This is a genomic window from Candidatus Deferrimicrobiaceae bacterium (assembly GCA_036504035.1).
GTDB lineage: Bacteria > Desulfobacterota > Deferrimicrobia > Deferrimicrobiales > Deferrimicrobiaceae > JANXPS01.
In genome coordinates, this window is record DASXVV010000013.1 from 230,687 (window position 1) to 288,232 (window position 57,546).

Annotated in this window: 58 protein-coding genes and 2 tRNA genes (2 of these 60 only partly in view); 31 read left to right on the forward strand and 29 right to left on the reverse strand. The window is 61.1% G+C overall.

From position 1 onward, the window contains the following. Positions 1-93, forward strand: partial view of a nucleoside triphosphate pyrophosphohydrolase gene (gene mazG, locus VGK27_12190; protein ID HEY3490864.1) — the final stretch only. It extends 681 nt beyond the left edge of the window; only the last 93 of its 774 coding nucleotides appear in the window; its start codon lies off the left edge, out of view; its stop codon occupies positions 91-93. A 243-nt stretch (positions 94-336) separates the two neighbouring features. Beyond that, positions 337-612 (forward strand): 30S ribosomal protein S20, encoded by a 276-nt coding sequence (rpsT, locus tag VGK27_12195; protein HEY3490865.1) that lies wholly within the window; start codon positions 337-339, stop codon positions 610-612. 13 nt (positions 613-625) lie between these two features. Here rpsT and VGK27_12200 read toward each other — a convergent pair whose 3' ends face one another. From VGK27_12200 to VGK27_12295, 20 genes are all read right to left on the reverse strand, one after another. Continuing rightward, positions 626-1,522, reverse strand: a complete 897-nt coding sequence (locus VGK27_12200) for a hypothetical protein (protein HEY3490866.1) — start codon at positions 1,520-1,522, stop codon at positions 626-628. Beyond that, entirely contained in the window at positions 1,519-2,004 is a 486-nt protein-coding gene (gene lptE / locus VGK27_12205; GenBank protein HEY3490867.1) for an LPS assembly lipoprotein LptE, read from the reverse strand. Before lptE ends, VGK27_12200 begins: the two co-directional genes overlap by 4 nt. A gap of 52 nt (positions 2,005-2,056) precedes the next feature. Continuing rightward, positions 2,057-4,630: a leucine--tRNA ligase gene (leuS, locus tag VGK27_12210; protein ID HEY3490868.1), complete on the reverse strand. Its 2,574-nt coding sequence runs from the start codon at positions 4,628-4,630 to the stop codon at positions 2,057-2,059. Continuing rightward, positions 4,627-5,043: a transcription antitermination factor NusB gene (gene nusB / locus VGK27_12215; GenBank protein HEY3490869.1), complete on the reverse strand. Its 417-nt coding sequence runs from the start codon at positions 5,041-5,043 to the stop codon at positions 4,627-4,629. Before nusB ends, leuS begins: the two co-directional genes overlap by 4 nt. Positions 5,044-5,065: 22 nt before the next feature. Next, complete coding sequence (gene ribE, locus VGK27_12220; GenBank protein HEY3490870.1) at positions 5,066-5,527, reverse strand: 6,7-dimethyl-8-ribityllumazine synthase; 462 nt, start codon at positions 5,525-5,527, stop codon at positions 5,066-5,068. 10 nt (positions 5,528-5,537) lie between these two features. Then, complete coding sequence (locus tag VGK27_12225; protein HEY3490871.1) at positions 5,538-6,743, reverse strand: bifunctional 3,4-dihydroxy-2-butanone-4-phosphate synthase/GTP cyclohydrolase II; 1,206 nt, start codon at positions 6,741-6,743, stop codon at positions 5,538-5,540. A 15-nt stretch (positions 6,744-6,758) separates the two neighbouring features. After that, a complete protein-coding gene (locus VGK27_12230) occupies positions 6,759-7,394 on the reverse strand; it encodes a riboflavin synthase (GenBank protein HEY3490872.1) in 636 nt (211 codons plus the stop codon). Then, positions 7,394-8,482, reverse strand: a complete 1,089-nt coding sequence (ribD, locus tag VGK27_12235) for a bifunctional diaminohydroxyphosphoribosylaminopyrimidine deaminase/5-amino-6-(5-phosphoribosylamino)uracil reductase RibD (GenBank protein ID HEY3490873.1) — start codon at positions 8,480-8,482, stop codon at positions 7,394-7,396. The genes VGK27_12230 and ribD overlap by 1 nt, the downstream gene beginning before the upstream one ends. A gap of 29 nt (positions 8,483-8,511) precedes the next feature. Beyond that, entirely contained in the window at positions 8,512-8,988 is a 477-nt protein-coding gene (nrdR, locus tag VGK27_12240) for a transcriptional regulator NrdR (GenBank protein ID HEY3490874.1), read from the reverse strand. After that, entirely contained in the window at positions 8,985-9,446 is a 462-nt protein-coding gene (locus VGK27_12245) for a dCMP deaminase family protein (GenBank protein HEY3490875.1), read from the reverse strand. Before VGK27_12245 ends, nrdR begins: the two co-directional genes overlap by 4 nt. Before the next feature lie 2 nt (positions 9,447-9,448). Continuing rightward, the gene (gene glyA, locus VGK27_12250) at positions 9,449-10,711 is read right to left on the reverse strand and encodes a serine hydroxymethyltransferase (protein ID HEY3490876.1); all 1,263 of its coding nucleotides are present in this window, start codon (positions 10,709-10,711) and stop codon (positions 9,449-9,451) included. Positions 10,712-10,739: 28 nt separating this feature from the next. Then, on the reverse strand, positions 10,740-11,207 hold the full coding sequence (gene rpiB, locus VGK27_12255) for a ribose 5-phosphate isomerase B (protein ID HEY3490877.1): 468 nt from the start codon (positions 11,205-11,207) through the stop codon (positions 10,740-10,742). 7 nt (positions 11,208-11,214) lie between these two features. Continuing rightward, positions 11,215-12,453 (reverse strand): beta-ketoacyl-ACP synthase II, encoded by a 1,239-nt coding sequence (gene fabF / locus VGK27_12260; protein ID HEY3490878.1) that lies wholly within the window; start codon positions 12,451-12,453, stop codon positions 11,215-11,217. 80 nt (positions 12,454-12,533) lie between these two features. Then, positions 12,534-12,767, reverse strand: coding sequence for an acyl carrier protein (gene acpP, locus VGK27_12265; GenBank protein HEY3490879.1), 234 nt, complete (start codon positions 12,765-12,767; stop codon positions 12,534-12,536). Between the two features lie 35 nt (positions 12,768-12,802). Further along, complete coding sequence (gene fabG / locus VGK27_12270; GenBank protein HEY3490880.1) at positions 12,803-13,549, reverse strand: 3-oxoacyl-[acyl-carrier-protein] reductase; 747 nt, start codon at positions 13,547-13,549, stop codon at positions 12,803-12,805. Between the two features lie 38 nt (positions 13,550-13,587). Next, on the reverse strand, positions 13,588-14,523 hold the full coding sequence (fabD, locus tag VGK27_12275) for an ACP S-malonyltransferase (protein HEY3490881.1): 936 nt from the start codon (positions 14,521-14,523) through the stop codon (positions 13,588-13,590). Positions 14,524-14,534: 11 nt separating this feature from the next. After that, positions 14,535-15,512, reverse strand: a complete 978-nt coding sequence (locus VGK27_12280; GenBank protein HEY3490882.1) for a beta-ketoacyl-ACP synthase III — start codon at positions 15,510-15,512, stop codon at positions 14,535-14,537. Positions 15,513-15,558: 46 nt separating this feature from the next. Then, on the reverse strand, positions 15,559-16,641 hold the full coding sequence (gene plsX, locus VGK27_12285) for a phosphate acyltransferase PlsX (protein ID HEY3490883.1): 1,083 nt from the start codon (positions 16,639-16,641) through the stop codon (positions 15,559-15,561). Then, on the reverse strand, positions 16,613-16,789 hold the full coding sequence (rpmF, locus tag VGK27_12290) for a 50S ribosomal protein L32 (protein ID HEY3490884.1): 177 nt from the start codon (positions 16,787-16,789) through the stop codon (positions 16,613-16,615). Before rpmF ends, plsX begins: the two co-directional genes overlap by 29 nt. A gap of 4 nt (positions 16,790-16,793) precedes the next feature. Next, the gene (locus VGK27_12295; protein HEY3490885.1) at positions 16,794-17,336 is read right to left on the reverse strand and encodes a DUF177 domain-containing protein; all 543 of its coding nucleotides are present in this window, start codon (positions 17,334-17,336) and stop codon (positions 16,794-16,796) included. Between the two features lie 110 nt (positions 17,337-17,446). On the opposite strand from VGK27_12295, the gene amrB reads away from it, so the two are divergent. The 4 genes from amrB to VGK27_12315 all read left to right on the forward strand — a co-directional run bounded on the left by amrB (position 17,447) and on the right by VGK27_12315 (position 19,888). Continuing rightward, positions 17,447-18,253, forward strand: a complete 807-nt coding sequence (gene amrB, locus VGK27_12300) for an AmmeMemoRadiSam system protein B (protein ID HEY3490886.1) — start codon at positions 17,447-17,449, stop codon at positions 18,251-18,253. 43 nt (positions 18,254-18,296) lie between these two features. Further along, positions 18,297-19,697 (forward strand): glutamate--tRNA ligase, encoded by a 1,401-nt coding sequence (gltX, locus tag VGK27_12305; protein ID HEY3490887.1) that lies wholly within the window; start codon positions 18,297-18,299, stop codon positions 19,695-19,697. Between the two features lie 37 nt (positions 19,698-19,734). Further along, positions 19,735-19,808 (forward strand) — tRNA-Gln (locus VGK27_12310). A 4-nt stretch (positions 19,809-19,812) separates the two neighbouring features. Further along, positions 19,813-19,888, forward strand: a tRNA-Glu gene (locus VGK27_12315). A gap of 82 nt (positions 19,889-19,970) precedes the next feature. Here VGK27_12315 and VGK27_12320 read toward each other — a convergent pair. From VGK27_12320 to VGK27_12350, 7 genes are all read right to left on the reverse strand, one after another. Beyond that, a complete protein-coding gene (locus tag VGK27_12320; GenBank protein ID HEY3490888.1) occupies positions 19,971-21,548 on the reverse strand; it encodes a tetratricopeptide repeat protein in 1,578 nt (525 codons plus the stop codon). Between the two features lie 365 nt (positions 21,549-21,913). Then, positions 21,914-23,284 (reverse strand): OFA family MFS transporter, encoded by a 1,371-nt coding sequence (locus tag VGK27_12325; GenBank protein ID HEY3490889.1) that lies wholly within the window; start codon positions 23,282-23,284, stop codon positions 21,914-21,916. Between the two features lie 28 nt (positions 23,285-23,312). After that, the gene (locus tag VGK27_12330; GenBank protein ID HEY3490890.1) at positions 23,313-24,410 is read right to left on the reverse strand and encodes a hypothetical protein; all 1,098 of its coding nucleotides are present in this window, start codon (positions 24,408-24,410) and stop codon (positions 23,313-23,315) included. Between the two features lie 4 nt (positions 24,411-24,414). Beyond that, a complete protein-coding gene (locus VGK27_12335; GenBank protein HEY3490891.1) occupies positions 24,415-24,822 on the reverse strand; it encodes a hypothetical protein in 408 nt (135 codons plus the stop codon). Between the two features lie 41 nt (positions 24,823-24,863). After that, on the reverse strand, positions 24,864-25,058 hold the full coding sequence (locus tag VGK27_12340) for a hypothetical protein (protein HEY3490892.1): 195 nt from the start codon (positions 25,056-25,058) through the stop codon (positions 24,864-24,866). Positions 25,059-25,265: 207 nt separating this feature from the next. After that, positions 25,266-26,660, reverse strand: coding sequence for a sigma-54 dependent transcriptional regulator (locus VGK27_12345; GenBank protein HEY3490893.1), 1,395 nt, complete (start codon positions 26,658-26,660; stop codon positions 25,266-25,268). 12 nt (positions 26,661-26,672) lie between these two features. Continuing rightward, positions 26,673-28,643 carry a cache domain-containing protein gene (locus VGK27_12350; protein ID HEY3490894.1) on the reverse strand — a complete coding sequence of 657 codons (1,971 nt, stop codon included), beginning with the start codon at positions 28,641-28,643 and terminating at the stop codon, positions 26,673-26,675. 105 nt (positions 28,644-28,748) lie between these two features. Here VGK27_12350 and gspC point away from each other — a divergent pair, with 105 nt between their 5' ends. The 25 genes from gspC (at position 28,749) to VGK27_12475 (ending at position 54,273) form a co-directional block, all read left to right on the forward strand. Next, positions 28,749-29,657 (forward strand): type II secretion system protein GspC, encoded by a 909-nt coding sequence (gene gspC, locus VGK27_12355; GenBank protein ID HEY3490895.1) that lies wholly within the window; start codon positions 28,749-28,751, stop codon positions 29,655-29,657. A gap of 14 nt (positions 29,658-29,671) precedes the next feature. Further along, complete coding sequence (gene gspD / locus VGK27_12360) at positions 29,672-32,146, forward strand: type II secretion system secretin GspD (GenBank protein ID HEY3490896.1); 2,475 nt, start codon at positions 29,672-29,674, stop codon at positions 32,144-32,146. After that, positions 32,143-33,678: a type II secretion system ATPase GspE gene (gene gspE / locus VGK27_12365; protein ID HEY3490897.1), complete on the forward strand. Its 1,536-nt coding sequence runs from the start codon at positions 32,143-32,145 to the stop codon at positions 33,676-33,678. Before gspD ends, gspE begins: the two co-directional genes overlap by 4 nt. A gap of 7 nt (positions 33,679-33,685) precedes the next feature. Then, positions 33,686-34,891 carry a type II secretion system F family protein gene (locus tag VGK27_12370; protein HEY3490898.1) on the forward strand — a complete coding sequence of 402 codons (1,206 nt, stop codon included), beginning with the start codon at positions 33,686-33,688 and terminating at the stop codon, positions 34,889-34,891. A gap of 14 nt (positions 34,892-34,905) precedes the next feature. Continuing rightward, a complete protein-coding gene (gene gspG, locus VGK27_12375; protein HEY3490899.1) occupies positions 34,906-35,355 on the forward strand; it encodes a type II secretion system major pseudopilin GspG in 450 nt (149 codons plus the stop codon). Beyond that, positions 35,342-35,848, forward strand: coding sequence for a prepilin-type N-terminal cleavage/methylation domain-containing protein (locus VGK27_12380; protein HEY3490900.1), 507 nt, complete (start codon positions 35,342-35,344; stop codon positions 35,846-35,848). The genes gspG and VGK27_12380 overlap by 14 nt, the downstream gene beginning before the upstream one ends. Continuing rightward, complete coding sequence (locus tag VGK27_12385; protein ID HEY3490901.1) at positions 35,841-36,197, forward strand: prepilin-type N-terminal cleavage/methylation domain-containing protein; 357 nt, start codon at positions 35,841-35,843, stop codon at positions 36,195-36,197. The genes VGK27_12380 and VGK27_12385 overlap by 8 nt, the downstream gene beginning before the upstream one ends. Further along, entirely contained in the window at positions 36,194-36,862 is a 669-nt protein-coding gene (locus tag VGK27_12390; protein ID HEY3490902.1) for a type II secretion system protein GspJ, read from the forward strand. Before VGK27_12385 ends, VGK27_12390 begins: the two co-directional genes overlap by 4 nt. Then, positions 36,859-37,848, forward strand: a complete 990-nt coding sequence (gene gspK / locus VGK27_12395) for a type II secretion system minor pseudopilin GspK (GenBank protein HEY3490903.1) — start codon at positions 36,859-36,861, stop codon at positions 37,846-37,848. Before VGK27_12390 ends, gspK begins: the two co-directional genes overlap by 4 nt. A gap of 34 nt (positions 37,849-37,882) precedes the next feature. Then, positions 37,883-39,418: a hypothetical protein gene (locus VGK27_12400; protein HEY3490904.1), complete on the forward strand. Its 1,536-nt coding sequence runs from the start codon at positions 37,883-37,885 to the stop codon at positions 39,416-39,418. Further along, positions 39,408-40,259: a hypothetical protein gene (locus VGK27_12405; protein HEY3490905.1), complete on the forward strand. Its 852-nt coding sequence runs from the start codon at positions 39,408-39,410 to the stop codon at positions 40,257-40,259. The genes VGK27_12400 and VGK27_12405 overlap by 11 nt, the downstream gene beginning before the upstream one ends. 9 nt (positions 40,260-40,268) lie before the next feature. Continuing rightward, the gene (locus tag VGK27_12410) at positions 40,269-41,630 is read left to right on the forward strand and encodes a GspL/Epsl periplasmic domain-containing protein (protein HEY3490906.1); all 1,362 of its coding nucleotides are present in this window, start codon (positions 40,269-40,271) and stop codon (positions 41,628-41,630) included. Next, entirely contained in the window at positions 41,620-42,141 is a 522-nt protein-coding gene (locus VGK27_12415) for a hypothetical protein (GenBank protein ID HEY3490907.1), read from the forward strand. The genes VGK27_12410 and VGK27_12415 overlap by 11 nt, the downstream gene beginning before the upstream one ends. Positions 42,142-42,163: 22 nt before the next feature. After that, positions 42,164-42,763 carry a hypothetical protein gene (locus VGK27_12420; GenBank protein ID HEY3490908.1) on the forward strand — a complete coding sequence of 200 codons (600 nt, stop codon included), beginning with the start codon at positions 42,164-42,166 and terminating at the stop codon, positions 42,761-42,763. 59 nt (positions 42,764-42,822) lie between these two features. After that, positions 42,823-45,294 carry a S8 family serine peptidase gene (locus VGK27_12425; protein ID HEY3490909.1) on the forward strand — a complete coding sequence of 824 codons (2,472 nt, stop codon included), beginning with the start codon at positions 42,823-42,825 and terminating at the stop codon, positions 45,292-45,294. A 33-nt stretch (positions 45,295-45,327) separates the two neighbouring features. Then, complete coding sequence (locus VGK27_12430; protein ID HEY3490910.1) at positions 45,328-46,686, forward strand: sigma 54-interacting transcriptional regulator; 1,359 nt, start codon at positions 45,328-45,330, stop codon at positions 46,684-46,686. Positions 46,687-46,866: 180 nt separating this feature from the next. Continuing rightward, complete coding sequence (locus VGK27_12435) at positions 46,867-47,115, forward strand: hypothetical protein (GenBank protein ID HEY3490911.1); 249 nt, start codon at positions 46,867-46,869, stop codon at positions 47,113-47,115. A 16-nt stretch (positions 47,116-47,131) separates the two neighbouring features. Next, positions 47,132-47,575: a TadE family protein gene (locus tag VGK27_12440; protein HEY3490912.1), complete on the forward strand. Its 444-nt coding sequence runs from the start codon at positions 47,132-47,134 to the stop codon at positions 47,573-47,575. Then, positions 47,572-48,471 (forward strand): hypothetical protein, encoded by a 900-nt coding sequence (locus tag VGK27_12445; protein ID HEY3490913.1) that lies wholly within the window; start codon positions 47,572-47,574, stop codon positions 48,469-48,471. Before VGK27_12440 ends, VGK27_12445 begins: the two co-directional genes overlap by 4 nt. A gap of 472 nt (positions 48,472-48,943) precedes the next feature. Continuing rightward, positions 48,944-49,453 carry a hypothetical protein gene (locus tag VGK27_12450; GenBank protein HEY3490914.1) on the forward strand — a complete coding sequence of 170 codons (510 nt, stop codon included), beginning with the start codon at positions 48,944-48,946 and terminating at the stop codon, positions 49,451-49,453. 13 nt (positions 49,454-49,466) lie between these two features. Beyond that, positions 49,467-50,192, forward strand: a complete 726-nt coding sequence (cpaB, locus tag VGK27_12455; GenBank protein HEY3490915.1) for a Flp pilus assembly protein CpaB — start codon at positions 49,467-49,469, stop codon at positions 50,190-50,192. Positions 50,193-50,227: 35 nt separating this feature from the next. After that, positions 50,228-51,385 (forward strand): pilus assembly protein N-terminal domain-containing protein, encoded by a 1,158-nt coding sequence (locus tag VGK27_12460; protein HEY3490916.1) that lies wholly within the window; start codon positions 50,228-50,230, stop codon positions 51,383-51,385. Positions 51,386-51,395: 10 nt separating this feature from the next. Beyond that, the gene (locus tag VGK27_12465) at positions 51,396-52,610 is read left to right on the forward strand and encodes a CpaF family protein (protein HEY3490917.1); all 1,215 of its coding nucleotides are present in this window, start codon (positions 51,396-51,398) and stop codon (positions 52,608-52,610) included. Further along, complete coding sequence (locus VGK27_12470; protein HEY3490918.1) at positions 52,610-53,455, forward strand: type II secretion system F family protein; 846 nt, start codon at positions 52,610-52,612, stop codon at positions 53,453-53,455. Before VGK27_12465 ends, VGK27_12470 begins: the two co-directional genes overlap by 1 nt. Beyond that, entirely contained in the window at positions 53,452-54,273 is an 822-nt protein-coding gene (locus tag VGK27_12475) for a type II secretion system F family protein (GenBank protein HEY3490919.1), read from the forward strand. The genes VGK27_12470 and VGK27_12475 overlap by 4 nt, the downstream gene beginning before the upstream one ends. 201 nt (positions 54,274-54,474) lie before the next feature. Here the strand turns inward: VGK27_12475 and VGK27_12480 are convergent, their stop codons facing one another. Then, positions 54,475-56,076 (reverse strand): serine/threonine-protein kinase, encoded by a 1,602-nt coding sequence (locus VGK27_12480; GenBank protein HEY3490920.1) that lies wholly within the window; start codon positions 56,074-56,076, stop codon positions 54,475-54,477. Positions 56,077-56,083: 7 nt separating this feature from the next. Beyond that, on the reverse strand, positions 56,084-57,546 hold the 3' portion of the coding sequence (locus VGK27_12485; GenBank protein ID HEY3490921.1) for an ATP-binding protein. The gene runs 733 nt beyond the window's last position; the window shows 1,463 of its 2,196 coding nt (coding positions 734-2,196); the start codon falls outside the window, past its right edge — the gene reads right to left on this strand; its stop codon occupies positions 56,084-56,086.

Here is a 57,546-nt window from a genome sequence, read left to right on the forward strand (position 1 = left end):
ATAATCGCAATGGAATCAGGCATATCGATCGATAACGCCGATATGGGGACGCTCGATCGTCTTTGGATCGAAGCGAAGAAAAGGGTGGGTTGATCTTCTCCCTGCTTTCTCCACACCACCTGTGGACAGGTTGTGGATTCCTTTGTGGACAATCGAAAACCACCACGCAAACTGAGCAGGTTGAGCACATTGCCTTATTATTGGGCAACCGAAAGGAGCCGGACGTCGGTCGCCCGGCGCGACCGAAACCGGGATGAAATTCCTTTGACAAGAAGGCCGGGATAGAGTCTAATACGTGTTTAATCGAAAATTTTCTTTCGTTTCAGGAGGCACGAATTGGCCAAGAGGTTGAAATCCGGAATCAAGCGTCACAAGCAGAGTCTCAAGCGGCGTATCAGAAATCGCCACGTCCGGTCCACAGTCAAGAGCGCAGTGAAGGAAGTCCGTACCGCCATCGCCGAAAACAACGTTGAGACCGCGAATGGCGCGCTCTCTGCCGCGTCTTCCGAATTGACCCGGGCCGCCAAGAAAGGCGTCCTCCATCGCAAGACCGCTTCCCGCAAGATCGGCCGCCTCGCCAAGGCGGTCCACAAGGCTTCTTCCGCCAAATAGCCCTGCTGCTTCCCTAGCGGAGCAGCTTCAACAGCTGAATTTCGACCACCTGTTCGGGGGAGAGTTCGCTCTCCCCCTTTATTCCCCGGTCAATCGCCCCCAAAGCATCGATCAGTGCTCCCGCGCGTTCAGGCGACATCCTTCCCCCCGATGCCCTGACCTTCCAGGATACGGCCCCCAGCAGCTTGAAATACTCGTCCTTTTCCGCCGCCTTCGAAAACCTCCGGAACATCGGGATGACCTGGTCCATCTTTCCCGCGATCAACGCCTCGGCGAACTTGAACGGGTCCATCTCGAATCCGCCGGCGACGCAAATTTCACGGATCTCGTCTTCGCCGATCTCTTTCCCTTTTTCGACGGTCGCCAGCAGCTTCCGGATCTCTTCCTTGAGTCGCGGAAAATCGAGTCCGATCCACCGGGCGAGAAAAGCGGCCGCCTGAGGGGTGACCTTCCCGCCGGCGTCGCGAATCACGGACGCGGCAAATGCGGACATGGCCGATTCCGCCTGGTCGGTCCGGAGCGAGACGGACTTGACGCCCTTGATCGTCGAGATGGGATCTTTCTTTGAGCACGGGATGAAAAGCGTGACCTGCGGTGTCGGCCCCTTGAGATATTCGGCGATCTCCTCGCGAGGGCCTTTCTTGAGGTCTGCAAGATCGGGCAGGATGAAAAGGCGATATTTTGCGAAAAAGGATGGGGTGCGCCAATCGAAGACGACGGTGTCGCGCTCCATGTCGATCGGCGTCAGATGGGTCATCTCCGCGGATTGGGCTTCATGCTTCAGCCGTGCGCTCCAGCTTTCGGCCAGCATCTCGGTCAACCCGGCGGCATCCCCCGTCAGGACGAAAGCCGGAGGAGGGTCCCCTTCCAGCAGCTCGCGGAATACGGATGCGGTCGTTGCCTTGCTCAAAGGACCATCCGCAGCGTCTTTCCGAGGCGCCCCGCAAGACGGCGGCATGCGTCTTCTAGCGCCATCCTGCGGTTGGATTCCGTGTACTGGAAGTCGCGCCCGGCAAAATAGGTGGCGCTTTCGGAGACCGACTCGTCCTTCAGCAGGACGCGGGCCTTTGATACCTCGACGACCCGGATGTCGACCACGAGCGTCAGGGCGTGTTCGAGCGAAAACCCTTCGGCCCCATGCGTGACGACGTCCTCCCTGACATCTCTGACTTTCCCTTCCACCAGGAAATCGGCGCCCGCCCGTTCGAAAGTCCCGCGAAAACCGTTCCGGCGCAGTTCTTCTCGAAGTCGCGTCGCCATGAGGGCACCGGCATCGGAATCGAACGAGAGATTCTGGAACGGCTCGAGGGAGATTCGAATCCCCGGATCGGTAAAGCGGGCTTGATGCGCGGTCTGAAGTTGGTACCCGCAACCGGCCAGAAGAAGGGCCATCGCCGGGACCAAGACAAGTTTGAAGCAGGCGCGATACCGGGAGCCCATCCCGTCAGACCACGATGCTCACGAGCTTCCGGGGCACATACACGAGTTTCCGGACCGTCTTGCCCTCGAGATATTCGAGGATTTTCGGATCGGCCAACGCAGCTGAACGGATCGTCTCTTCGTCGGCATCGGGAGCGACGACCAGTTTTGATCGAAGCCTACCGTTGACCTGGATAACGACTTCGATCTGCTCCTCGCGCGCGGCTTCAACGTCGACGTCGGGCCAACGTCGGGTGCAGAGCAGGTCGTCCTGCCCGATCCGCGACCAGAGTTCTTCGGCCAGGTGGGGCGCAAAAGGGGAAAGCATCAGCAGCAGCGTCTCGATCGCCTCCTTCAAGGCCGAAGCTGTCGCGCCGCCTTCCCAGTCGGTTTCGGGGACCAGGTAGAGGAAGTTGACCATTTCCATGATGGCGGAAATGGCGGTATTGAAGTGAGACCGGTCTTCGATATCGGCTGTAACCTTCTTGAGCGTCCGGTGGGTGACCGAGCGGATCGGACGCGCTTCCTCCCCGGCCGCGTCGACCGCGACCGCGGAGCGGATGGTTTCTTCGTGCTGGACGACCAGACGATAGACCCGGTTGAGGAACCGGAACGAACCCTCCACGCCCTGCTCGCTCCAGTCGAGGTCCTTTTCGGGAGGAGCGGCGAACAGCGAGAACAGGCGCGCCGTATCGGCGCCGTATCGCTCGACGAGCGTCGATGGTTCCACGACGTTTCGCTTCGACTTCGACATCTTGACCGAACGGCCGACCGAGCATTTCTCGCCGCACTGGACGCAGTTGCCGTTTGGGTCGACCTCCTCGGGATAGCGCCACCCGTGCTTCGGGCACTCGGTGGTGGCCATGCAGACCATTCCCTGGGAAAGGAGCCGGAGGAACGGCTCGTTGCCGGGGGTGAGACCCTTGTCGCGCAGGAACTTGTGGAAGAAGCGCGCGTAGATCAGGTGCATGCAGGCGTGTTCGACGCCGCCCACGTACTGATCGACGCACATCCATTTCGCCGTCTTGGCGGGATCGAGCGGCTGGTCCTGGTTCTTGGGATCGATATAGCGCAGGAAATACCAGCTCGATTCCATGAAGGTATCGAAGGTGTCGGTTTCCCGGCGCGCCGGCTTCCCGCACGCGGGGCACGGGACGCGGACCCAGTCTTCGACTGCGACCAGGGGGTTTCCGCGTTCGCGCGAATAGGCGATGTCCTCGGGAAGGACGACCGGGAGATCCTTTTCGGGAACGGGGACGATGCCGCACGATTCGCAGTGGATGACCGGGATCGGGGCTCCCCAGTAACGCTGGCGGCTGATTCCCCAGTCCCGGAGCCGATACTGGACCTTGCCGCGTCCCATCCCGTTGGACGCGATATGGTCGATGACCGCCTTCTTCCCGGCCTCGTTGGGCGTTCCGGAGAATATGCCCGAGTCGACCATGCTTCCGGTCCCGACGTACGCCTCGGTCAGCGCCTCGGCGCCGGCGGGAGAATCTTTGGGCCGGATGACGATCTTGACCGGGAGGTCGTATTTCCGGGCGAATTCGAAATCGCGCTGGTCGTGGGCCGGAACCGCCATCACTGCGCCGGTCCCGTATTCGTAGAGGACGAAGTTTGCGGCGAAGACCGGGACCTTGCCGCCGGTCAACGGGTTGATGCAATATCCGCCGGTAAAGACTCCCTCTTTCTCGAACTCGTCGGCGGTGCGGTCGATCTTATCGATGCGGGAAACCTTCTCGACGAAGGCGGCGACCTCGGCCTCCCGGCCTGACCTCCGGGCGAATTCCATGACCAGCGGATGCTCGGGCGCCATGCTCATGAAGGTGACGCCGTAAACCGTGTCGGGCCGCGTCGTGAACACGGTGAGTTTTCCGTCGGACCCATCGATCGGGAAATCGATCTCGGCGCCCTCGCTCCGGCCGATCCAGTTGCGCTGCATCTCGAGGATGTTCTCTGGCCAGCCGCCCTTGAGTTCTTCGTGTCCGGACAGCAGCTCCTCGACATATTGCGTGGTCCCGATGAACCACTGGTCGAGATCGCGCTGTGTGACGCGCACCTGATCGTGGATGAAGCAGGTGCCGTCCCGGTTGACCTGCTCGTTGGCAAGCACGGTCTGGCACTCGTCGCACCAGTTGAGTTGGGCGCGTTTGCGGTAAGCCAGCCCGTCCTTGAGCATCCAGAGGAAGAAGAGCTGCTCCCATCGGTAATATTCGGGCGAACAGGTCGCGAACTCGCGGTCCCAGTCGTAGGAGAAGCCGAGCTGCTTCAGCTGGCCTCGCATGAAGGCGATGTTTTCCCAGGTCCACTTGGCGGGATGCACCCCATGGCGGACGGCGGCATTCTCGGCGGGAAGACCGAAGGCGTCCCAACCGATCGGGTGGAGCACCTGGAACCCGCGCATGCGCTTGAACCGCGCGATAAGGTCGCCGATCGTGTAGACCCGGACGTGCCCCATGTGGATGCGGCCGGACGGGTACGGGAACATTTCGAGGCAGTAGAATTTGGGGGATCCGGGCTCATCGGGACAACGGAATACGCCTGCTTCCTCCCATCGCTTCTGCCATCGGGATTCGATCGCCTGCGGCTGATATCTCATGCCTGGCCTTTCTTTTTCCGGGAGATCTCGGAGATCCTGTCGAGGATGCCGTTGATGAATCCGCCGGACTCGACCGAACCGAACCGCTTCGCGAGCTCGACGGCTTCGTTGATCGCAACGACGAACGGGACGTCGGAGGAATGGCAGATTTCGAATGTGCCGAGTCGCAGGATGTTCCGGTCGACCAGCGCCATGCGCTCGATGCGCCAGTTGGCGGCAACCGAAGAGATCATCAGATCGATCTCCTCGAGGTGGTCGAACACCCCCTCGACCGTCCCTCTATAGTAGGCCTCGTCGGAGGGGGGGGTGTCGGAGGTCATAGCGTAAAGCGGGATCGCCTTTTCGGGCGGTATCCCGAGGACATCCATCATGAAGAGCGTCTGAAAAACCTTTTCTCGCGATTCTTTCCGCACGTCTGCTCTTTTCTGTCCCGGCCTAAAGGTTCCGGAGAAGGTTGGCCATCTCGATGGCTGAAAGGGCCGCCTCGGCGCCCTTGTTGCCGGCCTTGGTCCCGGCTCGTTCAATGGCCTGCTCGACCGAATCGGTGGTCAGGACGCCATAAGATACGGGGATACCCGAATCGAGCATCACCATGGCCACGCCCTTCGTCACCTCGGCGCTGAGATAATCGAAATGAGGGGTGCCGCCGCGGATCAGCGCACCGAGGGCGATGACCGCGTCGATGTCGCCCGTTGCGGCCTTCCGGACGCCCAGCGGAACCTCGAAGGCGCCCGGGACCTTGATGACGGCGATATCCTTTTCTTCGACTCCGTGCCGCACCAAGGCGTCGAGCGCACCTTCCAGCAGCCGGTCGGTGATGAAGCTGTTGAAGCGGGAAACCACGATGTTGAATTTCAGCCCTTTTCCCTGAAGGTCGCCCTCGATCGTCCGGATCATCGTATCCCCCCTATTCGACATGCAGAATGTGCCCCATTTTCTTTTTCTTGGTCCTGAGGTATTTCACGTTGTCTTCCGTAGGCGCTGTCTCGATGGGAACGCGTTCGATCATCCGGATGCCATACCCTTCGAGACCGATGATCTTCTTGGGGTTGTTCGTCAGCAGCCGCATGTCGCGAACGCCGAGATCGACCAGAATCTGTGCGCCGACGCCGTAGTCGCGCAGGTCGGGCTTGAATCCGAGCCGCTCGTTGGCCTCGACCGTGTCGAAGCCCTTGTCCTGCAGCGCGTAAGCCTGGATCTTGTTCGCAAGCCCGATGCCGCGCCCTTCCTGCCGCATGTACAGGAGGATTCCAGTTCCCTCCGCCTCGATCCGCTTGAGCGATTTCTGGAGCTGTTCCCCGCAGTCGCAGCGGAGGGAGCCGAAGACGTCGCCGGTCATGCATTCGCTGTGGACCCGGACAAGAACGGGCTGGGTCGAGTCGATGACGCCCTTGACCAACGCGATATGCGTTTCTCCCGTGACATTGTCCTGGTATGCGATCGCCTTGAAATCGCCGCCAACCCTCAGCGGAAGCCCTGTCTCCCCGGCCCTGGTGATGATGCGCTCGTGCTTCATGCGGTATGCGATGAGATCCTTGACGGAAACGATCTTGAGCCCATGTTCCGCCGCGAAGATCTCGAGGTCGGGCAACCGCGCCATCGAGCCGTCCTCATTCATGATCTCGCAGATGACGCCGGCCTCGGTGAGTCCCGCCAGTCGGGCAAGATCGACCGACCCTTCCGTCTGGCCGGTCCGGACGAGGACGCCGCCGTTCCGGGCGATCAGCGGGAAGACGTGGCCGGGGCGGACGAGATCCTCGGGCTTGGCTTCCTGGGCGATGGCCGTGCGGATGGTCGTGGAGCGGTCGTAAGCCGAGATTCCGGTCGTGACCCCGCGACGGGCCTCGATGGAAACGGTGAATGCGGTCCCGAACGGCGATGAGTTGTCATGCACCATTGGGGGAAGCTGCAACTGCTTCGCCTTGGTTTCGCTGATGCTGAGGCAGATCAGCCCCCGGCCGTAGCGCGCCATGAAATTGATCGCTTCCGGAGTCACGAACTCGGCTGCGAGGGTGAGATCGCCCTCGTTCTCGCGGTCCTCGTCATCAACGAGGATGACCATTTTTCCGGCCCGGATATCTTCGATCGCTTCTTCGATCAGTGACAATGTCATCGATAGAGCCCCTTTTCAGGCAAACCCGTGTTCCTTCAGAAAGTCGATGGAGACGCCGCCCTCGTCGCGCCCCATGAGCTTGTGGACATATTTGCCGATGATGTCGGTTTCGATATTGACCGGGTCTCCCGGCGAAAGGATCCCGAAGGTGGTCCACTCGAGCGTCAGCGGGATGAGCGCAACCTCAAAAGCCCCGGGGAGGACGGCACTGATCGTGAGGGAAACGCCGTCCACCGCGACCGATCCCTTGAAAACCAGGTATTTCATTATATTGGCATCGGCGCGGATATGGAATACCCGGCCGTCGCCGACCGATCTGGATTCCCGCACGGTGCCTGTTCCGTCGACGTGTCCGTAGACGAAGTGTCCCCCAAGGCGGCCGCCGACCGGCATCGCCCGTTCGAGATTCACCCGCTCGCCCGGCTTTTTTTTCGACAGCGTCGTCCGGTCGAGCGTCTCGGCCGATACGTCGGCCGTGAACCGGCCTGCCCCTTTCGAGGTCACCGTAAGGCACGCGCCCGACACCGCGATCGAGTCCCCTTCCGCGATCTCGGACATCGGCAAGGCGGTGGACACGCAGATCAGGGCGCCCGCGCCATGCTTTTCAAGCGTCAGGACCGTTCCGACATTTTCGATCAGGCCGGTGAACATCACGCCCTCCCTGGAAGTCGGGATTCGACCATCGGCAGCGATTCGATCATCACATCGTCCCCCATCCTGCGGACCCTGGAGATGGCGAAACGACGGCCCTCGGCCGGGGTGCTCGCCGCCCAGCCCGATACGGACCGGACGGCTTCCCCGAACATGACGGGAGCATAAAACATGACGAGTCGATCGACGGCGGAATCGCCCAGAAACATCCCAGCCGTTTTTCCCCCGCCTTCGACCAACAGGGTCGTGATTTCCTTTTTCGCGAGCTCGGCCAGGATATCGGCCGATCGGATGCTACCGGCGGGCGCGGGAAGAACGATCACGGATGCGCCTTTCGACCGGATCGCTTCGACGGCCCCTTTCGAAGTCTCGTCCGGCACGATGACGATATTCCGGTCGCTGTCTTCGGAAAACATCCGCAGGGGGAGGAGCGCGTCGGGGCGCGAGGTCACGACGATCCTGACCGGGTCGCGGCCGCCTTTTACGCGGCTGGTGAGCAGCGGGTCGTCCTGGATCGCGGTATTTCCGCCGACAAGCACGGCATCGCACTCGGAGCGCATCCGGTGAACCTGCATGCGGGACCGTTCGCCCGTGACCCATCGGGACTCGCCGGTGGCCCCGGCGATCTGGCCATCGAAGGAGACCGCCAGTTTCAATGTCACATGGGGGATCCGTTTGACGATCCAGTGGACCCAGCCGCGATTAATCTCGCGCGCCTCCTTTTCCATCAGGCCGGTCGAGAGCTCGACGCCCGCCATGCGCAAGGCACTGAAACCGGAACCGGACACCAGGGGGTTGGGATCTTCCATGGCGGCGCAGACGCGCCGGATGCCGGCATTGAGAATCGCGTCGACGCACGGCCCGGTTCGTCCCGCGTGTGCGCACGGTTCGAGCGTCACGTAAAGGTCGGCTCCGCGCGCAAGCGGTCCGGCGGCTGCAATGGCTTCGATCTCGGCATGGGGCATCCCGGCCGCATGGTGCCAACCGGAACCGACGATAACCCCGTCCCTGGCGAGAATCGCGCCCACGGCCGGGTTCGGAGATGTCCTCCCTATCCCTTTTCTGGCAAGACGAAGCGCCTGCCGCATATGCGAAGGGTTCGGGAACAAGGGACCCTTTAGCGACGGGTTTTTCTGTCGGAGGATTCGGTGATGAGCGCCCTGATCTCGTCGACGAACTGGTTGGCGTCCTTGAACTGACGATAGACCGACGCGAACCGGACGTAGGCCACATCGTCGATCTTGAGCAGCTCGGACATCACGCGCTCGCCGATCGAGACGGAATCGATTTCCTTTTCGCCGGAGGCCTGAAGCTCGGATTGCAGCGAGTCTACGACCTTTTCGATCGCGGCGTAGCCGACGGGCCGCTTTTCGCACGCTTTCATGATGCCGTTGAAGATCTTCTGGCGGTCGAACGGCTCGCGTCGCCCGTCGCGCTTTACGACGAGCGGGAACTCTTCCTCGACGCGTTCATAAGTGGTGAACCGGTTCCTGCAGGCGAGGCATTCCCTGCGCCGGCGGATGACATCGGCGTCTTTTCCCGTGCGGGAATCGACGACCTTGTTGTCGATGTGACCGCATAACGGGCATTTCAAGGAGCGGGCTCCACCATCCTGACGAGCTCCATCCCGACCTCCTCGAGCATCTCGCCTGCCAGGACATCGGAGTATCCGTCGAGATAGACGATGCGCCGGACCCCGGCATTGATCAGCATCTTCGCGCAGATGATGCACGGGAGATTGGTGCAGTAAAGCGATGCGCCCTTGATGGAAACACCGTGCAAAGCTGCCTGAAGGATCGCGTTCTGCTCGGCATGGAGCCCGCGGCAAAGCTCGTGGCGCTCTCCCGACGGGACGTGGAGCTTCTCGCGAAGGCACCCGGACACCTCACAGTGCGTGACGCCGGTCGGGACCCCGTTGTATCCGGTCGACAAGAGCCGGCGATCCTTGACGAGGACGGCCCCGACCGCCCTCCTGAGGCAGGACGACCGGGAGGAGGCCAGCTTGGCCATCGACATGAAGTAGGTGTCCCAGTCGGGGCGGGCGTGTGCCACGGCTAAGCCTGTGCGTACTCGGCGAGTCGGCCGGGGTAGAGGGGAAACGCATCGCAGAGCGCTCGGACTTCGGCGGAGACGCGGGACGCAACGACGGCATCTCCGGGCGCTGAAAGGATGTCGGCGATCATTTCGCCTACCCTGGACAGTTCGGCTTCCTTCATTCCGCGCGTGGACAGCGCGGGCGTCCCGATCCGGACCCCGCTCGTGACGAACGGGCTGCGAGTCTCGAAGGGCACCGTGTTCTTGTTGACGGTGATCCCGACGTGCTCAAGAGCGGCTTCCGCGTCCTTGCCGGTCAGCTCCCGTTCCTTGAGGTTGACAAGCATGAGATGGTTGTCGGTCCCGCCGGACACGAGCCGGAAGCCGCGCGCCATCAGCGTGGCGGCCATGGCTGCGGCATTCTTGACGACCTGCTGCTGGTACACCTTGAACTCCGGCGTCATCGCCTCCTTGAGCGCCACCGCCTTGGCTGCGATCACGTGCATCAGCGGGCCGCCCTGGATTCCCGGGAAGATGGAAGAGTTCAGCTTTTTCGCCATTTCTTCTCGGCACATGATCATGCCGGACCGGGGGCCGCGCAGCGTCTTGTGCGTCGTCGTCGTGACGAATTCGGCGTAAGGGACGGGACTCGGGTGAATGCCGGCCGCGACCAGACCCGCGATGTGGGCGATGTCGACCATGATCATCGCCCCGACTTCGTCGGCGATCTTGCGGAATGCGGGAAAATCGATGGTCCGCGGATATGCGGATGCGCCGACCACGATCATCTTGGGGTTGTGGGCCTTCGCGAGATCGCGTACCTGATCGTAATCGATAGTCTCGGTGTCTTCCCGGACGCCGTAGGGGACCACGTTGTAGAGCTTCCCGGAGAAGTTGACCGGGCTGCCGTGGGTCAGGTGGCCGCCGTGGGAAAGGTTCATCCCCAGGATCGTGTCACCCGGGGAGAGGACGGACATGTAGACGGCCATGTTGGCCTGGGATCCGGAGTGGGGCTGGACGTTGACGTGGTCGGCGCCGAAAATCTTCTTCGCCCGCGCGATCGCCAGCTCCTCGGCCTGGTCGACGAATTCGCAACCGCCGTAATACCGCTTTCCGGGGTAGCCCTCGGCATACTTGTTGGTCAAGGTGGACCCGGTCGCCTCAAGGACGGCCTCGCTCACGAAATTTTCGGATGCGATCAGCTCGAGCTTGTAGGACTGTCGCTCGGTTTCGCGGCGGATGATGTCGTAAATTTCGGGGTCGACCGTCTTGAGGAAGGACATGCTGCGGATCTCCTTGGTTGTTCTAACTTTATTTCCGATGATTCTCGATCATCGCGATCTTTTCGACCCTTCGTTCGTGGCGGCCCCCCTCGAACGACTCGTTGAGGAAGATCTTCAGCCGTTCCAGGATCTGGGCGGACTCCATCGTTCTGGCACCAAAGACAGCCACGTTCGCATCGTTGTGAAGGCGGGCGAACCGGGCGGAAGTCTTGTCGTAAAGGAGCGCGGCGCGCACTCCGGGAATCTTGTTGGCGGCAATCATCATCCCCGTGCCGGTCCCGCAGACCAGGACCCCGAAGGCGGCGCTGCCGTCGGTGATGTGTTCCCCGACCATCTCGGCGTAATCGGGGTAATCGACCGAGGCGTCGGTCTCGGGGCCTAGATCTTCGACCGGGAACCCCTCGGCGGAAAGCGCCGCGACGATTTCTTTCTTGCTCTCGATTCCCGCATGGTCGGATGCGACCACAACCCTGGGCTTTCCGTTCGGCTCGGCCATCGCAGGACTACCCGTCGAACCTGCCGAAGAGCAGACAGGAGTTGGTCCCGCCGAACCCGAATGAATTCGAAAGGACATATTTGATTGCCTGCTGACGGGGCCCGCCGGTGACGTAATCGAGATCGCATTCGGGATCGGGCGTCGTGTAGTTCATCGTCGGGGGAATGACCCCGTCGTGAAGCGCCATGGCGGAGAAGAAGCCTTCGACAGCGCCGGCGGCCCCGAGCAGATGCCCGGTCATAGACTTCGTGGAACTGACCGCGATCTTTTTGGCCCGCTCGCCGAACACCGTCTTGATCGCCATCGATTCGAAAAGGTCGTTAAGAGGCGTGGATGTGCCGTGGGCGTTGATGTAATCGACATCCTCCGACGTGATGCCCGCGTCATCGATCGCGGCCCTCATGCAACGGGCGGCGCCTTCGCCTCCCGGCGCCGGAGAAGTGATGTGGTAAGCATCCGCCGTCGCCCCGTATCCGCACAGTTCGGCGTAGATCTTCGCTCCGCGTTTCCGGGCGTGCCCGTATTCCTCGAGGATGAGCACCGCGGAGCCCTCGCCCATGACGAAACCATCACGATCCTTGTCGAAGGGGCGGGAAGCCGTCTTCGGGTCGTCGTTCCGTGTGGAAAGCGCCTTCATGACGATGAAGCCGCCCAATCCCAGCGGGGTGATGGTGGCTTCGGTCCCGCCGGCGATGACCACGTCGCAGACTCCGCGCCGGATCGCGTTTAGCCCCTCGCCGATGGCGTGGCTGGACGCGGCGCACGCGGTCGTGGTGGCGATGTTCGGCCCTTTGGCGCCGTACTTCATCGCAATCTGTCCGGGCGCCAGGTTGGAGATCAACATCGGGATGAAGAAGGGGCTGATCTTCCTGACGCCGCCTTCGAGGTAGGCCTGATGGTATTTTTCGAGCGTCGTCAACCCACCAAGGCCGCTCCCGATGTAGACGCCTGCGCGCGGGGCGAGCGACTCGTCGATGACAAGACCCGAGTCTTCCATGGCCATCGACGCAGCCGACATGGCGTAGTGGATGAACGGGTCCATCCTCTTGCACTCTTTCTTGTCGATGAAGTCCTCGGGATTGAATCCCTTGACCTCGCCCGCGATCTTGACCGGGAAATCGGCGGTATCGAATTTCGTGATGAGATCGACGCCGGACCTTCCGGCGAGAATCCCCTCCCACGAAGACTTGACTCCGATACCGAGGGGAGTGACGGCCCCCAACCCTGTAACGACAACCTTGCGCATGGGCTCCCTTTCCTTTTGAAGAATCGAACCTCGCGGGCGCCCCGGATCGGGGTCGCCCACGAGCAGCTTCGTGTTCGTCGTTATTTTTTGTTCGCCTGGATGTAGTCGACGACGTTCTGGACGGTCTTGATCTTCTCTGCTTCCTCGTCGGGAATCTCGATGGAAAACTCTTCTTCCATCTTCATGACGAGCTCGACGATGTCGAGCGAATCCGCGCCAAGATCGTCGACGAAGGACGCCTCGGTGGTAACCTCATTGATATCCCGCTCGAGCTGTTCGGCAACGATTTCCTTGACCTTTTTTTCGATGGACATGGTGGAGCCCTCCTTCCCTGATTGGGAGTGTGATTTTACATGTAAAGGCCGCCGTTGATCCCGATCACCTGGCCGGTGACGTATGCGGCACCGGCGGACGAAAGCCAGGCGACCAGGTCGGCGACTTCTTCGGGAGCGCCGAAGCGTCCCAGCGGGATGCCGGCCAAAAACGTTTCCCGGACGGCATCGGGCAGCTTGCCGGTCATTTCAGTCGTGATGAATCCCGGCGTCACGGCGTTGACCGTGATGCCGCGAGAAGCAAGTTCGCGGGCCATGGCCTTGCTGAACCCGTTGATGCCGGCCTTGGTCGCCGCGTAGACGGATTGCCCGGAATTGCCCATCTCGCCCACCACGGAGCTTACGTTGACGATCCGGCCGCCCTTCTGCTTGATCATGATGCGCGAGACCGCCTTGGTCAAAAGGAAAGTCCCCTTGAGGTTGGTCCGGACGACCTCGTCGAAATCGGACTCGGACGAGCGCATGAGGAGGTTGTCGCGCGTGATTCCGGCGTTGTTCACCAGGATGTCGATCCGCTGGCGCAAGGCGACGATCTCCTTGACGGCGGCGTCGACCTGGGAAGCGTCGCCGACGTCGAACTTCATCGGCAGGCCGTCTCCGCCCGCGGCGCGGATCGCCGACATTGCTTCGGCCGCCGCCGCTTCGTTTCCGGCGTAGTTCACGACGACGAAAGCGCCCTCGGAGGCGAGCCGGACCGCGATCGCGCGACCGATTCCGCGCGAAGCGCCGGTGACAAGGGCCACTTTTTCTGCAAATCGCGTCATCGAATGCTCCTTCCCTTTCGTTGGGAACCGGGGACGACTCAGGCGGACAGTGCGGTGCGAACGCCTTCCATGTCGGAGGGCTTGCTGAATGCCGCGGTGACGGCTTCGCGCTCGATCCGCTTCACGAGTCCGGAAAGGACCTTCCCCGGGCCTACTTCGATGAATGCGGAAGCGCCCAAGGCGCGCATCGCGCGAACGGAGGCTTCCCATCGGACCGGAGAGGCAATCTGCCGAGCCAGAAATTCCCAAGCGGGGATACCGTCAGAATAGCATTCCCCCGTGACGTTCGCTACCACCGGAAACCGGAAAGTCCCTTGCGGCATGGCTGAAAGCTCGGGCGCGAGACGGTCGGCGGCCGGTTTCATGAGCGCACAGTGGAAAGGCGCGCTCACCGGCAGCGGAAGCGCCCGCTTGGCGCCCGCGGCCTTGCCCGCTTCGCACGCCGCTTTGACGGCATCGGCGCTTCCCGAGATGACGACCTGGTCCCCTCCGTTGAAGTTGGCGGGGGAGACGATGCCTTGGCCGGCCACCGATGCGCAGACCGCCTCGACGGCTTCGGCGGACAGCCCCATGATGGCCGCCATCGCGCCCTCCCCGACGGGGACCGCCTCCTGCATGTACCGGCCGCGCGAACGAAGCACCCGGACCGCATCGCGAAGGGAGAAGACGCCCGCGGCCACGAGTGCCGAGTATTCGCCGAGGGAATGGCCCGCAACGCACACGGGCGAGAGCGACAGCTCGGCATCGAGTACGCGGAACGCGGCAACGCTCACGGTGAAGATCGCCGGCTGGGTGTTTTCGGTCATTCGAAGCGCCTCTTCGGTCCCGGTAAAGCACAGCGCCGCAAGGTCCATCGAAAGCGCTTCGGAAGCCTCCTCGAACACAGCGCGGGCGACGGGGCTATCGTCGTAAAGTTCCTTCCCCATACCGCTGAACTGGGACGCCTGGCCTGGAAATATCAGTCCGATTCCCATGGGGCGGCCGCCTACATCCGGACCAGGGCGGAGCCCCAGGTCAGTCCGCCTCCGAACGCGGACATCAGGACGAGATCCCCCGGCTTGTATCGCTTCTGCTCATAAGCCTCTGCCAGCGCCATCGGGATGGACGCCGCCGATGTATTGCCATATTTCGCCAGGTTAACGAACACGCGCTCGGAAGGGATATGGATTCGCTTGCCGACCGACTTGATGATCCGGAGGTTGGCCTGGTGCGGGATGAAGAGCGCAACGTCTTCGATGCCGACGCCGTTTGCTTTGAGCGCCTCTTCCGACACCTCGGCCATCCGGGTAACGGCGTGCTTGTAGACGTCGTTCCCGGCCATGTTGATGACGCGCCTTGGGGCATCGTGGCCGTGGTCGGTCCCGGCTCCGACGGTGCCTCCGCCGGGGCCGTTCAGGAGCGTCCACAGGTCGCCGTCGGAATGGGTGTGCGTGCTCAGGATCCCCTCACCTTCGGGACAATCCGATAGAACCGCAGCGCCGGCGCCGTCGCCGAAGAGGATGCAGGAGTTCCGGTCGGTGTAGTCGAGGATAGAGGACATGATCTCGGCGCCGATGACCAGTGCGTTCTTCCCGCGCCCGGCACGGATCATCGCGTCGGCCATCGAGAGGGCGAAGATGAAACCGGAGCAGGCAGCCATAATATCGAAGGCGAAGGCGTTCTTCGCCTTGATCTTGCTCTGGACGTAGCACGAGGTGGACGGGAACAGCATGTCGGGCGTCAGGGTGGCGACGATAATGATGTCGATATCGTCGGGACTCAGGCCGGCGTTGGCCATCGCCCGGCGGGCAGCCTCGGCGGCAAGGTCCGAGGTCGGAGTGCCGGGAGCGGCCTTGTGGCGTTCGACCATCCCGGTGCGTTCGCGAATCCACTCGTCAGAAGTCTGGACCATTTTCTCGAAATCTTTGTTGGTCACGATTTGAGGCGGCGCATACATCCCGACGCCAACGATCTTGCTGCCCATATCTTTCCCCCCCCCGGGATAGTGCCCGCCCGCGGACCGCGATCGATCAGTTTCGGGCGGATATCCCCTCGTCGGCCTGACAGCCGTGCGAGGCGATCGAACGCGCGATCTCGACATCGACTCCACCGCGGCTGAGCGAGGCCGCCATGCGGATTCCGTTCTTGATCGCCTTTGCGTCGGAGGAACCGTGGCAGATCACCACCCCCCCGCGAACGCCGAGCAAAGGCGCTCCGCCGTATTCCGTGTAGTCGAGTTTTTTCTTGAGTTTTTTGATCGCCCCGCCGGCAAGCAGCGCGCCCAGCATGGCGGGGTAAGATTTCCGGATCTCGGCCTTGAGGAACTGCCCGAGTGCGGAGGCCATCCCCTCCATCGTCTTGAGCACGACGTTCCCGACGAAGCCGTCACAGACGAACACGTCGGCTTTGCCTGCGAAGAAATCGCGCCCTTCGACATTGCCCACGAAATTGAGGCGGCTGTTGCGAAGCTTCTCGCCGGTCTCCCGCGTCAGGTCGGTGCCCTTGCCTTCCTCTTCGCCGATGCTGACCACGCCGATACGCGGTGATGCAATGCCGAGGATCTTCCGGGCATAGGCGTCGCCCATGAACGCGAACTGCTCCAGGTGGGCGGGTTTGCAATCGACATTTGCCCCCGCGTCGATGAGCACGATGGGGCCGGAAGGGGTCGGGATGGTGGCGCTGATGGCGGGACGATCGATGCCCTCGACCTTCTTGAGGATATACAGGGCTCCCGCCATGACTGCACCCGAATTGCCGGCGCTGACGAAGGAGGAGACCTCCCCGGAAGACACCAGGTTGAGGCCGACCCGCATGGAGGAATCCTTCTTCTTGCGCATGGCGATCGCCGGCGACTCGTCCATCTCGACGATTTCGGAAGCGTGGACCACCGAGACGAGGGGATGACCGCCTCCCGCGCGCGCCAGCTCCTCCCTGATCCGGGTCTCCTGGCCGACAAGAACGATCGGGACGTTCAACTCGCGGGCGGCCATAAGTGCGCCTGACACGACTTCCCGCGGAGCGTGGTCGCCCCCCATAGCGTCGACAGCGATTTTCATCTTGAAAGCGGCAGGAGACGCTGTCGGGTCAGTCCTTGGCGATGACTTCTCGGCCATTATACGTTCCGCAGTTCTGGCAGATCATGTGGGGCCGCTTGATCTGCTTGCACTGCGGGCAGACGTTGATTGCGGGATTGGAAAGCTTCTTGTGCGTGCGCCGCTTGTCGCGCCGAGTCTTTGAACCGCGTCTTTTCGGATTAGGCATCGTACTACTCCTTTTTCGTTTTCAGGGATTCCAGCACGGAGAACACGTTTCTTCGTTCGGCGGAAGGACACGTGCACTCGCCGCGATTTCGGTTACCGCCGCATCGGGGGCAAAGCCCCTTGCAGTCTTCCTTGCAGACGATCCTGGACGGGATTCCCAGCGCTACATGCTCCCGCAGGATATCTTCCGGGTCGATCGAGACCCCGTTATGATAATTCAGTTCGAGGTCGCCCTCGTGAAGCTCGACATGCGAGTTGCCCGCCGGCTCCTCGTCGGGCGGCACCAGGAAGGCATGGAAGCGATCTTCCAGAAGAACGGAGACCGGCTCCGAGCAGATGTCGCACTGCCCTTCCCCCTTGGCCCGGTATGCCCCCTCGACGAAGACATCCTTGCCTTCGACCCGAAGATACAATTCGACGGAAACCAGCTTGCAAGACTCTAACGGGTAAGGATCGATCCCTTCAAGAACATTCGGGACCCACGCGCTCCCCCTGGAGGCGACCACGTCGAGCCCGTCCCCGGGAATTTCGGCAATTCGAATATGCACGGCTGTCCTGTCTCCAGAAGTCGAATTGAATACTATAGGCAAGGCGGCCGTTTCTGTCAATCGCAACATGGCGGGGCGTCGACTCGCGCAACATCTTGTTATATCATTGGATGATGATCCGCAATCCTGCCGTCGCCGGACAGTTTTACCCGGCGAGCGAACGCGAGCTCGACCTTGCCGTGGAATCGCTCACCGCCGACCTTCCGGGCAAAGTGCCCGCGAAGGCGGTCGTCGTCCCGCATGCCGGCTACCTGTATTCGGGCAAAGTCGCCGGCGCCCTGTTTTCCGCGATCGAAATCCCCGACCGGATCGTCGTGATGTGCCCAAACCATACCGGCGTCGGCCACCAGGCTGCCCTCTGGGGTTCCGGCGAATGGCGCATGCCCTGGGGAAACGTCCCCGTCGATGAAGAATTTTCGAGCCGCCTCCTGAAAGCCGCTCCGATCCTGGTCGACGATCCCTCCGCTCACGGGGGGGAACATGCCCTCGAGGTCGTCCTCCCCTTCGCCCACAGATTCCGGAAGACGTTCCGTTTGGTCCCGATCGTTCTCGGTCACCTTTCCCTGGCCCAATGCCGGCAGCTCGGCGAGGCGATCGCCGACACCGTTTCCGCGTCGGAATCACCGACGCTGATCGTGGCCAGCTCCGACATGTCCCACTACGTCCCCGACGAAGTCGCCCGCAGGAACGACCGCCTCGCGATCGACCGGATGCTGTCGCTCGACCCGAAAGGACTCCACGAGACCGTCCTGACCCACCGGATCTCGATGTGCGGGGTGCTCCCCGCCACGACGGCGCTGTTCGCCGCGCTTTCCCTTGGCGCAACCGAAGCCCGTCTGGTAAAATACGCGACCTCCGGCGATGCCACCGGCGACTATCGTCAGGTCGTCGGCTATGCGGGCCTTCTGTTCCGCTGATCCGTTCCCCGTCATCCCACATCTTCAACGAAAGAGGCGCAACATGTCCGACGTCGTCACCCGATTCGCTCCGAGTCCCACCGGTTACCTGCACATCGGCGGCGCGAGAACCGCCCTTTTCAACTGGCTCCACGCCCGGGAGACCGGCGGCACTTTCGTTCTCCGCATCGAGGATACCGACCAGGAGCGTTCCACTCCCGAATCCGTCCAGGCAATCTTCGACGGGATGAACTGGCTCGGGATGAATTGGGACAAGGGGCCTTTTTATCAGACGCAGCGGATGGACCTCTATAAGAAGGAAGCGGAACGTCTCCTCGCGCAGGGAAAGGCCTATCGGTGCATCTGCACCCCCGAGGAGCTCGACCAGCGTCGCGAAGCCGCGCGCGCCCGTGGCGAGAAGCCGCGATACGACGGACGCTGCCGCAATCTCTCTCCCGCCGAGTCCGAGGGGAAGAAATCGGTCATCCGGTTCAAGCTTCCCGAAGGCGGGCAGACGATCGTCCACGACTTCATTTTGGGGGACGTGTCGTTCGACAACGCCGAACTCGACGACATGATCCTCGTCCGGACCGACGGCTTCCCCACCTACAACTTCGTCGTGGTCGTCGACGATGCTTCCATGGGCGTGACGCTCGTCCTGCGCGGGAACGACCACCTCAACAATACTCCCAAGCAGATCCTCCTTTATGAGGCGCTCGGGTATTCGATGCCCCGCTTCGGCCACGTCCCGATGATCCTTGGCAAGGACGGCACCAAGCTGTCCAAGCGGCACGGGGCGATGTCGGTCATGGCCTACCAGGAGATGGGCTATCTGCCCGAGGCAATGGTCAACTACCTTGTCCGCCTCGGATGGTCGCATGGCGACCAGGAGATCTTCTCCGTCGAGGAGCTGAAGCAGGTATTCTCGCTCGACCACATCGGCAAGTCGGCCGGCAAGTTCGACCCCGACAAGCTGCTCCACTTGAACGCCCACTACATCAAGAGCGGCGACCCGGCACGGATCGCGGCGCTCCTGGTCCCCTTCCTCGCGAAGGTCGGCATCTCGACCGAGGCGTCCCCCCGGCTCGAAGCCATCGTCAAGACGCTCCAGGAACGGGCGAAGACACTGGTCGAGATGGCGGAATCGGCGGTCTTCTTTTTCCGTGAAAAGGAAATCGACCCCGCCGCAGCCAGGAAAGTCCTTACCCCCGAGGCGCTCGCCCTGCTCGATGAAGTGGTCGCCGCGCTCTCCGGGTCGGCGTCCTTTTCCCACGAGGCGCTGGAAGCGGCGGTCGCCCCCCTTGTCGTCAAGGCCGACGGCAAGCTCGGGAAAATCGCGCAGCCGATCCGGGTCGCACTTACGGGCGGCACCGTCTCCCCCGGCGTATTCGAGATCATGGAAGTACTGGGAAAAGAAGAGGTGATCCGGAGACTTTCGAGCGCGCGGAGCCGGATTCCCGCTTGACTCCCACCGTCCCTGCGGGTAAAATTTTCGTTCTCGTTGGGGAATGGTGAAATGGAATCACACGTGGCTCTGACCCACGTATTCCAGGTTCGAACCCTGGTTCCCCAGCCAATGCGGTCCCATCGTCTAGTGGCCCAGGACGCCGCCCTCTCACGGCGGAGACGGGGATTCGAACTCCCCTGGGACCGCCACTAAAAAATAAAAGCCCCTCGCGCGAGCGGGGGGCTTTTTCGTATCCGCCGATCCCGGCAGGGTTAGAAGGAAGCCTGCCGATCAGCGCGGGCCCATTCTTTGGAGCTGATCTTCGGCTTTCCGCGCGACCGCCTCGCGGCCGGCACGAATTGCCTCGTCCCGTAACGCAATCAGCAACTCGCGATCCTCCGGTGCAAGGGTCGCCGCACGCTCAAGGATCGAAAGCCCTGAATCGATATCGCCTTTCCGAATACGGAGCGATCCCGCTGCCAGCATGGCGTTCGTGTCGTCGGGCCTCCATGCAAGCACCTGCTCGTAAATACGAAGCGAGGCCGCTTCGTTGCCGAGTCGTCCGTATGCCGCCCCCAGGTTGTACCAACTCTTGACGTAGTCCGGTTCCAGGCGAATCGATTCCTCCAGCAGAGGGATCGCTTCGGTGATGTGACCATCCTTGATCCGTTCCACGGCAAGCGCCGTCCGGGCACGCGCGTGACGCGGATTTGTCCTGATCGCCATCAGGAACGATTTCTCTGCCCCCCCACGATTTCCGTCCAGGAGATCCAGGTTCCCCAGGTTGTACCACCCGTCCCCCGGATCGCTTTCGATGAGACGTTCAAAGAGCGCTCTGGAATTTTTCCAGTGGGCCAGTTGCGCCCGTGCAGCGAGCCCGAGCGCAACGACGACGCCGGCGATCAGGATCCCCATGGCGATCCTTACGGAGCGACGTCGACATTTAAGGAAGAGATCGCAGAAAAGAAAAGAGAATGCGATATAAAGCCCGATGAATGGCAAGTAGGCATAACGGTCCGCCATCGCCTGTCGGCCGACTTGCACGATGCCGACCATCGGAACCATCATCCCCAGAAACCAGAACCATCCGACGGGGAGATAAGGTCGGCTCCGGCCGACCATGATGATGGCAACCGTCAGGGCGATGAGGATCATCGCGCTGCCCGCGACCTTCCATGCCGGAATCGACAGGGGCAACACATAAAGCGCGGCAAGATGCGTCGGCCAGACTGCCTTTCCGATATACGCCACGTAGGAGACGACGGCGTTCGACAGCCGAAGGGAAACGGGAATGTCCCCGAGCTCGCTCACCGCCCCTCCGGCTCTTTGGGCCGCAATCGTGACGACCGAGAGGATGATGGAGAGCGCCAGGAGCGGCAGTTTCTCGATGATGGCCCATCGCCATCGCACCCGAGAAAATGCCGTCAAGGTCGTAGGAGGGCTCCCTGTCTCCGCTACAAGCAAGGGCGCCATGACGCCCCCCAATGGCCAGATATCGAGCAGGAGCAATACGAACGGGATCGTGACGAGCGTCGCCTTCGACAATAGACCTGCGACGAATGCAAGTACGACGAGAATATACCGGCCGGCTTTTCGAGTTCGTGCATACCAGACATAGGCAAGCAGCGTGAGCATGGCGAACAAACCTGACAGGACGTCTTTTCTTTCGGAAACCCAGGCAACCGATTCCACATGCATCGGGTGGAGGGCAAAAAAGACGGCAACGAGCACGGAGGACACGGCGGCGCCTGTTGATGAATACAGGAAAATGAAGAGGAGCGCGGCATTTGCGGCATGAAACGCGACGTTCACGATGTGATGCCCACCGGCGGACAATGGCGCCGCGCCGAAGAGTGAAACATCGACCATATGCGAAATCCAGGTCAGTGGATGCCAGTTTGCGAAACGAAACTCCGTGAAAGCGCGGATGAAACCATCGCGAGTCAGCCCCCGCAACACCAATTCGTTCGCAGTAACGTATCCCGGGTCGTCAAATGTGACAAATGCGAACCCTCCGATCGGCGCGTAGACTGCGACAGCAAGCATGATCGGCACGAGCGCAAGGAATAACCGGGAGACAGGGGGAATCTTCCGCATGTCTCGATGATACCATCCCCCAACCCGGGAACTTTCCGGACCCGAACAAAAAAGCGACGCCCCGGAAACAGCCCGGGGCATCGCTTTGGTGCCGGCGGTATCGCTCCGCTTCCGGAGCGGGTCTCGTTATGTGGCCGTTAACGAATCCGGTTCGCGTTCCATGCCGGCGCCTCGACGAAGCCGAGCAGGACTCCGAGGCCGCGCGAGAATTCACCCAGGAAAGAAGGCGTCGCAACGGGGAAAGCCGCTGTCTTTTTGGCCTCCGACTTTTCGGCGCCGGTCTTGAGCGTCGTCGTCAGCGCGGCGCCTGCCAGCAGCAGGACGCCAGCCAGCATGAACGACTTGCTCATGCCGCCCGGCTGGGCGTTGAGCGTCTCGGACACCTTGCCCATGACGAAACCCCCGACGCCCCAGGCCGTGAAAAGCGCACCGTAGTTCATGCCGTAGTTCTTGAATCCCCAATAGTCCTTGCTGAAGGTCGGGAACAGGGCCAGATTCGAACCGTAGTTGAAGCCGATGAAGGTGGCGAGCAGGACGAGCAGCGCCGCGCTGCCGGTGTTGATGACGGTGAGCGCCCCGAACATCATGACGGCCTGGAAGCAGAGCATCAGGATGAGCGTCGCCTTTCGGCCGATCTTGTCGGAAAGGATGCCCGCAGTCACGCGGCCGCCCGCGTTGCCGATCGCCATGATCGCGACCGCGATGAAGGCCATGGAGCCGAGGCTCTTCTTCGCCAGGCCGGCAACGCTTCCGATGACCATGAGGCCGGCGCCCGCTCCTATGAAGTAGGCGATCCACAAAAGGTAGAAGCGTGGGTCGCGGAGCATCTCGCCGACCGTCGCGTCGTTGCCCGACTTCTTGGCCGCAACTTTCGCCGGGTCGACCTTCGCGGTCTCGACGGGGACGTAGCCCGCGGGCGGGTTGACGAGCAGGAAGGACAGGCCGCACGCGATCACGGCGAAGGCCGCCGCCAGGAACAGCATCGCCTGCTGAACGCCGTAGGCGCCGATCAGGTAGCTGGACAGCGGAGCGATGTAGACGGGGGCAACGCCGAAGCCGGCGACGACGAGCCCGGCGATCAGGCCGGTCTTGGAGGCGGGGAACCACTTGAGCGCGGGCGGCGTCGCAGCCGAGTAGCCGAAGCCGAAACCGGCGCCGGCGAGCACGCCAAAGCCGACGACCCACGCCGCGTAGGCGGGCGAGAACGCCATCAGGCTGAAGCCGGCGCCCACCAGGATGCCGCCGATCAGCGCGGTGCGGGCCGGCCCGATCTTGTCCTGGCACTTGCCGGCCAGGATCATCGCAAAGGCGAAAGTGAGGCAGCAAACGGCGTACGGATCGTTGATCGACGCGTGATCCCAGGTAAACGCCCCCGGGCCGCCCTTTTCGATCGACGCCTTGATCGCGCCCTTGAAGATGCTCCAGGCATAGAGGACGCCCAGCGCCAGGTTGATCCCCAGGCCGGCCATCGTGACCTGCCACCCTCTATTCTTGATCGTCTGTTCCATGATCGCGACTCCTCGGTAATTTTGGGTTCTAGCGATTGGCCGGTTGGCCTTCGTGGAACGTCACCGGCATCTCGATCAAGGCGTCCGCCTGCTTCTTGACGGGCCCGTTCATGCGCATCGCGGCGGAAAATTCCATCCAGAAGATCAGGTAGATCGAGATCATGAGCGACAGCCCGATGTTCTGGTTCTCAGGTCCAAGCGCCTTGGTCAGGACCGGGGAGAGGAAACCGGCGCCCAGCGTGCCGGTCACGCGTTCCAGGACATAGAAGAAGACCAGGGTCGCGGCGGTGCCGCCGAACATGATGGCGAGCCCCCTCCCGCGCTTGACCCAGTATTTCGGGGAGAAGCCGAACATCCGCATGAAGATGACGACCCAGATGATCCACACGGAGTAATCGACGGCCGCGTCGGGGAGCGCCAGCTTGTTCTTGACCAGGACGATCTCGAGGACGGTCACGACGGCGAGCAGGATGAACATCCACGAGAACTTCTCGTCGGCCTGCGACCGCCAGGTCCGGCTGTCGGGCGGCGCGATCTCCTTTACGGAATGGGAATGCGTCCCCAGCGACATGAACAGGATGGCGAACCAGATGCCCGCGTTGTGGAACAGCAGCGAGGCGTGGTTGCCCGCGATGTTGGCGATGCGCGCCATCGGGTCGCGAATGAAGTCGGCGGCGATCCGCATGAGGAACAGGTTGACGAGGATGGAGCAGACGGCGACGACCAGGACGGTGAAGATCCGCTTCGGGAGCAGATAGGCGTCGATCCGGTCCGGGAAGCCGAGGATGAAGGCAAACCAGATGAGGAACATGATAAAGGGAATCCCGAAGCAGATGCCGTAGGTGGTATTGCCTGCGAAATCGCCGGCCTGTGCGTAGATCACGAACTTTTCCTTGACGAGGGGATCGGTGTTGGCCGCCTTGACGACGTCCTTTGCGACGGTCTTGACGTGCGGCAAGAGCCCCATCGTGCCCCAGCCGTGATCGCCCTGAGTCGTGTCGAGCACCCAGTACCGGTCGCCCATGGTGGCATCGAGCCCCTGGAAGAACTTCATCGAATAGGTCGCGCAGAGAGCCACGACCACCAACAGCAGGATTGCGTTCTTGATGCTCATCGGCTTGGTCATGGCGCTATTCCTTGTGGGTGGTCCAGAACATGGAAACCGCGTTGGCTGCGAAAATGCCATAGAGCCACATGGTGTTCCAGGCCGGGCCGGACCAATGGCTTCCCTTGCCGGCGCCGACGACGCCAGAGGCGATGACCATGCCGATGATCGCGGTGAACGATACCGTCGTCACGGCGCGAAGGATCTGGTTGTTCCGCCAGGTGTGGCGTTCCATCTCCTCGATCCGCTCGACGACCGACTCGTTGTACTGCTGGCGCCACTGCTCGATCAGGAGCTGGGTATCCTCGAGCGAATAAGAGACCTTTTCATCGGGCTTTGCCACCTTGAGGTTGTTCTTGCGCGCATCTTCCGCCCCGATCTCCTCAACCTGCTGAAGCTTTTCGGCGGTCGCTTTCATGTCCCGGATGCTCATGTCTTTTCTCCTTTGCTATCGGTCAAGTCTGGTTGCGGTCTTCAAGCAGATGCGGCTGTCTTCGTTTCCGACGGGAATCGATCGGCCAGTTCCTGGTATTTCGGGCAATCGGCAAAACGGCTGCTGCAGTACCGGATGATCAGGTTCACGTCGTGGGGGAAGATGTACCCGCACCCGACGTCGCAGTAGTCTTCGTTCTTGCCGTAATAGGGACAGACCGGTTGTTGTTCGTTCATGGGTTGGACTTCACCCTTTTGCGAAATGGTTACGGCAGTTGATTGAGCAACAGGCATGCCATGACTGAATGCAGATGCGGAACCCTGTGTTTCCGGGAGGTTATGCTGAAAGGGGATTCAATGAATGAGGTGGGACGAGGAATTGATTCGCGCGGGCGCAAAATTCCGAACCCGTGTTTCGCAGAAATGCAAAAACGAAATATGAATCTATCTTTGTGCGTCGTCCTCCCGGCGGATGCCGTATTTCTTGATCTTGCGATAGATCGTCGCCATGTTCATGCCGGCTTCGCGCGCGGCGGCTTCGACGTTCCAACGATGCTTCTTCAGCAAGCCCCTCAGGTAATCCGTCTCGAAGCGGGAAAGCGCCTGCGCATATTCGCCATCTTCCGATGCCTGTTCCGGGGACTCTTCCTGCCCGATCACCGGCAATTCAATGAATTGCGCCAGGACCGGGAGTTCGATGTAGTCGGAATCCTCCATGGCAATGCACGCCTCGATCACGTTCCGCAGTTCGCGGATATTCCCGGGCCATGCGTACCCCAGGGCATGTTCCATGGCTTCCGGCGAAAGCCCGCGGATCGAGGTGCCGAATTTTCGGTTCTGCAACGCGATGAAATGGGCGGCCAGAAGCGGGATGTCCGCCTTCCGTTCCCGGAGCGGCGGCAAGTGGATGTTGAGCACGTTAAGCCGATAGTAAAGGTCCTCCCGGAATGCTCCGCTCTTGACCGAGGCCTTCAGGTCCGAATTCGTGGCGGAAATAATCCGGACGTCGACCCGCGTCGGCTTGGTATCGCCCAGCCGGGTGAATTCCTGCTCCTGCAGGAATCGAAGCAGCGTCTTCTGGACGTTCATCGGCAGGTTGCCCGCCTCGTCGAGGAAAAGCGTCCCGCCGTCCGCCGCCTCAAGCAGCCCCTGACGGTTTTCGGCGGCGCCGGTAAACGCCCCCTTCTTGTAGCCGAACAACTCGGATTCCAGGATCGATTCGGGCAACGCCCCGCAGTTGATCGCGATGAATTTCCGGTCCTTGCGGGGAGAGTTGTAGTGGATCGCCTGCGCGATCAATTCCTTGCCCGTCCCGGATTCGCCCGTCACGAGCACGGAGGTGTCGCGGCCTGCAATCTTCTCGACGCGCTCGAGCACCCCCTTGAGTCCATCGGAAGCGCCGATGATGTTGCCGAAGTGGAACTTGCCGACGAGCTCTTCCCGCAATTCGCGGTTCTCTTCGACCAGCTCGGTATGCTTGAGCGCATTCTTGACCCGGTAGAGAAGCTCTTCGGGCTCGAACGGCTTGGTGAGCATGTCGTAGGCGCCCCGACGCAGCGCCTGGATCGACATCTCGACGGTCGCGTAGGCTGTGACCATGATGACGGGAATGGACGGTTCTTTCGCCTTGACCCGCTGCAGCACCTCAAGGCCATCCATGCCGGGCATCTTGATGTCGGTGACCACGAGATCCCACTGGCCCCGCTCGAACGCCTCGACGGCCTCGAACGAACGGGTGAAGGTCTTCGCAAAATATCCGTTGTCGAGCAGGACCGCCTCCATCATGAGGCAGAGGCCCTCCTCGTTGTCGATCAGCATCACCCGTTTATTCTGCGTCAATACCGCTCCCCGCTATTGAAAGTCTTCAGGCCGGACCGGCAGCCGGATCTTTACGGTGGTGCCTTCCCCGACCTTGCTCTCGATCGTGATCCGTCCATGGTGCTGCTCGACGATTTGCCGCGTGATGGGAAGCCCCAACCCCGTACCGCTCGTCTTGGTCGTGAAAAAGGGCTCGAACATCTTATCGAGATTTTCGGCGGGAATCCCGACCCCGTTGTCCACGAACAGGATGTTGACGTATCCCTCTTCGTCCAGATACGTCTTCACGACCAGCTTCCCCCCCGCCGGCAGTGCGGCCCCGGCATTCAGGATGAGGTTGATCGCCACCTGCCGCAACTGGTCGCCGTCCGCCATGATCGTCGGGAGGCCGGGCGCGAACTCCTTCACGACCTTCGCGTGGTGCATGTCGGTATGGTTGGACGCGAAGTCGACGATCTGGTCGAGCAGGTCGTTGATGTCGACTTCCTCGGGGGCGGGCTTGGGCGTTCGCGCAAAGCTGAGCAGGTTCTGGACGATCTTCTTGCAGCGCTTGCTCTCCCGCTTGATCTCGCTGATGTATCTGTAATTGGGGTCGTCGGGCGAAAGTTTCCCCTCGATGTGGCTGGCGAATCCGAGGATGACCCCGAGCGGGTTGTTGATCTCGTGCGCCACCCCGGAGGAGAGAACGCCGAGCGACGCCATCTTCCCCTGCTGCGCGAGGTTCGCCTCCATCTCGCGATTCTGGCGGATGATGGCCGTCATCCGGTTGAAGGCCGACGCGAGCTCGCCCAGTTCGTCGTTGGTGTCGACATTCATCCGTTCCTCGAGCCTTCCCTGCTTGACCTTGCGAATGACATCCATCATGTGTCGTATGGGATCCGTGAACACCTTCGACGCGTAATTGACCAGGAAGGCGGAGACGAGCGCCGAGAGGATCACCAGCAGGACCATGGTTCCGAGGATCCGCCCGGAAATCTTGTTCGCCTCCCGGTAGAACTCGTCCTCGTAGGAGCCGACCGCCACGATCCAGCCCCAGGGCTCGAAATATTCGTAGCGGACGATCTTCATGCGCGGCTTGCGGTCGCTGATGTTCTTCCATGGATAGCGGATCCACCCGCTTTTTTTCGTGCACATCTCCCGGATGAACTCGTTCCCGTCGAGGTCTCTGGACCGGTAGATATTCTGGCCTTCCGCGTTCGGGTGGACGACCAGGTCCCCCTTCGTGTTCATACAATAGATGTAACCGGTGTCGCCGACTTTCTTCTTTTTGATCTTTTCCCGGAGCTCCTCGAATGAACGTCGTTCGAAGGCCGCGTCCTCGTAAGTCTCTTCGACGTATCCGCCCGCCGCGATGATCCAGTCCCATTCCCGGAAATAGGTGTAGGCGACCACCTTTTTCCGCGGGAACTTGTCGCCCAGCATGGCGTTCCGCCAGGGATAGGTGGTGTAGAGGATCTCCCCGGGCTTCGAAAGCAGCGCCTTCTCGCACATCTCGCGGATGAAGTGGCGGCCGTTTTCGTCTTTCTCGTTGATGACGTTCTGCCCTTCCCGGGCGATATGCGCCACGAGCTTTCCCTTGCTGGTCATGGCATAGATGTAACCGGATTCGCCGACGTTGACCCGGGTCAACGCTTTCCGCGCCTCTTCCCTGGCGGCGGCCGGGCTTACCTGACCACTCCGTGACTGGTTCTCCTCGGCCTGGACCAGGTTTCGCGAGAGGTTGACAAGAGTGGCGAGCTCCTTGTTGAAGCTGCCCTGCTTGTCCTGCTTGTAGACCTGGAACTGCTGGTAATGGGAATTGATCAGGTCGAGGGTGAAGCTGGCCATGTGCTGCAGGTCGTCCTTGCTCGTCTGGGTGATCCCCAGGTTTGCCTGCTGGGTCGCGATGCTGCCGACGACGCCGCCAACCACAAGGATGGGGATGATCACCAGCGGCATGACCATGGCCATCATCTTCCAGCGTAATTTCAGGTTGGTCACGAAACCGGACAGTGGCCTGTGCATACTGAAACCATGGTTGAAGCGGGGTATCCTGTCAAGACCCATCGGATGACTGCGGGCGGCAAAACGGATACAATGTAGTTTCACCGATCTCTTCCCGGAGCGTGGATGCAACGATCCGTATTTTATAGCGTTGTCGGCCTGGCCCTGCTCGTCACCGCGACGGGGGCAGCCTTGTCGGTCACTCGATACCTTTCCGCCCGCCTCTACGTCCCGCCGCGAGGCGGGATCTCCCGGTCCGCGACCGTGTCCGAGCGGGTCGAGGCCGTCGCACCGCCCGATAAATGGACCAACGTCTTCTCCCCTTCCGCCGGGATGGGCGTCCCGGTCAAGGCAGGCCCTGCAACCGAAGCCAAGGACACTCCCAAGATCGTCTACGCGCTGATCGGGACGATCGCCTCCTCGAACCCCGACGCATCCCGTGCCATCCTCTGGGCCGAGGGGATGAAGGAACCGCGCCTCTTCCACTTGAAGCAGGTCGTCGAGCCCGGCGTGACGCTCGTCCGGATCGACCGCGACGCGGCGTGGTTGCTCCGGGGAAAGGTGCGCGAGAAGCTCGAGCTGCTGCCCGTCGGCTCCAAGGTCCGAATCGCGGCGCCTCCCGCGGCGCCCGGTGGCGCGGCGGGCCCGGCCATCGCCGGCGGCACGCCCCCGGCTGCTTCCGGCGGTACCGACCTCCGGGTCAACAAGATCGGCGAAAATACCTATTCCATGGACGAGGCGAGCCTGACCCAGCTCACCGGAAACTTCAACCAGTTCATGACCCAGGTCCGGCTGATCCCCTATTTCGAGGGGAACAAGAATTCCGGATACCGGCTCGCCGCCATCCGGCCGGGGACCGCCTTCGAAAAGATGGGATTCGTGGGCGGCGACGTCATCCAGGCGGTCAACAACATCGAACTGACCAGCCCCGAACGCATGTTCACCATTTTCCAGAACCTGAAAGACGAAAAGCGTGTTTCCGTCAATGTCCTCCGGCAGGGTCAGAAGACGACGCTCACCTACGAAATAAGATGACCTGGAGCCCCTCGATGAAGAAAATCCTGATCCTGCTCGCCGCGCTGGCATTGCTCCCGGTCACAGGCGATGCGCTTGCGCTCGAGGAGCACCCCGACACCCACGTCGTCGCAAAGGGTGAATCGCTCGTTCGCATCCTCCGGGCGCGGGGCGTCTCCGAGAGAGAGATGCCCAGATACTTCGGGGCGGTCAAGGCGATCAATCCCGACCTGAAGAGCATCGACCATCTCGTTCCGGGCCGCACGGTCAACCTCCCGACCCTGGCATATTTCCAGCCCGCCTCGACGGGATCATCCGCGTCGGCCGGAAGGCTCGCACAGGCCGAACCGTCTTCAACCCTTGGCAACGCGCCAACGGCAACTCCGGCCGCGGACAATACCGCGACGCCCCCCGCGGACGCTCCAGCCGACAACAACGCAAAACCGATCGCAGTTCCCGACAATACGGCCAAGCCGGTTACCGGAGGAAACGGTGAGACGCCGACAACTGCCCAACCAAAGGCGGCAGCCTCATCCAGGAAAGCCCTCCCCCGATCCAACATCTTCCTGTCGATGGATTTCACCGACGTCGATCTGCCCGTCCTGATCAAGTTCATGAGCGAGCAGACCAAGAAGAACTTCATTTTCGACGAGCGGGTCACCGGCAAGATCACGATCATCTCCCCCCGGAAGGTCACCCTCGACGAGGCCTACGACGTGTTCATCTCCGTCCTCCAGGTCAAGGGGTTTACGACGATCGAGCAGGGGAACGCCATCAAGATCGTCCCGCTCAGCACCGCCAAGCAGGAAAACCTGCCCTACGCGAAAGATCCCGACGGCACATCCGTCTCCGAATTCGTGACACGCCTGATCCCGCTCCAGTATGTCGATTCTCCGGAGATCGTCCAGTTACTGGCCCCGCTGATGTCGAAAGACGGCCTGATCACCTCGTTTACGACTTCGAACACGCTGATTCTCATCGATTCGCGGGCGAACGTCGACCGGATCGTCCGGATCATCTCCGAGATCGACGCCGAGGGCGCAACCAGCATCCTGCGCATCATTTCCCTCAAGAACGCTTCCTGCGTCGAGATCGGGAAGACGCTCGAATCGATCTATCAGGATTCCGCCGCCGGTGCAGCCGTACAACCCGGAGCCGGGGCCCGCGCCCGCCGTCCCCGGACCGGCAAGGGGGGACATACCGGCGGCATCAAGGTCATTCCCGATCCAAGAACCAACAGCATCCTCATCCTTGCCGGCAAGGACCAGATGCCCGAGATCGAAGACCTGGTCGCAAAGCTCGACATCCCTTCCCCCGAAAACACGGGCAAGATCAACGTCTACTACCTCGAGAACGCCGATGCCGAAGAGATGGCCAAGGTGCTCTCGAACCTGGCCGACAAGAAGGCCGGCGCCGCCCCTGTCGCAACGGCCCAGGCGCCTGCCACGATCAAGAGCGTCATCACCGCCGAGCTCGAGGGCGGGGTCAAGATCACGGCCGACAAGTCCACCAATTCACTCATCATCATCGCCTCCGTCAACGACTACCAGACGCTTGTCGAGGTCATCAAGAAGCTCGACATCCGCCGCCGCCAGGTCTACGTCGAAGGCCTGATCATGGAGATCTCGCTCGACAAGGCGCGCGACCTCGGAATCGAGTACCGTGCGGCGATCCAGACCGGCGGCAACAACGGCGCGGTGATCTCCGGGACCAACTTCGACTTCGCCGGCAACGTCAACAGCCTTTTCACGGCGCTGGCCGGAGGCAATCCGCTGATGTTTTCCGGCAGCGGCCTCATCGCAGGCGGCATCGCCGGCAACGTCACCCTCCCCGACGGCAGCAAGATCCCGGCCATCACGGCCATCCTCCGCGCCGCGCAAACCAACACGAACGTGAACATCCTGTCCTCCCCCCACCTCCTGACGCTCGACAACAAGGAAGCCGAGATCATCGTGGGCGAGAACGTCCCGTTCATCACCAGCAACCTGACCAACACCGCCAACTCATCAAATTTGTCCACCAATGTGGCCAACACCATCGAACGCAAGGATGTCGGCATCACGCTTCGGCTCACGCCCCACATCCACGAAAGCGATTTCGTCAACCTCGACATCTATCAGGAGTCATCGGCCGTCAAGGGCGATTCGGTCCTCAACGTCAACCAGGTCGGCCCGACCACCACGAAACGGTCCGCCAAGACCAGCGTCATCGTCCGCAGCGGCGACACGGTCGTGCTCGGCGGGATGATGCAGGAGACGATCAGCACGGTCAAGAAACAGGTCCCCCTGCTCGGCGACATCCCGCTGCTCGGCTATCTTTTCAAATACAATTCGGTCTCCCGGAGCAAAACGAACATGCTCATCTTCCTGACGCCGAAGATCATCAAAAACCCGGCGGACATGGCCTCGATCGCCGCCGACAAGCAGAAGGCCATGGACAAGTTCATCGACCAGAACAAGGACGAGGTCGAGCGGATCATTCCCGACAAGAAGGGGTCTGCGCCCAAGTGACGCCATCTCCCGGCCCGGCGCATCTATTCGACCTTTCGAAAGTCACGCCCGAGGCGGACCTCCTGGCGCGGCTGCCGATCGCCTACGCCCGTAAATACCTGCTGCTCCCCTGTCGCGACGCCGCCGGGACGCTCTTCCTGGTGACAGGCAAACCCGAGGCGACCGAGGCGATCGACGAATTCCGCTTCCTCGCCGGGCCGATCGAGGTCGTCCCGGCCCCCGAATCTGCCGACGAAGTGCTGGCGCAAATCGACGGCACCTACGAAAAGATCCAGACCCCCGGGCAGGAGATCTCCGACGGCCTCACGGGCGATTGGGACCTCAACGTCGAATCCACCATCGAGGAAACCAAGGACCTGCTCGAGTCTCCCGACGAGGCGCCGGTCATCCGCTTCGTCAATTCCCTGCTGTTCCGTGCTATCCGCGAGCGCTCCAGCGACATCCACGTCGAGCCCTACGACCGGGAGCTGCTGGTCCGCAACCGGGTCGACGGCATCCTTCGCACGATGGTCACCGCCCCCCGCAAGTGGCACGCGCCGGTCGTTTCCCGCATCAAGGTCATCGCCGGGATGGACATCGCCGAACGCCGGCTTCCGCAGGACGGTCGCATCAAGATTCGCCTCGGCGGGAAAGAAATCGACATCCGCGCCTCGATCGTCCCGACTTCCTTCGGCGAGCGGGCGGTGCTCCGCCTTCTCGACCGGAGCAATCTCGTCCTCGGGCTCGAAGACGTCGGCCTCGACCCTTCCGACATGCAGAAGGTCTCGAAGCTCTTGACGCGGGCCAACGGCATCATCCTCGTCACCGGCCCCACGGGGTCGGGCAAGACGACCACGCTCTACGGCGTTCTCCGGCGTCTCGATTCCGCGACGCGCAACATCATCACCATCGAGGACCCCGTCGAGTACCAGATCCAGGGGATCGGCCAGATCCAGGTCAATCCCAAGATCCAGCTCACATTCGCCAACGGACTTCGGTCGATCCTTCGCCAGGACCCCGATGTCATCATGGTCGGCGAGATCCGCGATGCCGAAACCGCCGAGATCGCCATCCAGGCATCCCTGACCGGCCATCTGGTGCTGTCGACGCTCCACACCAATGATTCCGCCAGCGCCGTCACACGCCTGGTCGACATGGGCATCGAGCCGTTCCTGGTCGCCTCCTCCCTTTCCGCCGTCATCGCCCAAAGACTGGTTCGACGCCTTTGCCCGCAATGCAGCAAGCCCTATTCGCCTACACCGGCGGAATGGAGCAAGCTGGGGCTTTCCGGATCGCCGACCGGAGAGTTCCGCGCGCCCGTCGGCTGCGACGCCTGCCTGGGCTCGGGGTACACCGGCCGGATCGGCCTGTTCGAGATCCTGATCGCCGATGATCCGGTCCGGAACCTTGTATTGACCCGTTCCGATGCCGACGGGATCCGCAACTTCGCCGTTTCCCGGGGGATGCGAACCATCCTTGCCGCAGGCGCCGAAAAAGTTATGTCCGGGCGTACCTCGGTCGAAGAGGTATTGCGCGTGACCCAGGAACAATAAAATCGTCGTGGCCACCTTCCATTACAAAGGCGTCGGCCGCGACGGGACCAAGCTGTCCGGCGAAATCGATGCCGATTCCGTGGCCGCGGCACGTCGAAAGCTGCACACCGACGGCGTCTTCCCCCTCGAACTCGATGAAAAAAAGCCGTCCCGCTCCTTCTTTTCCGGCGCAGGCCTCCTGTCGCGCCAGGACATCCTCCCGCTGGCAACGCGTCAGATCGCCACTTTGATCGATGCCGGCGTCCCGATCGTCAAGGCCCTCCAGTCCCTTTGCGGCCAGGTCGAGGATCCCGGCTTCCGCGGGGTGCTCATCGACATCCAGGAAGCCGTCCGGGCCGGCATGCCGTTCGCCCGCGCGATAGAAACGCACCCCGCCGTATTTCCCGAGATCTACGTCAGCATGGTCCGGGCAGGCGAGGAAAGCGGGCATCTCCCGCTCGCCCTTTCGAGGCTGGCCGACCACCTCGAGCTCCAGGCGCGCACCCGCAGCCGCGTCCGTTCCGCGCTGGCGTATCCCATCCTGATGGGAGTCGTCGGGGTTCTCGTGGTCTCGTTCCTCTTGACCTTCGTCGTCCCGAAGATCGTCGGCATCTTCTCGCACCTGGGCGCGGCGCTTCCCCTTCCCACTAAGATGCTGCTCGCAGTGACCGGCGTCCTCTCCTCCGCCTGGTGGGCCATCCTGATCGTCATCTTCCTGGCGGTCGCGGTCTTCCGGCGCTATGTGGCGACGCCCCCGGGCCGCCTCGTCCGGGATGGTCTGCTGCTCCGGCTCCCGCTCTTCGGCCGGATCAACCATCTCGCCGCCCTGTCCCGTTTTTCCCGCACCCTCTCCACCCTGATCGCGGGGGGGATCCCTGTCGATCGGGCACTCCGGATCGTGGCGCCGGTCGTCGGGAATGCCGTGATGTCCACGCACATCGAATCCGCCGCTACACGCGTCGTCGAAGGCTTCTCGCTGTCCGAGGCGCTGAAGACCTTCGGCGAAATCCCCGAAACGCTCATCCAGATGGTCTCGGTAGGCGAGGAAAGCGGAAAACTCGATTTCATCCTCGAGAAAATGAGCGACTCGCTCGATGGCGAGCTCGATGCCCGAATGACCCGCCTGCTCTCGCTTCTCGAACCCGCTATCATCCTGGCGATGGGGCTCACGGTGGGCTTCATCGTCATCGCCATCCTGCTTCCGCTTCTCGAAATCTCAAACATCGTCCGTTGAGGAGGACTACCCGAATGAAAACGCACGAAACCCGTTTCCGCGACCGCCGCGGTTTTACGCTGATCGAGATCATGGTCGTCGTCGTCATCCTCGGGCTGCTCGCCGCACTCGTCGTGCCCAAGCTGATCGGCCGCACCGAGGAGGCCAAGCGAACCCAGTCGGCGGTTCAGATGAAGAACCTCGAGCAGGCGCTCGAGCTGTTCAAGCTCGACAACGGCTTCTATCCCACTACCGACCAGGGGCTGCAGGCGCTGGTCACGATCCCGGAAGCCGGCCGCATCCCGAAAAACTTCCGCAAGGGTGGATACCTCGACCGCGTCCCCAAGGATCCGTGGAACAACGATTACATTTACGTCTCTCCGGGAACGCACGGCGAATTCGACATCACGTCCTACGGGGCCGATGGCGTTCCTGGGGGCGAGAACGAGGATGCCGACATCAATTCCTGGGATGTCAAGAAATAGCCGCCGCCCGGCCGGCTTCACGCTGGTCGAGCTTTCGATCGTCCTGTTCCTCCTGGGACTGATCCTCTGGATCGCCGCCCCCCGGCTTGCCGCAATCGGCGGAGACAGCCGCGAGGCGGCGATCCGAAAGTTTTCGGCCAATTCCGAGGCGGCATTCGACGGGGCGCTGTTCGAGAAAAAGGAGTGGCGCCTTCAGATCGATCCGGGATCCTCCAGCTACCGCTTCTATTCCCCGAGCAGCCTTCATGATTCGCCGGAAGACCGCCACGACTTCGGCAACAACGTCACGATCACGGGCATCACCATCGAAGGCGACGACCGGCGTCTGGATGCCGTCTCCGAAGTCCGGTACCTGCCGGGCGGTCGACTGGCCGACCTCCTGATCCGCCTCAAGGATGCGAGCAATGCGGCGCCTATTGCCTGGACGCTCCACCTGGACCCCGTCACCGGATCCGTCGACGTCATCGAAGGGAACCTCCAGAAAGATGCGTAACAGGAAAGGGTTCACGCTGCTCGAGATCCTCGTGGCGCTGGCGATCCTGTCAGGAACCCTCGTCGTCGCATTCCGGATCTCCTCCGACGGGATTGCCATGCAGGCGCGTTCCGAAGGCTGGCTCAAGGCCACGCTCCTCGGGGAGGCCGAGATCCGGAAATCGCTGACGACATTCCCCGGGACGGGAGAATCGGAGGGGAAGTTCGACGCTCCCGACGACCGCTATCGTTGGCAGCTGAACGTCACCCAGGCGCTCCACGAAGATGCCCGCGAGGTCCATCTCACGGTGGTCTGGACCGAAAACGGCACGGACGAGCGGATCCTCCTTTCGGGGCTAGCGGTCCGATGAAACGCTTTTTCCGAGACCTCCGCGGCTTCACCCTTATCGAGATCCTCATGGCGCTGGCGATCTTTTCCGCCCTTCTCGTTTTGCTGCTCGCCGCCTTCACCGGCGCCGCACGGACGCGTGAACTTCTTTCAGAGCGTTATTCCAAGTCCAGGCAGCTCGCAATGGCGCTCGACCGCATCGGCGGAGATTTCGCCGGAGCCGTTTCTTCTGTTTCGCTACCGGACACGCAGATGATGGCGCATGAAGACACATTTTCAGGCCAGCCCGGAGGCGCGCTGACACTGATGGCTTTCTCGCCCGCGTCCGAATCCGACGATCGCTTGTCGAGCGGCCTCGTCAAAATCCGCTATTACCCGAAAGTCGCGGTAGAGGCCGGCTACCTCGACCTCTACCGAGAGCAATCCGACCTTGCTTTGATCGAAAACCGCCTGCCCACGCGCGAGTCGCGCATCGCCCGCCGGATCAAGGGAGTCCGGTTCGAGCTTTTCGACGGGACGACATGGCAAAAGGATTGGTCTTCCTCCGAGAAGAAAGGCTTGCTCCCGAAAAGGATCGCCGTCACGCTCATCGACGAAAACGGGGAATCGCTCCGCCGCGAGGTCCCGCTGGCGCTTTCCGGTCGCGAATCCCAGGCCCTGTTCTCCGGAAACAGGACGAAACCATGAGTGCTGGTCGACGATTGCGCTCCCGCTCCGGGATCGCGCTGCTCATCACGCTCCTGACGCTGGTGCTGATCGTGACGATCGTGTTCGAGATTTTCCGGGTCTCGATGCGCTCCGCCCAAAGCAGCGCGTTCGCCCGCGATTCGATCCGTGCCTCCCTTTTGGCGGAGGCCGGCACCCAGGCAGCGATCATCGCGCTGCGAGAAGACGCAAGGAACAATTCCTTCGATACGCTCGACGAGATATGGTCGCGGGCCTCACCGCCCATCGACCTGGGCCCCGGGCTCGTGACGGTCACCATCGTGGACCAGGAACGCAAGATCAACCTGAACGACCTCATCGGCCCCAAAGGGACTGTCGGGGCTCAGGATAAACAGGTTGCGGTTTTCAGGAAGCTTCTCGAAAATCTGGCCCTCGACCCGACGATCGCCGATTCCATCGTCGATTGGCTGGACGCCGACGATTCGACGCGAGCCGGAGGCGCTGAAAGCAGCTATTACCAATCTCTGAAAAACCCCTACAAGGCCAAAAACGACTTGTTCGATACGGTGGAAGAGTTGCGACTCGTTCGCGGGGTCACCCCCGAAGTCTACCGGAAGCTGGAGCCCTTCGTCTGCGTCTCGGCGCAGGGGAGCCGCATCAACCTCAACACCGCCCCGAAGGAGATCCTCATGTCGCTCTCGGCCGACGAGGATGAACGCAACGGTGGCACTTTGGACGCCGTCATGGCCGACCGTCTCATCCAGTACCGCCGCGACACGCCTTTCCGCCTGGGGGACCCATCCTCCCTGAAGGCCGATACCGAAAAGGCGAGCCCCGCACTCGGGAACCTATTCCGGAGCACGCAAATCACCGCCCTGCTCGACGTCAGGTCGAGTACTTTCCTGGTGCGGTCCGAAGGGGAGGTCAACGGGATCCGCCGGACGTTCGAAGCGATCGGGACAAGGACGGGAAATGCGATACAATGGCGCTATCTTCGGCTCGAATGAGCCATCCTCGACCATCACACCCCAAGGGGGAAGCATGTTCCGTACGATTCGTGCGTTTGCACTGGCCTTCGCGATCCTCGCGCTGACGACCGCCGCCTGCCTCGCGGAATTTTCCGTTCCTGTCAATTCGACCGGCGGCGTCTTCGACCAACCCTCCAGCGTGGCGAACGGAACCACGGTCCATGTGGCCTTCATCGGGCCTTCGGGAACACCCGGCGCCTTCAGCCTTTACTACGCCTCGATCAACGGGGCGAGCGATTTCACGAGCAACCTGTTGACCCGCACGACCGCTGGGTTCGTCGTGACCCCCTCCGTCGCGATCCTCGACAACGGCTATACCGACGTGCGTCATCCGAAGATCGCGCTCCTGAGCGCCGATCGGGTCGTCATCCTGTTTCAGGCGAAGAGCGTCTCGCCTCCGGGCGACGTCCGACTGTTCATCGCCCAACTGACGCTGTCCAATAACGCCATTGTTTCCACGACCGTCCGCGAAGCCCAGGGAATCCCGGCAGGTGACGTCCAGGACATCTCTTTCGGAATCGTTGCTGCCGACAACACGGCCCGGGCCGCATTCTCCCAACGTGCATCCGGTGCTGCCGGCGGCCTCTTCGACGTCTGGTACGCTCGCATCTCCCTCGACAACGATGCCGTCGTCCGCCCGCCGCTTCAGCTTTCGACCTTCACCGACAGCAACGGGGCGCAACCGATCCCGAACCTGAAGCTCGACTCGCAGAACCGTTCCCATATCGTCTGGGCCGCCGGAGGTCCGACGCTCGACAATTCCAGTTCGATCTACTACGCGATGGTCAAGGAATTCGTCGACCCTTCCCGCGGCAACCCCGACAACGCCGCGATCGGCGCCACGGGCGTCATCGATCGAATTGGCCACTGGGCGCATCCCCAGATGCTCGTGTCCCCCAATCCGACCACCCAGGTCTATTACGTCGTGGCAGTCGATGAGTCCGTCGCGGGGAGGGCAGGCAACCTGGCCTGGGTCACGCTCAACCCCGACGCCGCCCCTCAGGACAACAACGCGGTCCTGCTCGGCACGAACAACCTTTTCCTGCTGACCCCCCCCGGCGAAGCGATTCTGTCGTCGTCCTTCGATCTTTATCGGCCTGAAGCCCACCTCGACCTCGGGAATCGCATCCACTTCACCGGGTACGGCGACCCGCATTCCGCACCGATTTACATGGCCGTCGGTACGACGACGTCTTACCCCTACTTCAGTTTCCTGACACCCCCCACTTCGATCGGCCACGGTTCCAATGCCGCGTCTTATGCGCTCGATAACGACTACTCCAAGGCCGCGTTCTCGTTCATCGGCGGAAAAGCCGTCATCTTCTGGTCCGGAACCGACAACACCAATGCCTCCAACCGCAACCTGATGGTCACGGGCTTGCCCACGATCAACGAGTTTGTCCTGTTCAAGGAAAAGGGATGCTCGACGGCCCCCGGAGGGCAGGCTACTCTTCCGGATGCCCTGGCGGGAATCCTCATGCTGGGTGTTCCTCTTGCCGCCCTGAAATTACGGTCGATCCTCCGGAAACGAGGCCGAGTTGCCGCTTGAACGCCTGATCCAGAGCCGGTGGGCGCCCCCGCTGGCCGGGGCGTTCCTTTTTCTGGCCGTTTTCCTGGCGGTCTTCTGCCTGACGCTGCCGAAGGAGGCGATTCTCGGCCTGGTTTCCCAGCGGCTCGCCAAAAAGGCGATTCGCCTCGAGGCGCAGGACGCGCGGCTCCTGTTCCCGATCGGCGTCGAATTCGACAACGCGACGTTCATGATCCCGACCATGCCCGACGGGTTCTCCCTGTCCAACGCCTACATCAAGGTCGACCTTCTTTGGCTGTTCCGCGGCCTCCCCATCCATCTCCGCGCCTCGCGGGGAAACGGGTTTCTCGATGCCCGGATTTCCGGCCCATCGTTGGGCAGGGGCCGTCTGAGTGCCGCCAACCTGGCCTCCGACGAACTGCCCGGAATCCTGCCCGGAAACGGTCTCGGCCTTAATATCGAGCGTTCCGAATTTTCTTGGAGCACGCCTTCGCCAGGTCATGCCTCCGGAAGCGGACAGTCGCAATTCTCCAGCATCAAATTCCCGATCCCAGCCCCGGATTCACCGGTCCGTGAAGCGCTGATCCGCAACGCCCGGATGGAATACACATTGCTGGGGAACGCCATCCACGTCTCTTCCCTTCGGGGCGAATACGAGGGGTCTCCGGTCGAAGGCTCCGGGGAGATCACCAATATCGGATCCCCTGCACGTTCCGCCATCACGTTTCTCCTTATGGTCCGTAATCCCTACGAGGGAAAGGTCGCCTCGATATTCAACCTCGTGTCCAAAAACGCCAAGAATGTTAATCTAAGAATCTATGGCCCGCTGCTCTCGCCCGCCGGCGAATTCCGGTTTTTCTAGAGCTGCATCTTGAAGCGAATCGGCATATCCATCTCCCGCGACCGCCTGGCCGCATTCGGCTGGGAGAAGACGCTCTTCGCGGGGAAACCGCTCTGCACCTGCGAAGTCGCCTGCTCCGAACCCTATGGCACGCTCGACGACATCCACGGGCTTTCGAAGCGGATCCGCGAGTTCCTCGGGACCCCATCCCTCCCCCCGGCCGTGCTGTCGCTGCCGCCGTCCGAGTTTCACGTCCGCATGCTCGACCTGCCTGTCCCCGACCTCAAGAGCGCCCGCATCATCCACGGTGCCGAGATCGAAGGCAGCCTTCCGTTCGAGGGTGAGGAGATCGTCTCGGACCTGCTTTCGTCCGCTTCTCCTGAAGCCCAGGGCGGTCGCTACATTGCATTTGTCGTTCGTCGCTCCACGGTCACCCGGTTCGTCGACCTGTTCTCCGAGGCCGGGTTCCGGATCGAATCCGTCGTGACCGACCCGGTATCCCTTCTGTGTGCCGCCTCCGTCGCACAGCCCGATCCCGTCTTCAACCTTGTCTCACTCGAAACGGAAGTGATCTGCCTGTCCGCCGACGACGGGATGATTCGCCATACTCGTCTCTATCCTGCCTCGATCGTCGATACGCCCGATCTGCTCGAAACCGAGGTGCGGTCCTTTCTGGGCTCGGAGGAACAGCGTCTCCTGATCGCAGGTCCGCTGCCGGCCGGCCTCGCAGGCGCATCGGCGTCCAGGATCATCCCGCCGGGCGAATTCACGAACCCTTCCGTCACCGCATGGGGAGCGGCGCTTTTTCCCTTTGCCGACAAGATCATGCACGGCTTTTCCCTGCACAATCCCTCCGGCATCGAAGAGAGCGCCGATCGGCTTGGCAAGCGACTCCGGATCGCGATTATCGCCTCCGCCATCGCCGTCCTGTCCGGGCTCGTGGCGCTGGAAACGGCCCGCTGGGCCGCGGCCCGGCAAGTGGCTGCCGTCCGACAGCAGCTTCGGGCGGAATTCAGCGCTGCAGTTCCAACCGCCAAGGTCGTCGTCCGGGAAACCGCACAGATTCGGGAGAAAATCGCCGCCCTGCAACGGGAACGCAATGAACTTGGTCTCGATCTTCCGCGCATCACGCCCCTCCTGGGCCGGATCTCTGCCGCGCTGCCCGCCAACAAGTCGCTTTCGGTCAAGGAAATCTCGGTCGATGGCGCTCGGGTCCGTGTGGCCGGCGAAGCTGCCGGCAGCAACGTCGTCGAAGTCTACCGGACCGCGATTTCTTCCGCGTTCGGCAAATCCTACGATGTCACCGTCCAGGAATCCCGCGGCAGCGCCAAAGGCGACACCGTCACGTTCGCGATCCTGATCGAGCAAAGGAAGCCCGGCCGTGCCTCTTAACCGAGAGCAGCAGATCCTGGCGGCGGGCGGAGTGGCCGCGGCGCTGATTTTCCTCGTCTCGTTCCTCGTCATCCCCGATGTCGGCAAGATCCGGGTTCAGGGGCGGGTCCGAGTCCAGGCCGAAAAAGACCTGGCCGAGCTGCGTGCCGCCATTCCCGAGCTCCGGCGTCTGGAAGCCGGTGTCCGGATCAGGGAAGACCAGGTCAGGGCCGGCCGCGCCGCACAGGATTCCCCGTTGTCGCGCCTCACCGCTCGCCTTCAGGAAACCGGCCTGCCCCAATCGGCTTTCAGCATCAAATCGACCGGCGTCAAGGATGGGGAATATTTCAAGGAAGAATCGTTCGACATCAAGATCGAAAACCGCAGCTACCTCGAGCTGGTCCGCCTCCTCGAGAAGATCGAGGAAGGTTCGCTGCCTGTCGTCGTGCGCTCGGCCAATTACAAGAGCCGCTACGAAAGCAGCAGCGCGATCGATGCCAATCTCCGGGTCGGATATCTTCTCCCGCGTTAAACGCGCAGCATCCGGGCTCCTAGTGCTGCTGTTGCTTGCATTTTCGGTTTCCGGTTGCCCGGGAGACGCGACGCTCCTGAAACTGCCCCCGTCACTCGAACGCCAGCTCACCGACCGCGGCGATCCGATACTCAAGAACGCCCTGTTGGCCAATTCTCCCCTTCCCTTTGCGGTTATCGTCCGGTTCCGGACCCCGGTCTTTCCGGAGCAGGCCGAGATGCTGTCCGACGCCGGGATTCCCCCGGTCGAGACCGTCGGCAAGACCGCGCTGATCGTGGCGACCGCCCGGGAGATATCGAGTCTCATTGAATCACCCGCCGTCGAGAAGATCCGCTACCTGGGGAGTCAGGCGTCGCTGGCACGCCTCCATCCGACGCTCGAGATCGGATTGATCCGAATATTCGAGGAGGGGCGCGAGAAGGATCCGATCGATCTGCTGATTCGCTTTCGCTCCCCGCCCGATGCTCGTGAAGAACGACTTTTGACCGCCGCCCGGTTCGCCATCGTCACCCGCGCAGGCATCATCTGGACCGTCCGCGGGGCAACGCTTGATCTGCCGGCGCTCCTGACGATCGATGAAATCATTTATTACGAAGCGGCATCCAAGACTCGGGTGATGTAAAACTGAAGGGCATCGGTATGCGAATCCGGATCCAAGCGATATTCGAAAGATCTCTTTTATTGGGCGGGATCGCCCTGATCGGCCTTGCATCGCTCTCCGGCGTCACGGTCGACCCGTTCCGGGGCAAGATCCACCCCGTCCTGATGCAGGCGATCGAAGACACCTCGAAGGGAATTCCCGGTGTGCAGGGGATTCTTTCGTTGTTCACAGGCCCCCCCACCCGCACCCTGTTGATCCGCACGACCGGCGATCCTTCCTTGTCAAAGAAAATGGCCGATCTCGGAGCCGAAACGGTCGAGGTCACGCAAGGATTTATAGTCGGCCGGATGCCGGTAGAAGTCGTCCGCTATATCTCGAACTGGCCTTCCGTGACCTACATGGAACCGTCCAGGCAGCTTCGGAAGATGCTCGACCTCAGTCGTCCCGCCGTTCTGGCCGACGTCGTCCAGAGCGGGACCGGGGCTGGCCTGCAGGGAGTCCCCTACACCGGCATCGGGTCCTTGGTCGGGATCGTCGATACGGGCCTCTCGGCATCGCATCGCGACTTCTATGACAATGGCAGTCTGTCGTCGCCCCGGGTCACCTGGTTCGGCTTTGCGGGAGCCTCCGCCGCCGGCATCGATTCGGGGGGGCACGGGACGCACGTTTCAGGAATCGCGGCTGGCAACGGCTTTTCCTCGCGCGGGACTTACACCGGCATGGCGCCCGGCGCCCGGATGCTCTTCTACCAGACAAGCTTCTTCGATACCGATATCCTCGCCGGTCTCGACAAGATATTTACGACCGCGGGTAATGCTCCGGTTTCGGTCAATTTGAGTCTCGGTGGGGCGACAGGTCCGCACGACGGGACCAGCCTGTTCGAATCCGCCGTCAATAATTTCGCGACAGGTATTGCCGGAAGCAAGCGTATCCTTGCTGTCGCCGCCGGGAATGAAGGGGACCTGAAGGAACATTTCCACGGCGTGGTTACGACGCTCGGCGGGTCAACGACCTTTTCCGTGATGGTCCCGGTGCCCAGTACAGGTTCCCCCGGGCCGGAACCAATCGACCTTTGGGCAGCGGGGACAAACCTTCCGGGGCGGCAGAATGAATACGACGAATATACGGTTTCCGTTACCGGTCCCGGGTTCACGCTGACGACTCTCTCCGGTCAAACCGCCATTTCGGCAGGATTCCTGGCCGTTTCGAACCGCGTCGACACGTCCGTGCCCAACGGCGCCACCCACATCACGATCACGCCGACGAACGCCCTCGTGCTTGGCACCTTGTCCATCACCTTGACGCGAACCCGCGCCGGGGGAAACGGCGTGATCGACGGCTATATCGATATCGATCCCAACCAGGCTTCCGCCTTCAGCGCGGGATTTTCTCCAGCTACGACCGAAGGGAAGATCATCGAGCCCGCCAACGGGGACAACGTAGTCTCCGTTGCGGCATGGGTCACCAGGAATACCCCGGACAACTGGGGTGCGGTCGGATCCATCGCCGCTTTCAGCAGCAGCGGGCCCACCCGCGACGGCCGCCAGAAGCCGGATATCGCAGCCCCGGGCGCCAACATCTATTCCGCACGGTCCCGCGATGCCAATTTCCTTCCGTCCGAAATCGTGACGTCCAACGACAACTACGCCATCATGTCGGGCACCAGCATGGCGACGCCGCACGTCACAGGGATCGCCGCCCTGATCTGGCAGTCGAACGCGTCCCTGACCGGCGCCCAGATGCGCGAGCGGATCCGTCGTGAATCCGACGGCGTCGGAACCGTCCCGAACACGGCCTGGGGGTACGGCAAAGTGAACGCCCTGAAGGCGATCACCGCCACCGTCGCGGCCATTTCCGCTCCTTCATCCGTTCCGACGCTGTCATCGGTCACGGTCGACGGCTCGAACAGTTCGGCGGCCTTCTTCGGTAATGCGCTCGCATACAATTGGTCGCTGCTCTCCAAACCCGCCGGCTCCGGAGCCACGCTCGGCGGGTCCGGCGTGTCGGCCGCGTTTACCCCCGACATCCCGGGCGATTACCGCGTGTCGCTGACGGCAGCGCAAGCCGTGCCCGCGGGTACCGCCCCCGCGACGATAACGGCGACCATCCACGCCAACCGGCTTCCAACGCCCCCGGCGATCTCCGGCCCGGCCTCGTCCGACAACGCCACCCCGGTTCCCTTTTCGGCCGTTTCGTCCGATCCGGACGGCCTCCCGCTCACATGGAACTGGATGCTCGTTTCGAAACCTTCCGGTAGCGTGGCCTCGATCGTCGGTTCCGGAGCCAATGCGAACCTGATCCCCGACTTGCCGGGGACTTACGTCGTCGGCGTCCGGTCCAACGACGGGACCGACAACAGTTTCCTCGCCGTCGCCACCTATCAGCTCGTCGCCCCGGGAACGCCTCTTACGCCCCCGACGGCGTCCGGCTCCTCCCACGGCGGCTGCTCGATCGGTTCCGCCACGGCATCCGCCGAATCGCCAGATTTCTCATGGCTACTCGCCGGATCGTTGATTCTGATCCGGGTCATGAAGCGGCATCACTCTTGCTGATTCCCCTCCAAATCCTGTTTCGCGGAGGACCACATGATCCCGGCTGAGCACCCGGCCAAGCTTTCCGTCTCGATCTCCAGCGGCATGACCGTCGAAATTCGCCTCGGCGTACGGGAGGTCAGGATCGGCCGCGGTCCCGAAGCCGACCTCCAGCTTCCGGATCCGTCCGTTTCCCGGCTGCACGCCCGCATCTTCCGGGTCGGCGAGCAATATTTCCTGTCAGACGCGAGCCGGAACGGCACCTTTCTGGACAATGCCCGGATCACCCAGATCCCGCTCGAGTCCGGGCAGGTCTTCCGGATCGGTCCCTACCAGATTCATTTCATCAACACCAACGCCGCGCGCTGTTCCGAAGCCCTCCCGACTCTGGTCAATGGATATTCGCCTGCTATCGCGCCTTTCGCCCGCCCCAAACGGGCGGCACCGTCGCCAACTTCCGTTCACCCCCTGGGTATCGTGGGGAAAAGCATCGGTGTGCAACGCCTGCTACAGAACATCCGCAAGGTGGCCCTATCCGATTTTCCGATCCTGGTCGAAGGGGAAACCGGTTGCGGGAAAGAGCTCGTTTCCCGGGGGATCCACGACCTTTCTTCCCGCAGCAGCCGTCCCTTCGTCGTCGTCAACTGCGGTGCGATCTCGGCCGACCTGATCGAGAGCGAGCTTTTCGGACACGAGAAAGGCTCCTTCACGGGAGCGACCTCCCAACGCAAGGGCGCCTTCGAGATCGCCGATTCCGGCACCATCTTCCTCGACGAGATCGGCGAGCTCCCCCTTTCCCTGCAGCCGAAGTTGCTCCGGGTTCTCGAACAGAAGGAATTCAAACGGGTCGGCGGAAACGATTCGATCCTCACCGATGTCCGGATCCTCGCAGCCACGAACCGGAATCTCAAGGAAGAGATTCGGTTGAAAACCTTTCGTGATGACCTTTACTTCCGCGTAGGCTCTATCACGCTGACCATCCCGCCGCTGCGGGACCGCAGCGAGGATGTGCCGCTGGTCGCACGTCATTTTCTCGAATCGATGTCCCCCAGCGACAAACGCCCGGTCCCCTCCTTGTCCGATGACGCGGCCGCGTTCCTGTCGCTGCAGGAATGGCCCGGAAATGTCCGTGAGCTGCGCAACGCCATCCAAAGGGCAGTCGTCATGTCCGAGCACACCGCGTTGCTGGCCGAAGACTTCGCTTTTCTTGCTCCTTCGGGTTCTATCGATCCGGGAGAGGCGGCCGATCCGTCGCTTTCGCGTTGGGAGCAGTCCGAGAAGAGCAGCCTGCAGGCCGAGCTGATCCGCCAGCAGTGGAACAAAACCGCAACGGCCCGATCCTTGGGAATCGCCAAATCGACCCTGTTCGAAAAGCTCAAGCGGTACGCGATCCGGACCCCCGGGCCGGACTGATTTCCGGACGATCAGTCCGATTATCGGTCCATTTTCGTCCTCTCCCTGAATTCATCTCCGACTCATCATTCCTTATCCCCCCATGGGAACAGGCTTTTCCAGACCCAGCCCCCGTACTTCCCCCCCCGGAACGCCTCTTGCTCCTTTCGGTGCTATCCAATCCGAAGGGAGTCACAGCAAATGTCCACAAAAAGCCGACTTCAAAATCGCAATGGTCAGGGGCTGACCGAGTACATCATCATCGTTGCACTCGTGGCGATCGCCGCCATCGGAATCGTCAATATCTTCGGGAACCAGCTCCGTAACCAGTTCGCCACCATCATCACCGCGATGTCCGGAAGCTCCCAGGCCAAGGTCGAATCCCTTTCCTCCGAAGCGCAAAAAGAATCCAACAAGAAATCACTTTCCGACTATGCGGGCTCCAAATAACCAGGGGGGTGCAATCGTGGAGTTCCTGATTGCCGGTCCTGTTTTCCTGATCCTGGTGTTTACGATCGTTCAGCTTGCTTTCCTGTTGTCGGGAAAGGGCGCGGTCGACACCGCAGCGCATTTCGCCGCCAGGAAGTTCGCCGTGTCGGCCCGCAATGATTTTCGAAAGGCCAAGGCGGCTGCGCTCGCCGAAGCGTCCACGCTTTGTCGAAATCGCATCGGGGGAACATACACCAACCTTACGATGACGACGCTGGATTTTTATAATTCGGCCGGTAAACGGGGCGAGGGGCCGGTATTTGCCGGCGATGCTTACCAGGTCACCCTTTCCCATTGGGTAGAGCTGGTCGTCCCTTGGGCAAATCGCATCCTTTTCGGAATCGTGCCTGGCAAGAAAGTGCGCCTCGGTGATCGATATTTTCTCATTCTCGATTCTTCCCGCATGGTCACAGTCGAATGAGATCTATCTCGTTCTTCTCCAGGCAAGTTGCGTCAGCCGCCCGAGGCGAACACGGGCAGGCGATTCCTCTCTTCCTGGTGACCGTCGTGCTCCTGCTTTCGCTGATCTATACCGCCGTTTACCTTTCCCACCAGGGAGTATTGATGGTCTCGTCCGCCAATGCCATCGACTCGGTTGCCATTTCGGCGGCCACCTGGGAATCGCGCAGCCTAAACCTCATCGCGGCCCTCAACGAGGGGGTCTATCAATGCATCCGGCTCATCCGATGGGTGTGCGCAATCTGGGCGGTGGCGGCTCTCGCCGCAGCGACCGGTTACGGCCTGCCGTTTTTCTCGACCTACTCCGACTACGCACGTGGGATCATCCGAAACCTCTGGAATCGGGCACGGGAGCTCTCCGAATGGGCCGATCGCGTCAAGGAGATCACCCCTTCCCTCGTGGCCGTGGAAACCGTATCCCTATCCTCTAAATTAAACGTCGCAGGGATGTTGTCTCCGTCAAATCCAGGTGGCCCGCATGACGGAGCCGACACGCTTGAGCTCCACCTGAAAAAAGGCGAACCGATCGGATTGTCCGAGGCCCTCGGCCCCATTCTCTCGATCCTGAACTCCGGTCTCGGGAAAGCGGTTAAATCCATCCTGAACCCGATCCTCGCCGGCCTCCTGGGGGGGTCTCCTGAGCCGATTCGGTTGCTGGTCCCTGAAAACGATTTCCCCGACCGTCAATTCGTACGTTTCGGTGGATACCGGATCGAAGAAGGGCTCGACCTCCCATTCATCGGGACCTTCGGTCGACGCCGATATGCGTACGTCTCCTATGCGCAGCCTTACGGAGGGGGGGCCACCCAGATGACCTGGAAATCGCGGCTCTTTGAAAAAGAGGATCGACCGGAATGAAACGGTGTCGGTCCAATACCGGATTTGCCCTCCTGGAGACCGCCCTGATGCTTCCGCTCCTTTCGGTCATGTTGATCGGGATCTATGCTTTCGGAAACACTTTGACGGTTCTTTCGATGGCGGAGTCCGAATCCCACGCGGAAACGCTCCGTGTCGCAAGAAAGCAGACATCGTCGGCAACGAGATGGAACGACCTTTTCCCGGCCGGGGAGAAAGGGTTGGAGTCCCATTCGTCCGAAGGATCGGGAGCAAGGATTCTCCCTTCTCCGTTACCGACCCTCGCGGCTCGGGCTAAAGTTACCGTCTCGATCGACCGAGATTGGGACATCTGGACCCGATCGTATTTAGGGATCAAATCCCAAAAGCTTGGCCGGAATGCAGAATTATCCGGCGATTGCTGGGACGCCGGAACCGCCTCCGGGATAAAAGTCCGAGCCGTGGTCAGCGCCCTCGCGGTTTCCGGAGCACTCTGATGCGTCGCCTCCTCTGCGCACTCATCATCGGATGCGTTGGTTTTACATTCTGGTCCGCCCGTCCTGCAAGCGGCCAATGGTTCCATCCTTTGACGAAGGGAAGGTATTCGATCCAGCTGGATGACCGATTGTTCCTGGGGGTCCCTGACAAGGCTGACAACATCTCGCTTCTGAAACAAGCCCGCGGGATGGCCCGTTCCGATTCTCTCCTCTATCGGACGGTATCCGGTGCAGCGGAGCACGGAATGACCCGTCTCCCATCCGTTTTAAAAAGACAACGAACCCTCCGATTCGAATCCGCCGACGGAGATAAGGAAATATGCATCGGGCGAATCAATCGGGTCTTCCACCCCGAAGGTTTATTCCTGGAAAAAGAATGGAAGTACGTTTCTGCCGGGAGCAAACGAAAAACCGGAGTAGCCATAAGCACTTCGAAAGGAGGAAAGACAATTGTCCTTATCGACCAGGATCGCGGATCGTTTCTCTCGATTGCGATACAAGCCCAATGACTGGTCCAGATGGATGCCGCTCCTGTCCGGGGTGGTCTTGACTGCCGCGGCAATCATGATGGCCAGGTCGCGCATCGAGGCGGCGAAGATCGATCTCATCGACAAGGCACGGCCGGTTGATATCGTGGTGGCTGCCAAGCCAATTCATGATGGCGACGCCTTTACCGCCTCGAATATCGCAAGAAAGTCGATCCCCGTTTCCGGTACGGGAAAAAGAAACATCCCCGCCTCCGAGTTCAACCTGCTCTTGAATGCAAAGAGCAAGGGTGAGATCGAACCAGGTGAACCGATCCTCTGGACGGATGTCGACGAGCCTTTCGAAACCGAGGGCTTCTCCCTCTCCATTTCACGGGGCAAAAGGGCCATAACGCTCGAAGCCGACATCACCGCTTCATTTGCCGGTTTGCTTCGAACCGGCGATCACGTCGATATCCTTTGCAAGCCGTCAAACGAATGGATTCGCGATATTCCAGTGCTCGCAATCAACCCCCAGTACAACCGATCGGGGGCTCGCGAGCAGGAAGAGGTCGCGACCGTCACATTGTCGGTGACCCGAGATGAGGGTGCTCGCCTGTCCGGCGGATCGCGCGATGGAAAGCTACTCTGGTTTCTCCGGAATCCGAACGACAACCTGGCCGCCCCGGTGTGCAAGATATCGCGGAATCATCCAAAAGCGGTTGAAGTCTGGAAAGGGGGCATTCCCGAGTCGAACGGCGTGCCGATCGCGTGGGGAAAATGAGAAGTGGCCTAACCATAAGAATTCTGACTTTTGTTTTGGCCCTGATCACTTGCGGCGTGGAGACTGCGTTCTCCAGCGATGAAATCGTCCGACTCCAAGCTGGCTTCCAGAGAGTGTTCGATCACGTCGGAGTTACACGGATCTCCGTCGGCAATCCTGAACTACTCGAAGCCCGTCCGTTCCCGGGCGGAAAGGGGGTTCTCGTAGTCGCGAAAAAGGAAGGGGAAACAGACCTCGTCGTATGGGACAAGAACGGGAAAACCGAGCGAATGATCGAGATCTATTCCTCGGGGGGCAGCAACTTGTCCGAGGCAGAGGCATTCGCCAGGAATTTCCCCGGGATTCGGGTCGACCGAACCGGAAAGACGATCCTTTTCAAGGGAAATGTCGCCACGGCAGAGGACAAAAAGCTGATCGAATCGTATGCAGCAGGCCATCCGGGCGTACTTGCCGGCATCGTCCTCCCAGAAGACGGAAAGCGTCTGCTCTCTTATGACCTCAAAATCATCGAACTCAGCAAGGGAGCGGCCACCCAGATCGGAGTTCGATTCCCGGATGCGCTCATGGCGAGCGCTTCCTGGGCCAATAGCCCCGGTGGCCTGTTTACCGTCGGCTCCCAATTCGAAACGCGACTGAACATGCTCATGGCGGACGGAAAGGCGCGCATCCTTGCCAATCCTCGCCTTGTTTGTGAAAGCGGATCCTCCGCCGATTTCCTTGCCGGGGGCGAGATACCGATCGTGTTGATCACTACGAAGACCCGAACCGTCGAATGGAAGAACTACGGCATCATCCTGAAGCTGTCTCCTGTTCTGAAGGCTGACAACTCAATCTCGACGCACGTGACCGTCGAGATCAGTACGATCGATCACGGAAGCGGCTCCTCCGACGTTCCCGCTTTCCTGACGCGTCGCGTCACGACTGTGTTTTCAACCCCGGCCGGCACGACTGTCATGCTTTCCGGACTCGTAAAAAGCGAAACAGCCAAGGACGTGGCGCGCGTGCCGTTGCTCGGCCAAATCCCGATCCTCGGCGAGTTATTCAAATCCCGAAGCTTCCGGGACAACCAGACCGAACTGGCCATCTTCATCACGCCCTCTGATCTAACCATCCATGAAGGTGACAAGTTGTCGGATTGGGAAAAGAAGTCCTCCAGCATGGACGAATCCTTGAACTACCGATTGATCGACTGAGGGGGCCATCATGATTCCAGACTTGATCACAACCTTGCACGCCCGGGCGATCGAACATCTCGATTTGAGAAACACAGGGAATATCGACGGCGATGCTGGAAGATGGCGCGAGATAGCTGTCCGCTTTCTCGATCGTGAAATGGAGGAAATGGGTATTCCCGAGTCCGACCAGTTTCTCGTTCGAACCGTGATCATCGACGAGATGTTCTCTTATGGGCCAATCACTCCCCTTTTGCGGGACCCGGACGTATCCGAGGTTATGGTCGTCGGCAAAGATCTTGTCTATTTCGAAAAAAACGGAATCATCCAGCAATCCACCGTCAAGTTTTCGAGCGATAATTCTCTCCGAGCGGCGATCGACCGTATCATTACATCGGTGAATCGCCGACTCGACGAATCGAACCCGTTTGCCGACGCGCGCCTCCCGGATGGGTCCCGCGTCAACGCCATCATCCCGCCGGTATCGCTGTCCGGCCCCTGTCTTACGATCAGAAAATTCCGTCCAACACCCTACTCAATGCCTGAACTTGTTTCCATCGGCGCCCTGTCTCACGAGGCCGCGGTGTTCCTTGAATCCGCCGTGACGGGCCGGATGAACATCATCATTTCGGGCGGAACCGGATCCGGCAAGACGACCATGCTCAATGCCCTCAGCCAGTTTATTCCGGATTCCGAGCGGGTCATCACGATCGAGGATGCGGCTGAAATCCGCCTGGTCAAGCCCCACGTTGTCCGCCTCGAGTCGAGGCCGCCCAACGTCGAGGGGAAAGGCGAAGTCACCATACGCGATCTCGTCCGGAACTCTCTTCGAATGCGGCCCGACCGGATCATCGTTGGGGAGTGCCGGGGAGCCGAAGCGCTCGACATGCTCCAGGCGATGAACACCGGCCACGACGGATCCATCACGACCGGGCATGCGAATACGCCTCGAGACATGCTCAGACGCCTGGAGACTATGGTGCTTGTCGGGGGAATCGATATCCCGATTCGCGCCATTCGGGAACAGATCGCCTCGGCCATCGAACTGATCGTCCATGTTTCACGTCTCGGAAACGGCAAAAGGGCGATAACCTCCATCACCGAAATCGCCGGTATAGGAGATAACCAGATTCTCCTGCAGGATATCTTCCAGCGAGACGCCAAAGGCAAAAGGGACGAAGATCCCCCACTCCTGCGAACCGGTATTCGATCAAAAATCGAATCCGGCGACGACGGAGGTTGGTGATGGGACCGATCGAATGGGTGTTCTTCGGAGCGGGGGCAATTTCCCTCGCGGTATTTTCAATCTCGACACTATATCCATATACCGTTGAGCGCATCGAGGAAGTGGCCGAACGACGGTCCAACCATCTTAAAAACGACTTCCTGCATTTATCGACCCGACGGGTCATCTTGGTATTCCTGATCCTGGGGGTCATCGCAGGCGCCGTTTTGTTTTGGGTTGCGCAAAATATCTGGTGGTCCTTGCTTGCCTCCGCATTGCCCGTTTTTCTTTCCGGGTTGGCCGTCCGCCGCTACCGTCGACGAAGGTGCCAAAAGGTCGTCTCCCAGTTGCCGACCTTGTTGGACACGATCTCCGGATATATCAAGGCCGGTCACAGCTTTCCGGAGGCGCTATCCCATGCAATCCCGCTTCTTCCCCGCGGTATCCGGGAAGATGTTGCATGGCTTTCCCGCATGAATCGCCTCGGCACGCCTCTTCCCGAGGCTTTTCTCGCCTGGGAGCGAAATAATCCTTCCCCTGAAATGACGTTGGTCGCCCGCCCCATGCGAGTCGCCCTTTCCTCCGGGGGGAATGTGACCACCCTCCTGGAAAGGATCCGGAATGTGCTGCGGTCGCGACAACGGCAACAAGACAAGATGCGCAGCATGACCGCCCAGGCCCGGCTCCAGGCGTTGGTGCTGACCATGCTGCCTCCGATCTTTCTCCTTGTCCTGACGAAAATGGATCCCGGATTCTGGCGCGCGATCACCACCACTCCCGTTGGCCGAACGATCCTTGTCCTGGCGACAACTTTACAGTTCCTGGGCTGGGTGTTCATTCGAAAGATGCTGGCGGTCAAACCATGAAGTCGCTAGAACCGATCCTGATCGCGGTCCTGTTTTTTTCCGGGATCTGCTTTCTCGCGTGGTTCTGGTCCCGGCTAGATGCCGGACCGACCTTGAGGCGCCTGAAGGAACGCTACGTTATTATCCACAAAGAAATCACCAACAAGATGATTGTATCCGGCATGATCGCGATTCCCGGCATCCGGCTTGTCGACCCGGTCAAAAGCTGGCTCTGTGCCGAGGTGGCGTCCATTTGTGTCGCTACCGCGCAGATCGCATATTCTCCCCGATCGCCCGGGTATCTCCTTGCCATCGCTCCACTCAGTTTGTTCTTCGGAGCATCTACCCTCCTGATTTCCCTAAAAAGCGAGTCTTCCGGGATCATCTCCACTTTCCAGCAGGACTTGCCCTTGGCTTCTTTCCTGATGTCGCTTTTGATCGAATCCGGCATGGGAGCCTCATCGGCGATGCAGGAGACCGTGGGTGCCCTGCCGCCTCGCTCCTGCGCGAGCGAACTGCGGGAAATGTTGCGAGGGCGGGAACTAGGGGTTCCAAAACATGAGATGTTCGAAGGATCGCGAGTTAGGGTTCCCCTCGACGACTATCGGGCATTTCTTAACCTGATCGAGCAAGGGGAACGGCTGGGGATCGGATTGTCGCAGGGGTTGAATGAGCTGTCCGGTCGCATCCTCGAGTCACAGGCGCATCGGGCTGAAATGCTGGCGCAGCAGGCCGCGGTCAAGATGTTGCTTCCGCTGGTGCTGTTCATCTTTCCCGCGGTATTCCTGATCGTCTTGTCGCCTGTGATCCTGAATCTTTGCGGTATGGCGGGGTGGTGAATGAATTATCTTCCGAAGATCGTCTTGGGGGTGGTTTGCTTGTCCCTTGTCTTGGGACTCTCCCTTTCCGAAGCCGGGACCCGACGGAAATCAATCGATCACGAGCGGTCCATCCGGCTATCGCTTCGCATCGCAGAAGCGCGACGAGATGACCGGAAGAGCCGTTACTATCGGAGTCTCGCCCGCCGCGAGAGAAACGGATCATTCCGACGACCGTGATCCGACCAAGGACACGATGACATTCTTGTTCCCGCGTTCTTCGACCGTCAGCAAGTATTGTCGGTCGACTCCCAGAGGTTCATTGACGAAGCGTAGCCTGTGCTCCCCCACCGGGAATTCGATCGACCGAATCGGGGTTTCGCCAAGAAAACGATCCCCTTCATAGACCCTGGCCCAAGGAATCGCCTGGATCGCCGGAATCACCCCAACCCGACCCGGGACAGCCAAAGTTGTGCCGATCGCCGGGGCATCGGGCAATAATACCCCGGTCGGACCCGCGACAGGCCCGGTTGAAGGGGATGCCGGGGTAGGTCCCGGGGAAAGGGCCGGGGCCAAGCCAAACACCTGGGCCGCATTCTGCTTCTGATTTCCCGCTTTCGACCTTGCGATTGGCTGGTCGAGCCTGCCCCCATTCCCCACCTCGGAATTGCGCAATCCCTTGAGCTCCAGCGGAACCTTGTTTTTTGGATCGGAGATCGATTCCGTTGACCTCTTGTCGGAATATCCCCGAGTCAGATAGGCCCCCGCCGCTCCGATGATCACGGTCGCTACGAGGCCGGCCGCAGCCTTGCGAAGTCCGCCCCCGTATGGCGTGCCAATCTCGCGCACAACTGCGTGCCGGTCCGGCGGGTCTTCGAATCGGGGAAAATCCTCGATGTCGAGTTGCGTCGCTTCTCCCACCTCACCCGGAAATAGTTCCCCCCAGAAGGTTTCGACTTCCCGCGTCGTGGCCCGGAAAGGAATTGCTGCCTCGACCGCCATCATGAACGAATCGCCGTCTTGAAAACGATCGGACGGGGAGAAAGCAAGCGACTTTCGTATCAGCGCCCTGATTTGCGGATGCGCATCGGCAGGCAACTCGACCCGATCAAGATCGAATCGTTCCAGCAATGCGCGGGCTTCTTCCATGTTTTCAGGACGAAACAGTGGTTCGCTGGCGAGAATCTCGGCCCCGACCACGGCAGCGGAAAACAGGTCCGATCGAGGGTCGTCACCCCGGCCTTCCAATGATTCAGGTGACAGGTAACCAAGCTTCCCGTCTATGGGGATCCTTTTCCCGTCGGCATCCGATCCTGATTTTCTCGAGATTCCGAAATCGGCGAGCTTGACGGTCCCGGTGCGGGTTACCAGGACGTTCGACGGGGATATATCTCGATGAATGATTCCGCGTGCGTGGAGATAGCCCAATCCCGAGAGGATGCCCTCCATCCAGAATCGCCAGACGGATAACGGAATATGCTGGCCGGTGGCGCGCAACTGGGTTATGACGAGGGAAAGGGGAAATCCGTCCACATATTCCATGACGAGATAATATCGGTCGTTTGACTGGCCGAAGTCGAAGACGGAGACCACGTTGGGATGCGACAACGAGGATGCGAGGCGCGCCTCCCGGATGAACATGGCGCGAAAAGACTCGTTCTCGGTCAGGGCTTCATGAACGACCTTCAGTGCAACCTTTTTCGAGAACCCGTGGTCGGATCGAAGGCGACACAGGAACACCTCGGCCATCCCGCCCGAAGACAATTTTCGGACGACCGAGTATTTCCCGAACTGGACCGGTTCTTCCGGGGAGAGGTCTGCCAATGGTTTGTCAGCCTCGCTGATGTCCCGGAAATTCCATTTCGAATATAGCCCCCGCCGGTTCGTTGCTGCGAACGCTGACCGTTCCCCCGTGGTCGTTGGCGATTGCGCTGACGATCGCGAGTCCCAACCCTGTCCCCCCGGGTTTCCTCGAAAAATAAGGCTCAAAAAGGTGGTCCCGATCCTGGGGATTCACTCCAGGCCCATCATCTGCCACTGAGACGCGAACCCAGTCGAGTTCGAGGGTCCTTTCACAAGTGACAACGACGTGCCCATGACCTCCAAGTGCCGCAGCGGCATTCTCGAGCAGGTTGGTCAATGCCCTCCGCATCTGGAATGCATCGAACAGGATGCTGGAGACGTTCTCGCAACGATAGTCCCAGGAGATCTCGGGATATTTGTCCCTGAACGTCTCGATCGTGGACCTGAATTCCTCTCCGAGGTTCCCTTCGGTCAATGCAGGTGCAGGCATCCGGGCAAACCGGGTGAATTCCTCCATCAACAGCTTGAGGATCGCCACTTCGGAGAGAATGGTCTGCGTACAATCGCCGAAGGCCGGATCATCAGCATGGGAGGCGCCGTATCGTTTTTGCAGCCTCTCCGCAGACAGCTGAATCGGCGTCAGGGGATTCCTGATCTCGTGGGCGATGCGTCTGGCGACTTCGCGCCATGCGAGCACCTTCTGCAGTTTCATGGTCTGAGATAGATCGTCGAACGCCACCACGGTTCCCAAGTGCCCTCCGTCCTCGTCCTTGAGGTTGGTAAGGCTGATCCGAAGCGAGATCCGTTTCCCTTCCACGGGCAATTCGACCTGTCGAACGATCTGCCGCGTGCCGGCGGACCCGATCTCGCGAGACAACACCCGGACGGTCTCATAATGCTCTTCGAGCAGGACTTCCCGGTAAGGTTTGCCGACGGCGAAACCGTCCGTCACCCCCAGCAGTTTTTCGGCAACCCGATTGATCATGGCGATCCGGCCGTAGCGATCGAGCACGACAACCGCCGTTGAGATGTTCGTCAGGATCGTCTCGATGAATTGTGTGCGGCGTTTTAGCTCGTCGTAGGTCGTCGAAAGGGAGTTGTGCGCCTCCTCGAGGTTTTTCTTCATATCCTTGAGGTCGCTGATCATCCGATTGAACGAAGAGACAAGATAGCCGAATTCATCGTCGGAGACGTAATCCAGGTGAACATCGAGGTCTCCGCCTGCGACGCGCCTGGTCCCCTCCGCCATCAACTGCACAGGAACCGTGATCTGTCGGGCGAGATAGATGCCCATCCAGGTTGCGGCAAACATGATCAGCAACGTGATCAGGATCAGGATGGCAATGTAGCTGGCCCGGATCGGGTCGTCCAGAAGCCTGACTTGATGGTATTCGTCGTAGGCCTCGGCAATCGAACGAATCCGTCGCGCCTGTTCCGGTGGAATCGTTTTGATCGCGACGAGAATGCGCCCTTCTCCGATGCCGATCGCCC

What these genes read in the sequence shown, in the direction of transcription:
- lptE (HEY3490867.1), bottom strand. Translation starts at nt 2,004, where the DNA reads ATGGCCCTTCTTCTGGCCGGTTGCGGGTACCAACTTCAGACCGCGCAT.
- leuS (HEY3490868.1), bottom strand. Translation starts at nt 4,630, where the DNA reads ATGAGATATCAGCCGCAGGCGATCGAATCCCGATGGCAGAAGCGATGG.
- ribE (HEY3490870.1), bottom strand. Translation starts at nt 5,527, where the DNA reads ATGATCCGGACGATCGAGGGCGACCTTCAGGGAAAAGGGCTGAAATTC.
- VGK27_12225 (HEY3490871.1), bottom strand. Translation starts at nt 6,743, where the DNA reads ATGACATTGTCACTGATCGAAGAAGCGATCGAAGATATCCGGGCCGGA.
- VGK27_12230 (HEY3490872.1), bottom strand. Translation starts at nt 7,394, where the DNA reads ATGTTCACCGGCCTGATCGAAAATGTCGGAACGGTCCTGACGCTTGAA.
- ribD (HEY3490873.1), bottom strand. Translation starts at nt 8,482, where the DNA reads ATGCGGCAGGCGCTTCGTCTTGCCAGAAAAGGGATAGGGAGGACATCT.
- glyA (HEY3490876.1), bottom strand. Translation starts at nt 10,711, where the DNA reads ATGTCCTTCCTCAAGACGGTCGACCCCGAAATTTACGACATCATCCGC.
- rpiB (HEY3490877.1), bottom strand. Translation starts at nt 11,207, where the DNA reads ATGGCCGAGCCGAACGGAAAGCCCAGGGTTGTGGTCGCATCCGACCAT.
- fabF (HEY3490878.1), bottom strand. Translation starts at nt 12,453, where the DNA reads ATGCGCAAGGTTGTCGTTACAGGGTTGGGGGCCGTCACTCCCCTCGGT.
- acpP (HEY3490879.1), bottom strand. Translation starts at nt 12,767, where the DNA reads ATGTCCATCGAAAAAAAGGTCAAGGAAATCGTTGCCGAACAGCTCGAG.
- fabG (HEY3490880.1), bottom strand. Translation starts at nt 13,549, where the DNA reads ATGACGCGATTTGCAGAAAAAGTGGCCCTTGTCACCGGCGCTTCGCGC.
- fabD (HEY3490881.1), bottom strand. Translation starts at nt 14,523, where the DNA reads ATGGGAATCGGACTGATATTTCCAGGCCAGGCGTCCCAGTTCAGCGGT.
- VGK27_12280 (HEY3490882.1), bottom strand. Translation starts at nt 15,512, where the DNA reads ATGGGCAGCAAGATCGTTGGCGTCGGGATGTATGCGCCGCCTCAAATC.
- plsX (HEY3490883.1), bottom strand. Translation starts at nt 16,641, where the DNA reads ATGGCCGAGAAGTCATCGCCAAGGACTGACCCGACAGCGTCTCCTGCC.
- rpmF (HEY3490884.1), bottom strand. Translation starts at nt 16,789, where the DNA reads ATGCCTAATCCGAAAAGACGCGGTTCAAAGACTCGGCGCGACAAGCGG.
- amrB (HEY3490886.1), top strand. Translation starts at nt 17,447, where the DNA reads ATGATGATCCGCAATCCTGCCGTCGCCGGACAGTTTTACCCGGCGAGC.
- gltX (HEY3490887.1), top strand. Translation starts at nt 18,297, where the DNA reads ATGTCCGACGTCGTCACCCGATTCGCTCCGAGTCCCACCGGTTACCTG.
- VGK27_12320 (HEY3490888.1), bottom strand. Translation starts at nt 21,548, where the DNA reads ATGGTCGATGTTTCACTCTTCGGCGCGGCGCCATTGTCCGCCGGTGGG.
- VGK27_12325 (HEY3490889.1), bottom strand. Translation starts at nt 23,284, where the DNA reads ATGGAACAGACGATCAAGAATAGAGGGTGGCAGGTCACGATGGCCGGC.
- VGK27_12330 (HEY3490890.1), bottom strand. Translation starts at nt 24,410, where the DNA reads ATGACCAAGCCGATGAGCATCAAGAACGCAATCCTGCTGTTGGTGGTC.
- VGK27_12335 (HEY3490891.1), bottom strand. Translation starts at nt 24,822, where the DNA reads ATGAGCATCCGGGACATGAAAGCGACCGCCGAAAAGCTTCAGCAGGTT.
- VGK27_12340 (HEY3490892.1), bottom strand. Translation starts at nt 25,058, where the DNA reads ATGAACGAACAACAACCGGTCTGTCCCTATTACGGCAAGAACGAAGAC.
- VGK27_12350 (HEY3490894.1), bottom strand. Translation starts at nt 28,643, where the DNA reads ATGCACAGGCCACTGTCCGGTTTCGTGACCAACCTGAAATTACGCTGG.
- gspC (HEY3490895.1), top strand. Translation starts at nt 28,749, where the DNA reads ATGCAACGATCCGTATTTTATAGCGTTGTCGGCCTGGCCCTGCTCGTC.
- gspD (HEY3490896.1), top strand. Translation starts at nt 29,672, where the DNA reads ATGAAGAAAATCCTGATCCTGCTCGCCGCGCTGGCATTGCTCCCGGTC.
- gspG (HEY3490899.1), top strand. Translation starts at nt 34,906, where the DNA reads ATGAAAACGCACGAAACCCGTTTCCGCGACCGCCGCGGTTTTACGCTG.
- VGK27_12380 (HEY3490900.1), top strand. Translation starts at nt 35,342, where the DNA reads ATGTCAAGAAATAGCCGCCGCCCGGCCGGCTTCACGCTGGTCGAGCTT.
- VGK27_12385 (HEY3490901.1), top strand. Translation starts at nt 35,841, where the DNA reads ATGCGTAACAGGAAAGGGTTCACGCTGCTCGAGATCCTCGTGGCGCTG.
- VGK27_12390 (HEY3490902.1), top strand. Translation starts at nt 36,194, where the DNA reads ATGAAACGCTTTTTCCGAGACCTCCGCGGCTTCACCCTTATCGAGATC.
- gspK (HEY3490903.1), top strand. Translation starts at nt 36,859, where the DNA reads ATGAGTGCTGGTCGACGATTGCGCTCCCGCTCCGGGATCGCGCTGCTC.
- VGK27_12400 (HEY3490904.1), top strand. Translation starts at nt 37,883, where the DNA reads ATGTTCCGTACGATTCGTGCGTTTGCACTGGCCTTCGCGATCCTCGCG.
- VGK27_12430 (HEY3490910.1), top strand. Translation starts at nt 45,328, where the DNA reads ATGATCCCGGCTGAGCACCCGGCCAAGCTTTCCGTCTCGATCTCCAGC.
- VGK27_12435 (HEY3490911.1), top strand. Translation starts at nt 46,867, where the DNA reads ATGTCCACAAAAAGCCGACTTCAAAATCGCAATGGTCAGGGGCTGACC.
- VGK27_12445 (HEY3490913.1), top strand. Translation starts at nt 47,572, where the DNA reads ATGAGATCTATCTCGTTCTTCTCCAGGCAAGTTGCGTCAGCCGCCCGA.
- VGK27_12450 (HEY3490914.1), top strand. Translation starts at nt 48,944, where the DNA reads ATGCGTCGCCTCCTCTGCGCACTCATCATCGGATGCGTTGGTTTTACA.
- cpaB (HEY3490915.1), top strand. Translation starts at nt 49,467, where the DNA reads ATGCCGCTCCTGTCCGGGGTGGTCTTGACTGCCGCGGCAATCATGATG.
- VGK27_12465 (HEY3490917.1), top strand. Translation starts at nt 51,396, where the DNA reads ATGATTCCAGACTTGATCACAACCTTGCACGCCCGGGCGATCGAACAT.
- VGK27_12470 (HEY3490918.1), top strand. Translation starts at nt 52,610, where the DNA reads ATGGGACCGATCGAATGGGTGTTCTTCGGAGCGGGGGCAATTTCCCTC.
- VGK27_12475 (HEY3490919.1), top strand. Translation starts at nt 53,452, where the DNA reads ATGAAGTCGCTAGAACCGATCCTGATCGCGGTCCTGTTTTTTTCCGGG.